The sequence below is a fragment of the Chachezhania antarctica genome (assembly GCF_003646465.1).
GTDB lineage: Bacteria > Pseudomonadota > Alphaproteobacteria > Rhodobacterales > Rhodobacteraceae > Chachezhania > Chachezhania antarctica.
In genome coordinates this window covers 166,997-223,463 of the sequence record NZ_QZEX01000004.1, presented here as the reverse complement: position 1 = coordinate 223,463, position 56,467 = coordinate 166,997, and the positions used below count along the sequence as shown (strand labels likewise).

55 protein-coding genes (1 of these 55 only partly in view) are annotated in these 56,467 nt (G+C 64.8%); 23 read left to right on the top strand and 32 right to left on the bottom strand.

Annotated features, from left to right (window positions below; all coding sequences use genetic code 11):
• Positions 1-82: 82 nt before the first annotated feature.
• Positions 83-451 (top strand): hypothetical protein, encoded by a 369-nt coding sequence (locus D4754_RS10110; RefSeq protein ID WP_121063090.1) that lies wholly within the window; start codon positions 83-85, stop codon positions 449-451.
• A 45-nt stretch (positions 452-496) separates the two neighbouring features.
• On the opposite strand, the gene D4754_RS10105 is transcribed toward D4754_RS10110, so the two are convergent.
• Positions 497-928, bottom strand: coding sequence for an Lrp/AsnC family transcriptional regulator (locus tag D4754_RS10105; RefSeq protein WP_240453829.1), 432 nt, complete (start codon positions 926-928; stop codon positions 497-499).
• A 137-nt stretch (positions 929-1,065) separates the two neighbouring features.
• On the opposite strand from D4754_RS10105, the gene D4754_RS10100 reads away from it, so the two are divergent.
• Entirely contained in the window at positions 1,066-4,461 is a 3,396-nt protein-coding gene (locus tag D4754_RS10100; protein WP_121063086.1) for an indolepyruvate ferredoxin oxidoreductase family protein, read from the top strand.
• A gap of 196 nt (positions 4,462-4,657) precedes the next feature.
• Positions 4,658-5,527, top strand: a complete 870-nt coding sequence (locus D4754_RS10095) for a branched-chain amino acid aminotransferase (protein WP_121063084.1) — start codon at positions 4,658-4,660, stop codon at positions 5,525-5,527.
• Between the two features lie 33 nt (positions 5,528-5,560).
• Here D4754_RS10095 and D4754_RS10090 read toward each other — a convergent pair whose 3' ends face one another.
• Positions 5,561-5,974: a PaaI family thioesterase gene (locus D4754_RS10090; protein ID WP_240453828.1), complete on the bottom strand. Its 414-nt coding sequence runs from the start codon at positions 5,972-5,974 to the stop codon at positions 5,561-5,563.
• Positions 5,975-6,091: 117 nt separating this feature from the next.
• Between D4754_RS10090 and D4754_RS10085 the strand changes: the two genes are divergently transcribed.
• Positions 6,092-6,787 carry an NAD-dependent deacylase gene (locus D4754_RS10085; protein WP_121063082.1) on the top strand — a complete coding sequence of 232 codons (696 nt, stop codon included), beginning with the start codon at positions 6,092-6,094 and terminating at the stop codon, positions 6,785-6,787.
• A 54-nt stretch (positions 6,788-6,841) separates the two neighbouring features.
• On the opposite strand, the gene D4754_RS10080 is transcribed toward D4754_RS10085, so the two are convergent.
• The 3 genes from D4754_RS10080 to meaB all read right to left on the bottom strand — a co-directional run bounded on the left by D4754_RS10080 (position 6,842) and on the right by meaB (position 8,822).
• Positions 6,842-7,282 carry a copper chaperone PCu(A)C gene (locus tag D4754_RS10080; protein ID WP_240453827.1) on the bottom strand — a complete coding sequence of 147 codons (441 nt, stop codon included), beginning with the start codon at positions 7,280-7,282 and terminating at the stop codon, positions 6,842-6,844.
• Positions 7,283-7,413: 131 nt separating this feature from the next.
• Positions 7,414-7,701, bottom strand: coding sequence for a 50S ribosomal protein L28 (gene rpmB, locus D4754_RS10075; protein ID WP_121063080.1), 288 nt, complete (start codon positions 7,699-7,701; stop codon positions 7,414-7,416).
• Positions 7,702-7,835: 134 nt separating this feature from the next.
• A complete protein-coding gene (gene meaB / locus D4754_RS10070) occupies positions 7,836-8,822 on the bottom strand; it encodes a methylmalonyl Co-A mutase-associated GTPase MeaB (RefSeq protein WP_121063078.1) in 987 nt (328 codons plus the stop codon).
• Between the two features lie 101 nt (positions 8,823-8,923).
• Between meaB and hrpB the strand changes: the two genes are divergently transcribed.
• Positions 8,924-11,374 (top strand): ATP-dependent helicase HrpB, encoded by a 2,451-nt coding sequence (hrpB, locus tag D4754_RS10065; RefSeq protein ID WP_121063076.1) that lies wholly within the window; start codon positions 8,924-8,926, stop codon positions 11,372-11,374.
• A 136-nt stretch (positions 11,375-11,510) separates the two neighbouring features.
• Here the strand turns inward: hrpB and D4754_RS10060 are convergent, their stop codons facing one another.
• The 3 genes from D4754_RS10060 to D4754_RS10050 form a co-directional block, all read right to left on the bottom strand.
• Positions 11,511-12,011, bottom strand: a complete 501-nt coding sequence (locus tag D4754_RS10060) for a MarR family winged helix-turn-helix transcriptional regulator (RefSeq protein ID WP_121063074.1) — start codon at positions 12,009-12,011, stop codon at positions 11,511-11,513.
• A 61-nt stretch (positions 12,012-12,072) separates the two neighbouring features.
• Entirely contained in the window at positions 12,073-12,360 is a 288-nt protein-coding gene (locus tag D4754_RS10055) for a succinate dehydrogenase assembly factor 2 (protein WP_121063072.1), read from the bottom strand.
• Position 12,361: 1 nt separating this feature from the next.
• Positions 12,362-12,760 carry a helix-turn-helix domain-containing protein gene (locus D4754_RS10050; protein WP_121063070.1) on the bottom strand — a complete coding sequence of 133 codons (399 nt, stop codon included), beginning with the start codon at positions 12,758-12,760 and terminating at the stop codon, positions 12,362-12,364.
• Positions 12,761-12,837: 77 nt separating this feature from the next.
• Between D4754_RS10050 and D4754_RS10045 the strand changes: the two genes are divergently transcribed.
• A complete protein-coding gene (locus tag D4754_RS10045) occupies positions 12,838-14,040 on the top strand; it encodes a pyridoxal phosphate-dependent aminotransferase (RefSeq protein ID WP_121063068.1) in 1,203 nt (400 codons plus the stop codon).
• Between the two features lie 2 nt (positions 14,041-14,042).
• On the top strand, positions 14,043-14,444 hold the full coding sequence (locus D4754_RS10040) for a hypothetical protein (RefSeq protein WP_121063066.1): 402 nt from the start codon (positions 14,043-14,045) through the stop codon (positions 14,442-14,444).
• Here the strand turns inward: D4754_RS10040 and D4754_RS10035 are convergent.
• Positions 14,441-15,802 carry an MATE family efflux transporter gene (locus D4754_RS10035; RefSeq protein WP_121063064.1) on the bottom strand — a complete coding sequence of 454 codons (1,362 nt, stop codon included), beginning with the start codon at positions 15,800-15,802 and terminating at the stop codon, positions 14,441-14,443. The two genes, D4754_RS10040 and D4754_RS10035, sit on opposite strands and share 4 nt — an antisense overlap.
• A 204-nt stretch (positions 15,803-16,006) precedes the next feature.
• Between D4754_RS10035 and D4754_RS10030 the strand changes: the two genes are divergently transcribed.
• Complete coding sequence (locus D4754_RS10030; protein WP_121063062.1) at positions 16,007-16,876, top strand: alpha/beta fold hydrolase; 870 nt, start codon at positions 16,007-16,009, stop codon at positions 16,874-16,876.
• A 219-nt stretch (positions 16,877-17,095) separates the two neighbouring features.
• Positions 17,096-19,054 (top strand): DNA topoisomerase IV subunit B, encoded by a 1,959-nt coding sequence (gene parE / locus D4754_RS10025; protein WP_121063060.1) that lies wholly within the window; start codon positions 17,096-17,098, stop codon positions 19,052-19,054.
• Positions 19,055-19,109: 55 nt separating this feature from the next.
• Here parE and D4754_RS10020 read toward each other — a convergent pair whose 3' ends face one another.
• Positions 19,110-19,382, bottom strand: a complete 273-nt coding sequence (locus D4754_RS10020) for a hypothetical protein (RefSeq protein ID WP_121063058.1) — start codon at positions 19,380-19,382, stop codon at positions 19,110-19,112.
• A gap of 309 nt (positions 19,383-19,691) precedes the next feature.
• Between D4754_RS10020 and clcA the strand changes: the two genes are divergently transcribed.
• Positions 19,692-21,008, top strand: coding sequence for a H(+)/Cl(-) exchange transporter ClcA (gene clcA, locus D4754_RS10015; RefSeq protein ID WP_121063056.1), 1,317 nt, complete (start codon positions 19,692-19,694; stop codon positions 21,006-21,008).
• Positions 21,009-21,109: 101 nt separating this feature from the next.
• Here the strand turns inward: clcA and ptsP are convergent, their stop codons facing one another.
• The 7 genes from ptsP to D4754_RS09980 all read right to left on the bottom strand — a co-directional run bounded on the left by ptsP (position 21,110) and on the right by D4754_RS09980 (position 27,874).
• The gene (ptsP, locus tag D4754_RS10010; RefSeq protein ID WP_121063397.1) at positions 21,110-23,296 is read right to left on the bottom strand and encodes a phosphoenolpyruvate--protein phosphotransferase; all 2,187 of its coding nucleotides are present in this window, start codon (positions 23,294-23,296) and stop codon (positions 21,110-21,112) included.
• 111 nt (positions 23,297-23,407) lie between these two features.
• Positions 23,408-24,646 carry an aspartate kinase gene (locus D4754_RS10005; RefSeq protein ID WP_121063054.1) on the bottom strand — a complete coding sequence of 413 codons (1,239 nt, stop codon included), beginning with the start codon at positions 24,644-24,646 and terminating at the stop codon, positions 23,408-23,410.
• A gap of 74 nt (positions 24,647-24,720) precedes the next feature.
• On the bottom strand, positions 24,721-25,377 hold the full coding sequence (locus D4754_RS10000; protein ID WP_121063052.1) for an SDR family NAD(P)-dependent oxidoreductase: 657 nt from the start codon (positions 25,375-25,377) through the stop codon (positions 24,721-24,723).
• A gap of 2 nt (positions 25,378-25,379) precedes the next feature.
• Positions 25,380-25,820, bottom strand: coding sequence for a DUF1178 family protein (locus D4754_RS09995; RefSeq protein ID WP_121063050.1), 441 nt, complete (start codon positions 25,818-25,820; stop codon positions 25,380-25,382).
• Positions 25,821-25,920: 100 nt separating this feature from the next.
• The gene (locus tag D4754_RS09990; protein ID WP_121063048.1) at positions 25,921-26,373 is read right to left on the bottom strand and encodes an NUDIX hydrolase; all 453 of its coding nucleotides are present in this window, start codon (positions 26,371-26,373) and stop codon (positions 25,921-25,923) included.
• Between the two features lie 181 nt (positions 26,374-26,554).
• Positions 26,555-27,334 (bottom strand): EcsC family protein, encoded by a 780-nt coding sequence (locus D4754_RS09985; protein ID WP_121063046.1) that lies wholly within the window; start codon positions 27,332-27,334, stop codon positions 26,555-26,557.
• A 57-nt stretch (positions 27,335-27,391) separates the two neighbouring features.
• Complete coding sequence (locus tag D4754_RS09980; protein ID WP_121063044.1) at positions 27,392-27,874, bottom strand: GNAT family N-acetyltransferase; 483 nt, start codon at positions 27,872-27,874, stop codon at positions 27,392-27,394.
• 91 nt (positions 27,875-27,965) lie between these two features.
• Between D4754_RS09980 and D4754_RS09975 the strand changes: the two genes are divergently transcribed.
• A complete protein-coding gene (locus tag D4754_RS09975) occupies positions 27,966-28,571 on the top strand; it encodes a flavin reductase family protein (RefSeq protein WP_121063042.1) in 606 nt (201 codons plus the stop codon).
• A gap of 11 nt (positions 28,572-28,582) precedes the next feature.
• Positions 28,583-29,458 carry an S-methyl-5'-thioadenosine phosphorylase gene (locus D4754_RS09970; RefSeq protein ID WP_121063040.1) on the top strand — a complete coding sequence of 292 codons (876 nt, stop codon included), beginning with the start codon at positions 28,583-28,585 and terminating at the stop codon, positions 29,456-29,458.
• Positions 29,459-29,460: 2 nt separating this feature from the next.
• Here the strand turns inward: D4754_RS09970 and D4754_RS23930 are convergent, their stop codons facing one another.
• Entirely contained in the window at positions 29,461-29,631 is a 171-nt protein-coding gene (locus tag D4754_RS23930; RefSeq protein ID WP_163025866.1) for a hypothetical protein, read from the bottom strand.
• A 210-nt stretch (positions 29,632-29,841) separates the two neighbouring features.
• On the opposite strand from D4754_RS23930, the gene D4754_RS09965 reads away from it, so the two are divergent.
• Positions 29,842-30,381, top strand: a complete 540-nt coding sequence (locus D4754_RS09965; protein ID WP_121063038.1) for an adenine phosphoribosyltransferase — start codon at positions 29,842-29,844, stop codon at positions 30,379-30,381.
• Positions 30,382-30,609: 228 nt separating this feature from the next.
• Here the strand turns inward: D4754_RS09965 and D4754_RS09960 are convergent, their stop codons facing one another.
• From D4754_RS09960 to coxB, 11 genes are all read right to left on the bottom strand, one after another.
• The gene (locus D4754_RS09960; protein ID WP_121063036.1) at positions 30,610-32,040 is read right to left on the bottom strand and encodes an FAD-binding oxidoreductase; all 1,431 of its coding nucleotides are present in this window, start codon (positions 32,038-32,040) and stop codon (positions 30,610-30,612) included.
• Between the two features lie 39 nt (positions 32,041-32,079).
• Positions 32,080-32,904 carry an MBL fold metallo-hydrolase gene (locus D4754_RS09955; protein ID WP_121063034.1) on the bottom strand — a complete coding sequence of 275 codons (825 nt, stop codon included), beginning with the start codon at positions 32,902-32,904 and terminating at the stop codon, positions 32,080-32,082.
• A gap of 116 nt (positions 32,905-33,020) precedes the next feature.
• Entirely contained in the window at positions 33,021-33,605 is a 585-nt protein-coding gene (locus D4754_RS09950; protein ID WP_121063032.1) for a GNAT family N-acetyltransferase, read from the bottom strand.
• Positions 33,605-34,867, bottom strand: coding sequence for a M16 family metallopeptidase (locus tag D4754_RS09945; protein WP_121063030.1), 1,263 nt, complete (start codon positions 34,865-34,867; stop codon positions 33,605-33,607). The genes D4754_RS09950 and D4754_RS09945 overlap by 1 nt, the downstream gene beginning before the upstream one ends.
• Before the next feature lie 7 nt (positions 34,868-34,874).
• Positions 34,875-36,266 carry a threonine synthase gene (gene thrC, locus D4754_RS09940; protein WP_121063028.1) on the bottom strand — a complete coding sequence of 464 codons (1,392 nt, stop codon included), beginning with the start codon at positions 36,264-36,266 and terminating at the stop codon, positions 34,875-34,877.
• A 3-nt stretch (positions 36,267-36,269) separates the two neighbouring features.
• The gene (locus tag D4754_RS09935) at positions 36,270-36,944 is read right to left on the bottom strand and encodes an SURF1 family protein (protein WP_121063026.1); all 675 of its coding nucleotides are present in this window, start codon (positions 36,942-36,944) and stop codon (positions 36,270-36,272) included.
• A 74-nt stretch (positions 36,945-37,018) separates the two neighbouring features.
• A complete protein-coding gene (locus D4754_RS09930; RefSeq protein ID WP_121063024.1) occupies positions 37,019-37,834 on the bottom strand; it encodes a cytochrome c oxidase subunit 3 in 816 nt (271 codons plus the stop codon).
• A gap of 26 nt (positions 37,835-37,860) precedes the next feature.
• Positions 37,861-38,442: a cytochrome c oxidase assembly protein gene (locus tag D4754_RS09925; RefSeq protein ID WP_121063395.1), complete on the bottom strand. Its 582-nt coding sequence runs from the start codon at positions 38,440-38,442 to the stop codon at positions 37,861-37,863.
• A gap of 5 nt (positions 38,443-38,447) precedes the next feature.
• Positions 38,448-38,609 carry a hypothetical protein gene (locus D4754_RS23925; RefSeq protein ID WP_163025865.1) on the bottom strand — a complete coding sequence of 54 codons (162 nt, stop codon included), beginning with the start codon at positions 38,607-38,609 and terminating at the stop codon, positions 38,448-38,450.
• A complete protein-coding gene (gene cyoE, locus D4754_RS09920) occupies positions 38,606-39,571 on the bottom strand; it encodes a heme o synthase (protein WP_121063022.1) in 966 nt (321 codons plus the stop codon). Before cyoE ends, D4754_RS23925 begins: the two co-directional genes overlap by 4 nt.
• A 176-nt stretch (positions 39,572-39,747) precedes the next feature.
• A complete protein-coding gene (gene coxB / locus D4754_RS09915) occupies positions 39,748-40,608 on the bottom strand; it encodes a cytochrome c oxidase subunit II (RefSeq protein WP_121063020.1) in 861 nt (286 codons plus the stop codon).
• A 268-nt stretch (positions 40,609-40,876) separates the two neighbouring features.
• Between coxB and tldD the strand changes: the two genes are divergently transcribed.
• The 10 genes from tldD to pdeM all read left to right on the top strand — a co-directional run bounded on the left by tldD (position 40,877) and on the right by pdeM (position 53,340).
• Positions 40,877-42,298, top strand: a complete 1,422-nt coding sequence (gene tldD / locus D4754_RS09910; RefSeq protein ID WP_121063018.1) for a metalloprotease TldD — start codon at positions 40,877-40,879, stop codon at positions 42,296-42,298.
• A gap of 234 nt (positions 42,299-42,532) precedes the next feature.
• A complete protein-coding gene (gene dprA / locus D4754_RS09905; RefSeq protein WP_121063016.1) occupies positions 42,533-43,711 on the top strand; it encodes a DNA-processing protein DprA in 1,179 nt (392 codons plus the stop codon).
• Between the two features lie 187 nt (positions 43,712-43,898).
• Complete coding sequence (topA, locus tag D4754_RS09900; RefSeq protein WP_121063014.1) at positions 43,899-46,511, top strand: type I DNA topoisomerase; 2,613 nt, start codon at positions 43,899-43,901, stop codon at positions 46,509-46,511.
• 110 nt (positions 46,512-46,621) lie between these two features.
• On the top strand, positions 46,622-47,200 hold the full coding sequence (locus D4754_RS09895; protein WP_163025864.1) for a L,D-transpeptidase: 579 nt from the start codon (positions 46,622-46,624) through the stop codon (positions 47,198-47,200).
• A 101-nt stretch (positions 47,201-47,301) separates the two neighbouring features.
• On the top strand, positions 47,302-48,000 hold the full coding sequence (locus tag D4754_RS09890; RefSeq protein ID WP_121063012.1) for a CoA transferase subunit A: 699 nt from the start codon (positions 47,302-47,304) through the stop codon (positions 47,998-48,000).
• A gap of 11 nt (positions 48,001-48,011) precedes the next feature.
• Positions 48,012-48,641, top strand: coding sequence for a CoA transferase subunit B (locus D4754_RS09885; protein WP_121063010.1), 630 nt, complete (start codon positions 48,012-48,014; stop codon positions 48,639-48,641).
• Positions 48,642-48,871: 230 nt separating this feature from the next.
• Positions 48,872-49,054, top strand: a complete 183-nt coding sequence (locus D4754_RS09880) for a hypothetical protein (protein ID WP_121063008.1) — start codon at positions 48,872-48,874, stop codon at positions 49,052-49,054.
• A 289-nt stretch (positions 49,055-49,343) separates the two neighbouring features.
• Positions 49,344-50,144 carry an NAD(P)-dependent oxidoreductase gene (locus tag D4754_RS09875; protein ID WP_121063006.1) on the top strand — a complete coding sequence of 267 codons (801 nt, stop codon included), beginning with the start codon at positions 49,344-49,346 and terminating at the stop codon, positions 50,142-50,144.
• A gap of 45 nt (positions 50,145-50,189) precedes the next feature.
• The gene (locus D4754_RS09870) at positions 50,190-52,604 is read left to right on the top strand and encodes a ligase-associated DNA damage response DEXH box helicase (RefSeq protein WP_121063004.1); all 2,415 of its coding nucleotides are present in this window, start codon (positions 50,190-50,192) and stop codon (positions 52,602-52,604) included.
• Between the two features lie 40 nt (positions 52,605-52,644).
• Positions 52,645-53,340, top strand: a complete 696-nt coding sequence (gene pdeM, locus D4754_RS09865) for a ligase-associated DNA damage response endonuclease PdeM (RefSeq protein WP_121063002.1) — start codon at positions 52,645-52,647, stop codon at positions 53,338-53,340.
• 105 nt (positions 53,341-53,445) lie between these two features.
• Here the strand turns inward: pdeM and D4754_RS09860 are convergent, their stop codons facing one another.
• The 3 genes from D4754_RS09860 to ftsH form a co-directional block, all read right to left on the bottom strand.
• Complete coding sequence (locus D4754_RS09860; RefSeq protein WP_121063000.1) at positions 53,446-54,042, bottom strand: MOSC domain-containing protein; 597 nt, start codon at positions 54,040-54,042, stop codon at positions 53,446-53,448.
• On the bottom strand, positions 54,020-54,838 hold the full coding sequence (locus tag D4754_RS09855; RefSeq protein ID WP_240453826.1) for a methyltransferase domain-containing protein: 819 nt from the start codon (positions 54,836-54,838) through the stop codon (positions 54,020-54,022). The genes D4754_RS09860 and D4754_RS09855 overlap by 23 nt, the downstream gene beginning before the upstream one ends.
• Positions 54,839-54,928: 90 nt before the next feature.
• Positions 54,929-56,467, bottom strand: partial view of an ATP-dependent zinc metalloprotease FtsH gene (gene ftsH, locus D4754_RS09850; protein ID WP_121062995.1) — the 3' portion only. 381 nt of this gene lie beyond the right edge of the window; only the last 1,539 of its 1,920 coding nucleotides appear in the window; the start codon falls outside the window, past its right edge; the stop codon is at positions 54,929-54,931.

Here is a 56,467-nt window from a genome sequence, read left to right as displayed (position 1 = left end):
CTTCAGTCGCGGCACGATGGCTTCCCCGTTTTCACCCGTCCGCAGACCGGCTAGGATGCACGGCGTTACGGGAAGGACGCAAATGCCCACGGATTTCGCACAGGACTTGCAGTCCCTGTCAGAGCTCGCGCAGGAAAAGCTCGGCACCAGGGGCCCGACGCTCGCCGACAGCCTGTCGCGCACCCGTGGCCGTCTGCCCAGACGCCTGCGGCTGAAAGCCCGGGCCCTGACCGCGGTCGAACCGCTGGTCGATCATCCGCGCCTTCACGTGATGGCCGAAGATCCGGCGCTGGACCGAACCGCCGGGGAACTCCGCACCTACCTCAAGTCGATCGACCCCGGCGATCGGCGCAAATCCTGGTGGCTGGGCTGGGCCGCGTCGCTGGGGTTCAACATCCTGCTGTTCGCAGCGCTGACGATTGTCGTCCTGCGCTGGCGCGGCCTGATCTGAGCTGAGAGCCGCATTCAAAACCGGCCGTAACCCCCGGCAAGTTCGCTATTTCACAACCCGCAGGATCAGGTTCGTTTGTGCGCTGGCCACCGCTGGCATGCGGAACAGGAAGCCTTCCAGAAACTGGTTATAGGCATCGATATCGGCGCAGACCACGTGCAGGTGATAATCGGCCTGTCCGGTCGTGGCGTAGACCGACCGGATCTCTTCCTGCGCCTGCATCGCCCGGACGAAGGGCGTGAACTCGTCGGTGGCGTGGCGCCGCAACTGGACATGGACGATCGCCTGGAACCCCAACCCCATCCCGGCATCGTCCAACGCGACCGTGTAGCCGGCGATGATCCCCCGGTCTTCCAGCGCACGCACACGACGCCAGCACGAGGACACCGAAAGCCCGACCTGCTCGGCCAGTTCCGTGTTGGAGATCCGGCTGTTCGCCTTCAATGCCTGCAGGACCCGTTCGTCCACCTCGTCCATTCTCGGTGATTTCATCCAGACTACCCCCGCCTCATGAAACGATCTTTCACGTAACGGTCAAGATCTCAACAAATCAGATCCAAAATTTCACCGATCCTGCGCTATCCTCTCACCACGCATCACGGAAAGGCGATCAGATGACCAGGCACGACCGCGCGATTGAAGGCTACAAGCTGTCAGACCGCTACGACCTGACCGAAGGCAGGGTCTTCCTGACCGGCACACAGGCCCTTGTCCGCGTGATGCTCGACCAGCGCCGCCGCGACCGGGCCGCCGGGCTGAACACCGCCGCATTTGTTTCCGGCTATCGCGGCTCCCCGCTTGGCGGGCTGGATCAGGAATTCTGGCACCTCGGCACCCGTCTGAAGGACGAACAGATCGAATTCCTGCCCGCCGTCAACGAGGACCTGGCCGCCACGGCCGTCCTGGGCGCGCAGCAGGCCGCGCTGGATCCGGATTGCGAGGTCGAGGGCATAGCCTCCATGTGGTACGGCAAGGGCCCCGGCGTCGACCGGTCGGGCGACGCGCTGAAGCACGCCAACGCCTATGGATCGCATCCAAAGGGCGGCGTGCTGGTTGTAGCCGGCGACGATCACGGCTGCGTCTCGTCCTCGATGCCGCACCAGTCCGACATGGCGCTGATGTCGTGGTTCATGCCCGTCCTGAACCCGGCCTCTGTCGCCGAATACCTTCAGTTCGGCGAATACGGCATTGCCCTGTCACGGTTTTCCGGAATCTGGGTCGGGTTCAAGGCGATCTCGGAAACGGTCGAATCCGGCCGGTCCGTCGACCTGCACCCCGACCGAAAATTCCTGCTGCCTCAGATCGACACCCCGCCGGGCGGTCTGCACATCCGCCCGGTCGAGATGCCGGGGACAGAGATCGAAACCCGGATGGAATACAAGCTCGCCGCGGTCCAGGCCTTCGCCGACGCCAATCCGATCGACCGGCGCATCCATGACCTTCAGAACGCCCGATACGGCATTGTGACAACGGGAAAAGCCCATCTTGACCTGATGGAGGCGCTGCGCCTTCTGGGCCTTGACGAGGCCGCGTGCCGACGCCTTGGCATCGACATCTACAAGGTCGGCCTCGTGTGGCCACTGGCCCGTCGTGGCGCGATGGATTTCGTTCATGGCAAGGACGAAATCCTTGTGATCGAAGAAAAACGCGGCCTCATCGAGACCCAGCTGAAGGAACAGCTCTACAACACCAGCTCTCGGCCCGCCGCCCTGGTCGGCAAGACGGATGAAACCGGCGCACCGCTTCTGCAATCTACCGGTGAACTGTCCCCCCGCGCGCTGCTGACGGTCCTGGCATCCCGCCTCAACCCGTTCTTTCCGGACGAAAACCTGATCGACAAAGCCCGCACCCTGACCCAGGAGCCGGCACCTGTTCTGAATGTCCCGGGCGCGACCCGGACGCCCTATTTCTGCTCCGGCTGCCCGCACAACAGCTCGACCAAGGTTCCCGAGGGCAGCCAGGCCATGAGCGGCATCGGCTGCCACGTGATGGCGGGCTGGATGAACCGGAACACGCTGGGCTACGCGCAAATGGGCGGCGAAGGGGTGACCTGGGCCGCGGGATCGCGGTTTGTCGGCATGGCGCACCGGTTCCAGAACCTGGGCGAAGGAACCTGGTATCATTCCGGTTCGCTCGCGATCCGTCAGGTGGTCGCGGCGGGCGCCAACATCACCTACAAGATCCTCTTCAACGATGCCGTTGCCATGACCGGCGGCCAGCCGGTGGACGGCCCCATCAGCCCCGCGGCGATTGCCCATTCCAGCCGTGCCGACGGCGTCAACCGCATCGCGCTTGTCTCAGATGAAATTGACAAATTCTCCTCGGCCGATTTCCCCCCCGGCACCACATTCCATGACCGGGCGGCGCTTGACACGATACAGCGTGAGCTGCGCGACACGCCGGGCGTCACCATCCTGATCTATGAACAGACCTGCGCGACCGAAAAACGCCGCCGGCGCAAACGGGGCCAGATGGAGGATCCCGACACATTCGCCGTCATCAACGATCTGGTGTGCGAAGGCTGCGGCGATTGTTCGTTAGAAAGCAACTGCCTGAGCGTCGAACCGAAGGAAACGGACTTCGGGCGCAAGCGGAAGATCAACCAGTCGTCGTGCAACAAGGATTTCTCCTGTCTCAACGGGTTCTGCCCCAGTTTCGTGACCGTTTCCGGCGCCAAGCGGCGCAAGCCTGCGCCGGCCAGCATCGATATCGACGCGCTGAAGACCGACTTGCCGCGCCCTGCCGAACCCGGCCTGAGCAAACCGTTCGACCTGATGGTTGCCGGTGTCGGCGGAACGGGCGTTGTCACGCTGGGCGCGCTGGTCACGATGGCCGCGCATCTTGAAGGCAAGGGTGCGAGCGTTCTGGATTTCACCGGTTTTGCGCAGAAGTTCGGTACCGTGATCGGCTATGTCCGCATTGCCGCCACGCCCGACGCCGTGCAGCAAGTGCGCATCGATGCCCGTTCCGCCGATGCCGTCATCGGCTGCGACGCGGTTGTTTGCGCCTCGCCCAAGGCGTCCTTCCACTATCGGAACGGCACGCAAATCGTTCTGAACAAGGCGGAAATGCCGACTGGCGATCTGGTTCTGGAGCGCGATGCCGACCTGAAGATCCCCGAACGGGAAGACCTGATCGGCCGGACCGTCGGGCCTGGGAACCTGCTGTCCTTCGATGCGAACCGCGCGGCCGAGCGCCTGATGGGCGATGCCGTTTTCGCCAACATAATGCTGCTTGGCGCCGCGTTTCAGAAGGGTTTGGTCCCGGTCAGCGAGGTTGCCCTGAAGCAGGCGATCCTGCTGAACGGTGTTGCGGTCGAAAAGAATGCGATGGCCTTCGATTTGGGCCGGATTCTGGCCCTGAAACCGGACCTGCTGGCCGATCAGCTTGCCGAACCTACGCCGGATGCCGAAACGGCAGGCTCTGTCATTGATCGTCGTGCCGCGTTCCTGGCGGAGTATCAGGATCAGACTTATGCCGACCGCTACCGGGCAAGGCTTCAGAAGTTCCGCGAGGCTCTGCCCAATGATGTCGGGGATGCGCCTGTCATCGCCGCTTCAAAATCGCTCTTCAAGCTCATGGCGTACAAGGACGAATACGAGGTCGCGCGGCTGATGACAGGGACCGCTTTCACGAAAGAGCTGACCGAAACCTTCGAAGGCGATTTCACCGTCTCGTACCACCTTGCCCCGCCTGTGCTGCCCCTTGGAACCGACACACGGGGCCGCCCCAACAAGCGGCGTTTCGGCCCGTGGCTGACGCCTGTCCTGCGCGGGTTGGCCCGGCTGAAACGCGTGCGCGGGACGCCGTTCGATCCATTCGGATACACCGCGGACCGCAAGCTGGACCGCACCCTCCTGGACTGGTTCGAACGCGTGCTGATCCACGTGGAATCAGGATATTCGGAGGAGGAAGCGATGCGCCTTCTGACCCTGCCGGGCGAGATACGCGGCTATGGCCCGGTGCGCCACGCGGCCGCCGAAAAGATCATGACTGAAAACGGATTGTGATCATGTCGAAGAACGCACAACCATGCGAATATCTTCAGAGCGTGACCAAACTTTCCCCGATGCGAGCCATCTCGTACGCATTGGTTTACCAATCTCGCCTAGAGTCCACCCAACGGCACCGTGTTCCGGGCATCGTCTTGCGCTTGGCTGCGCCAGGGGTCAGAGTCGGGGTGTTCAGGCAATAGCGGGAGTTCCCATGGCGATCGGAAGCGTCATCGCGACCTATGTCGACGGCAAATGGGTCGACGGAAGCGCACCCATCATTTCGGCGGCGGATCACGTCGCCTGGCTTGGTTCCCAGGTCTTTGATGGCGCGCGTTTGTTCGACGGGGCCACACCGGATCTGGATCTGCATTGCGCGCGCCTCGTGCGGTCAGCGGCGGCGATGGGCATGAACGCCCCCATCGAAGGCTCTGAAATCGAAGCGCTTGTTCGGACCGGCCTGCAACTGTTCCCGGAAGGTTCCGAACTCTATATCCGCCCGATGATGTGGGCCCGCGATGGCAGCCCCGGGGTGATCGACATTGATCCCGACTCCACCGCCTTCGCGATCTGTATCGAGAACATGCCAATGCCACAGGTCGGCGATTTCTCCCTGACGGTGGCGCCGTTCCGCAGGCCCCGGCAGGACATGGCGATCACGGAGGCGAAGACAGGCTCGCTTTATCCCAACAATGGCCGGATCATGGCCTATGCGCGCGCGCGCGGGTTTTCGAACGCGCTTTCGCTCGACATCGATGGGAACGTCGCCGAAACGGCCAGCACGAATGTCTTTGCCGTCAAGGATGGCGTGGTGTCCACGCCGGTGCCGAACGGGTGCTTTCTTAACGGCCTGACCCGCCAGCGCGTCATCAAGCTGCTGGGCGCCGAAGGGATCGAGGTTTCGGAAACCACGATGACAGTTGCCGATTTCGAAATCGCGGACGAGATCTTCGTCACCGGCAATATCGCCAAGGTCATGCCGGTCGTCAGGTTCCAGGACCGCGAACTCGGCGTCGGCCCAATCGCCAGCAAGGCGCGTGCGCTCTACTGGGATTACGCGCATTCGACCGCTGCACTGGTCTAGGGACGTCCTGCAAACTCTCGGGAATAGTCGTTTTCAGGTCTTGCGGGCGACCTTCATCACCGCGCTGGCCTGGGCCATAACCCGATCCGCACACAGCACCTGCGCGTCCAGAAAGATCAGGGAGCGCGACTCTTTCACGATCTTTGCGGTGGTTTCAAGAAACTCTCCGGCATGCGCACTGTCCAGGAAGCGCGTATCCATCTGGACCGTGACCGTGGGCACCTTGCCGGCCGCTTGCCAGGCGAGAAAGGCCAGACTGTGATCCAGCAGTGTCATGAACACGCCGCCATGTACGGTCCCGTTGGGGTTCAGGTGCCGGTCCTCGGCCATCAGCCCGAACCGGCGGCTGTCGCCATCGCGCCGGGTCAGGAGCGGGCCGATCTCGCTCATGAAGCCGTCCAGAATGGCATCTTTCCAGGGCGGGAGATCGGTTTGGGCTTTATCCACGGCCGGACACTCCTGTTGGGCTCGGAACCAGCACTACAGGCTGAATTTACGTAACAGAAGGGTCGCGCGCCGCAGGCGAAGGCAATAGCCTGACCCGGGACAGGCAAAGGGGGTAACATGGACAAGATCGTCATCCTGACCGGGGCCGGCATTTCTGCCGAAAGCGGAATGGGCACCTTTCGCGACAAGGATGGGCTGTGGACCAAGGTGCAGCTTGAGGACGTCGCGACGCCTGAAGGTTTTGCCCGTAACCCGCAGATGGTTCAGGATTTCTACAACCTGCGACGGGTCGGCGCGCGCGCGGCAAAGCCCAACGCCGCCCACACCGCGCTGGCCCGTCTACAGGCGCATCACACGGGCGACGTGATCATCGTGACCCAGAACGTCGACAGCCTGCACGAAGCCGGCGGCGCACGGGATGTCATCCACATGCATGGCCGGCTGGACGGGGCGCTCTGTTCCGGCTGCGGCCACCGCTGGGCCGCTCCGGATGAAATGACCGTGGATGAAGCCTGCCCGGGCTGCGGCGAACCGTTCGGACGGCCGGATGTCGTCTGGTTCGGCGAGATGCCGTATCGCATGGACGAGATCTACGAACACCTGGGCACCACCGACCTGTTCGTGTCGATCGGCACCTCGGGAGAGGTCTACCCGGCCGCGAGTTTCGTGCAAGAAGCACGTGTACAGGGCATCCGGACCTTGGAACTGAACCTCGAACCCTCATCCGGGTCGGCCATGTTTGACGAAAGCCGCCTGGGCCCTGCGACCGAGATCGTACCAGCCTGGGTCGCGGAAGTATTGGGAGAGGCTTGAGCCCCGTCGGCTCAACAGCCCGACGCCCTCACGTCGTGGCTGGGCTCCGCCACGTCAGCGATCATTGTCCACGGGGATATCCACATCGATTTCGCCTGACGTCTCGAAGATCAGCGTCACGGGGATGGAGCTTCCCTGCTCCAGCGGTCCGGTCAGCCCCATCAGCATCACGTGGTCACCGCCGCGCGCCAGCATGTGGGTACCACCGGCGGCCACTGGAATTCCATCCTCGACCTTCAGCATCTGCATGACACCGTCGGCACTTTCCTTGTGCGTATGCAGTTCGGCGCGCGCAGCGGCGCCGGTCCGGACCCCGATCAGGCGATCCGCGCTGTCGCCCTCGTTTTCGATGATCATGAATGCCGCGCCCGCTTTCGCCACCGGAGAGGCCACACGCGTATAGGGATCAACGATCCTGATCATGGGATCCGCCAGGGCTGGCGATCCGAGCGCGGCCATGATGACCGCCGCCGTCATGCAGATTTGCTTGTACATATCGGACTCCGTGCATCTGCGCTTGCCGCAATTCATGCGGACGTGGTGCCACGGGAATCGAAAGCCCACAACGACGAAACGCCCCGCGGTAAGGCGGGGCGTTCAAATTACTCGAAGCCTTGGGGGTGCGGTCAGGCCGCGGCCTGAGCTTTCTGAATTTCTTTTTTGACTTTCAGCGCGGTCGTCGAAAGCTCATCGTCTTTCGCCTTGGCAAGAAACGCGTCCAGCCCACCGCGGTGATCGACGCTGCGCAGTGCGGCGGCCGTGATCCGCAGCTTCACGCCACGACCCAGCGTTTCGGACTGCAGCGTGACATCGTTCAGGTTCGGCAGGAACCGGCGCTTGGTCTTGTTGTTCGCGTGGCTCACGTTTTGCCCGCTCATCGGGCCTTTTCCGGTCAATTCGCAACGGCGCGACATCGGGTTTGTCCTTTTGCATTGGGCGCGCCGCGATCGTTCGGAGATGCCTGGCGCCAAAGATTTAGGGCGCCGCAAATGCCGCGCCCGGAAACAGGTCGGGCGGGCATAGGAGGAATCGCGGCGGAGGTCAAGCGCTATAGGGGCGCGTCCTGCTTCCGCAGGAAAGTTGCCATGTCGCGGGCCGCCGCGGCGGGCAGGACGGACCCGTCGGCCACCGCTTCTGACAGCTCGGCCATCTGCTGCCGCGCGCCCGGTGTGTCCAGCTGTGCCAGCAAGGCCGCCTCGACCTCAGCCCGGAACCAGTGGCGCGCCTGACCGGCGCGGCGGGTGTCCCAATGGCCTTCGCTGCGCCGCCAGTCGGCCAGCGCCTGCATGGTGAACCACGCGTCGTCAAGGTTGGCGCCCGTCATCGCGGACACCGTCATGGCCTTCGGAAAGCCCTCTGGATCCTCGGGCCGTTTCCGCAGCAGGCGCAGGGCGCCGCTGTAATCGGCACAGGTCCGCGTGGCCTGCGCCTTCAGATCGCCGTCTGCCTTGTTCACAAGGATCAGGTCCGCCTGCTCCATGATCCCCCGCTTGACGCCCTGCAGTTCGTCCCCGCCGGCCGGGGCCAGCAGCAGGACGAACAGGTCCGACATCTCGGCGACCACCGTTTCGGATTGCCCGACGCCCACAGTCTCGATCAGGACCACGTCGTAACCGGCCGCTTCGCACAAGAAAACCGCCTCGCGCGAGCGCCGTGCCACGCCGCCCAGTTGGGTCTGGCTGGGCGACGGGCGGATGAAGGCCTGCGGCTCGCGGCTCAGCCGCTCCATCCGGGTCTTGTCCCCCAGGATCGAGCCGCCGGACCGGGCCGAAGACGGATCGACGGCCAGCACGGCGACCTTCAGACCGGCCTCCACCAGCATCATGCCGAACGCCTCGATGAACGATGATTTGCCGACCCCGGGCGTGCCCGAAAGGCCGATCCGGATCGCCTCGCGCCGGTCGGTTGCCAGATCGGCCAGCAGGGCCTCGGCGTCCTTGCGGTGATCTGCGCGGCGGCTTTCGACCAGCGTAATCGCACGGGCCAGCGCGCGGCGCTCCCCTGCCCGAATGGGGTCTGCCAGATCCAGTGTCATCGCCCGCTCCTTCTTGCCCAACGGTTAGATGGACCGACCGGGCGCGCGATGTCCAGACCGCTCCACTGGACGGGCAGGCCGTGGGGCGCGATAAGGCCGCAATGTCCGATCAGTTGCCCATCGAAGATGCCCTGCCCGCGCTGCTGAACGCGATGCGCCAGCAGGGCCGCGCCGTCCTGCAAGCCCCGCCGGGCGCGGGCAAGACCACCCGCGTGCCGCTGGCCCTGCTGGAGGCCGGGATCGGTGCGGGCCGCATCGTCATGCTGGAACCCCGCCGCCTGGCCGCCCGCGCCGCGGCCGAGCGCATGGCCGAAACGCTGGGCGAGAAGGTGGGCGAGACCGTCGGCTACCGGATCCGCGGGGAGCGCAAGGTTTCGCGCGACACGCGGATCGAGGTCGTGACCGAAGGCATCCTGACCCGAATCCTGCAGTCCGAACCGGATCTGCCGGGCATTGGCACGGTGATCTTCGACGAGTTCCATGAACGTTCGCTGAACGCCGATTTCGGCCTGGCATTGTGTCTGGAGGTCGCCGGCGCGCTGCGTGAAGATCTGAACCTTCTGGCCATGTCCGCCACGCTCGACGGCGGACCGGTGGCCGAGTTGATGCAGGCCCCGATCATCACGTCCGAGGGTCGAAGTTTCCCTGTCGATATCCGCTGGCTGGACCGGCCCCTGGGGCCCCGCGTCGATCGCGTGTCGGCGCTTGTCGATCTGGTGGAACGTGCCGAATCCGAAACCCGGGGGACCGGCGGCGGCCTTCTTGTCTTCCTGCCGGGAGAGCGCGAAATCCGGCGGGCGGAAAGCCTTTTACGCGCGCGCCTGCCCGATGGATGCACGTTGTTTCCGCTGTTCGGGGCCATGGCGGGTGACGCGCAACGGGCGGCCTTGAAGCCTCTGCCCTCGGGCCGGAAAGTCGTGCTGGCGACATCCATCGCCGAAACGTCGCTGACCATTCCCGACATCCGGGTCGTGGTCGACGCAGGCCTTGCCCGCCGTGCGCGGTTCGATCCCGGCTCGGGCATGGCGCGTCTCGTCACCGAACGCGTCACCAAGGCCGAAGCAACCCAGCGCACGGGCCGCGCCGGGCGGGTGGCCGAGGGCACGTCCTACAGGCTGTGGACCCGCGGGGAAGAAGGCGCCATGGCCCCCTTCCCGCCTCCGGAGATCGCCACGGCCGACCTGACGGGCCTGGCCCTTGAACTGGCCCTATGGGGTGCGGCCCCCGAGGATCTGGATTTCGTAACCCAGCCACCGCCGGGGCTCTATGCCGAAGCGCGCAGCCTGCTGACCGATCTGGGCGCCCTGGACGCCGCCGGGCGGATAGCCACGCATGGGCGCACGCTGGCGGGCCTGCCCGTGCATCCGCGCTTGGCCCATATGCTTGCCACTGCCGGCCCGCAGGCAGCACCGCTTGCCGCTCTACTGGCGGATCGGGATCCCCTCAGGAATGCACCGGCGGATCTCAAGCTGCGTCTCGAGGCGCTGAAAGACCCCAGAGGTTTCAAGCGCGCGCATCCTTACGATATCCGTCCCGGTGCCGTTGATCGATTGCAGACCGAAGCGCGCCGCCTGGCCCGCCAGACCAAGACCCGGGACACAGATTTGTCACCTGCAGGGATAGCCGCGCTTGCCTATCCCGACCGGATCGGGAAACGGCGGCAGGGCACGGCGCCGCGGTTCCTGTTGTCGGGCGGCAAGGGCGCGATCCTGCCGGCCGAAGACGCGCTGGCCGGCGCGCCCTACATCGTGGCAACCGACCTGGATGGCGACCCGCGTGAAGCCCGCATCCGCCTTGCGATCCAGATATCCGAGGCCGAATTGCGTGCCCTCTTCCCCGACCGGATCGCATGGTTGGATCACTGCGCATGGTCCCGGCGGCACCGGCGTGTCGAGACCCGGAAGCAGGAACGGCTGGGTGCGCTTGTGCTTGACGACCGCCAATGGTCCGATCCGCCGTCCGATCTGGTCGCCGCGGCGATGCTCGAAGGTATCCGCGAACTCGGGCTCAACCCCACAGGGGCCGCCCGGCGGCTACAGGAACGCGTCGAGCTCGCCCGCGCCGAGGGTCTGGATCTGCCCGATTATTCTCTCCCCGGACTGATGGAGCGTCTGGAAGAGTGGCTGGCGCCGATGCTTGACGGGGTCAGGTCGGCAAGTGACTGGGATCGGTTCGATCTGCTGCCCGCGCTGGAGGCGGGGCTGACATGGGCCCAGCGACAGAGCCTCGATAAATGGGCGCCCGCCCGGTTCACGACACCGCTGGGCCGATCCGTGGCAATCGACTATGCGCCCGAAGGCCCGGCCATCGCCGTCCGCTTGCAGGAAATGTTCGGTCTTACCACGCATCCGCAGGTCGCCGGCCAGCCCCTGAAGATCACCCTTCTGTCCCCGGCGCAGCGCCCGGTTCAGGTCACCCGCGATCTGCCCGGTTTCTGGTCCGGATCCTATGCCGATGTCCGCAAGGACATGCGCGCAAGCTACCCCAAGCATCCGTGGCCGGAAGATCCGACGACAGCCCCTCCGACGCTACGGGCGAAGCCACGATCCTGACCGGGGGGTTGGGGGCACTGCCCCCAAGGACGCGGGGGGTGCGGGGGGGGGCGGCAGCCCCCCGGCCGGGCGACGCGGGCACCGCGGCGCAAAATCTCTGGCAGCAGACCCAAGGCCCGGCCACGCTGCCTGAAGATCAGTAAATGTAGCGAATCTGGTCGGTCCAGTAGCGTTCGACACGGCGCAGGGAGTTCGCGATCGAATCCATGCCGTCGACATCGAGCATGCTCTTGTCTTCCAGGCCCTGTGCATGGCGCGTGAAGAGGTCCGACACGATGTCGCGGATTTCCCGCCCGCGCGGGGTGAGCTTCACCCGGACCGAGCGGCGGTCGATCTCGCAGCGCTGGTGGTGCATGTAACCCATTTCTACCAGCTTCTTCAGGTTGTAGCTGACATTGCTGCCCTGGTAGTAGCCGCGCGATTTCAGCTCGCCGGCCGTCACCTCGTTATCGCCGATGTTGAACAGCAGCAGCGCCTGTACCGCGTTGATCTCCAGCACGCCCACGCGTTCGAATTCGTCCTTGATAACGTCGAGCAACAACCTGTGCAGCCGTTCGACGAGCGACAGAGCTTCCAGGTAACTGGTCATGAACCCCCGCCGCGCGGCGGGCTGTCCTATGGGCATTTCGACACTCATGCGCGCCTTCTCCGTCTCGGGCCTCCCGAGAGCAATTTGCGCGCAATTTCCGAATAATCGGTTAAGTGTTTTCCGCTTTGTTTTGGATCGTTTGTGCTATTTCCTGCAGAAGCGCCGCGAAGCGCGGCGGAGGCGCCTCGCGACCGCAGACCCAGACGTAAAGATCCTGGTCGTTCTCCTCCAGCAGGGTGTCGTAGAGCGCCAGGGTCTCGTCATCAAGTTCGGCCAGCCGCATATCGGCCCAGGCGGTCAGAAGGATGTCCATCTCCTTGATCCCGCGCCGCATTGACCGGATCTTCAGCCGCTTGATCGCGATTTCGCGCGGCTCGGCAATCGCATCGGTGGTCATGTCATTCGACCTCGTCCGCGGCTTCCAGCCGACGCAGGCGATCCTCGATCGAGGCCAGCCGTTCGGTGGCGCCGCTCAGCGTCTCGCGCACTTCGAACAATTCGCCGATAAGCGAGGACCGTTCCGCCCCGCCCGGCGCGCCCGGCATGCGGGCGCCTTCGCCCTGGCCGGTCAGCAGCCACGGGATCGAAACGTTCAGAAGCCCGGAAATCATCTGGAGCTTGTTCGCCCGGGGTTCGGACAGATCCTGCTCCCATCCCACCAGCGTGGACTTCTTGATTCCAAGCCGCCGGGCCAGCTGGGCCTGGCTCATGCCTGTCGCTTCGCGCGCGCCGGCGATCCTGTCGCCAAACGTGGCAGCGTCCGGTCCATACCAGTCGGTGTCGCCTTCGCCTTGCATGGCTTCTCCTCTTTCCCTTGAACGGGTCCCCTACGGACCTTATGACAGTCCCGCTTAACATACAAACCGAGGCTGCCATGAGTTTCCTGTCCGCGACACTGTCCCGCGTCAAACCGTCTCCGACGATGGCCGTCTCTGCCAAGGCGCGCGCCATGCGCGCCGCCGGCGAGGACGTCCTGTCCCTGAGCGCGGGTGAACCCGACTTCGACACCCCCCAGAACGTCAAGGACGCGGCCAAGGCCGCGATCGACGCGGGCAAGACCAAGTACACCGATGTCGATGGCATCCCGGAGCTGAAGGAGGCGATCTGCGCCAAGTTCAAGCGCGAGAACCGGCTGGAGTACGAGCCCTCGCAGGTCACCGTCGGCACCGGCGGCAAGCAGGTGCTTTACAATGCGCTGATGGCCACCATCAATCCGGGTGACGAGGTCATCATCCCCGCGCCGTACTGGGTGAGCTATCCCGACATGGTCCTGCTGGCCGGCGGCACGCCCGTGATCGTCGAAGGCACGCTGGAGAACAACTTCAAGATCCTGCCCGAGCAGCTTGAAGCCGCCATCACCGACAAGACGAAATGGCTGATCTTCAACTCTCCGTCGAACCCGACGGGCGCCGGCTATCACCACGCCGACCTGAAGGGGCTGACCGATGTGCTGATGAAGCATCCCCATGTCTGGGTGATGTCCGACGACATGTACGAACACATCTCGTATGACGGGTTCCAGTTCTGCACCCCGGCGGAGGTGGAGCCAGGCCTTTACGACCGCACGCTGACCTGCAACGGCGTGTCCAAGGCCTATGCCATGACCGGCTGGCGCATCGGGTACGCCGCGGGCCCGGTCGAGCTGATCGGCGCCATGCGCAAGGTGCAGTCGCAGTCCACGTCGAACCCGTCCTCGATCAGCCAGTGGGCCTCGGTCGAGGCGCTGAACGGGTCGCAGCAGTTCCTTGCCGAACGGGCCGAGGCGTTCAAGCGGCGACGCGATCTTGTGGTCAAGGCGCTCGATGCCATCGACGGCATGGTCTGCCCCACGCCCGACGGCGCGTTCTATGTCTATCCGTCCATCGCGGGCCTGATCGGCAAGAAGGCCCCCGACGGCACGGTGATCGAGAATGACGAGATCTTCGCAACCAAGATGCTGGAAGCGACCGGCGTCGCGGTGGTGTTCGGCGCGGCGTTCGGGCTGTCGCCGAACTTCCGGGTCAGCTACGCGACCTCGGACGAGGTGCTGCTGGACGCCTGCGCGCGCATCGCCAAGTTCTGCAACAGCCTGAGCTAGGAATGACCTCCCGGCTTCCCGAATACTACTTCCGTGTCCGCGACAATGGCGCCTTCGTCTACCGCGTGGACACGGAAAACCGACAGCGGCGGATAGAGATGGACCAGATCGCCGTGGTCAATATCCGAAACGGCGAGATCAAGCCGCACGGCAACCGCACCCTGACCGACGCCGACAAGGTCCGGATCGACGCGTGGATCGAGGAACGGAAAACCGTTCTGGCGCAGCGGGATATCGACGACATCTTCCGCGCTATCGATCACCTCAACGCCACGGCGCACTGGGTCCAGACACGGGCCACGGACGATCAGCTTGAACAGGTGACCGACAACCTGCTTCTGGCCATGCATGATCTGCGCACGGTCCTGGTGCGCAAGAAGGCGGACCGGCTGACAAAAGGCTAGGCGTGCGCCGGGATCCGCGACATGCCGAAGGTCCAGAAGCGCCACATCAGCAGCACCCCGGCCGCCGCAAGGCCAAGGACGAGCCCGGCCCAGACGCCGACGCCGCCAAAGCCGAACGGGAACCCAAGAATGTAGGACGCGGGAATGCCTATGCCCCAATAGGCCATCGCCGCGATCAGCATCGGCACGCCGGTATCCTGCACCCCGCGCAAAAGACCGGTGGCAATGGCCTGCGCCCCGTCGGCCAGCTGGAACAGCCCGGCCACCGCGAAAAGACCGACGCCGATGGCAAGGATCGCAGCGCGAGTGTCGGCATCGCGGTCCAGGAACAGCGACATCAGCATTTCCGGAGCCAACAGGAACACCGCCGTCGTCGCCAGCGCCATGGCCATGGACATGACCAGAACCACGACCGCGCCACGGGCGAGGTTGCCCCGGTCGCTGCGGCCATAGGACTGGCCCGCGCGAATCGTGCCGGCATTCGACAGGCCCATGTGCACCATGAATGTGGCCCCGCTGACCGTGATCACGACCCCATGGGCCGCCAGCGTTTCCGTTCCCAGCCAACCCATCATCACGGCCGAGCCCGAGAACATCGTCACCTCGCTCAGCACCGTGAGCCCGATAGGCACGCCCAGCCGCAGCACCTTGCCGAACATGTCCCAGTCCGGGCGCCACAGCCGCTGGAACAGCGAATGTTCCGGCAGGACAAGCACGGCATAGCCCACCGCCGCGGCCAGTGACAGGCAGTGGGTGAAGATCGACCCGATGGCCGCCCCGCGAATCCCCAGTTCGGGCATGCCCCAGTGGCCGAAGATCAGCGCGTAATTGGCCACAGCGTTCACGCCCGCGGCAAACACAGTGATCCAGAACACGACCTGGCTCCGCTCCAGCGCGGCGAGGTAGGATTTCAGCACCATCACCAGCAGCGCCGGCAGCAGACCGAAGCCTGCAAGCTGCAGGTAATCGGCGCCAAGCCGGGCCACGGCCGCGGTCTGCCCCAGGGCAACGAGAATCGATTCCGACCAGATCATCGCCGGCAGCGCGAGCATGGCGTAGATCGTCGAAAGCCAGAGTCCCATACGCGTCGTGCGTCGCACCGCGGTTTCGTCATCCGCCGCCGCCGAGGCAGCGACCATCGGCATCACCGCCCAGGCAAAGCCGCAGCCCAGAAGGAAGATCGTGAAAAACAGGCTCGACGCGAGCGAGATCGCCGCCAGTTCCGCCACGCCGTACCAGCCCAGCATGATCGTGTCGCCCAGGCCGATGGCGTACTGCGCCACGTGCCCGCCGATCAACGGCAGGCCAAGCGCGGCCACGGCGCGCGCATGCGCTCGGTAGGACAGGATTGCGGACATGTCTCCCCTTAGAAGCGGGCGCAGGCAGAGGCAATACAGGATGCACCCGGCCAACCTGCGAACACCACGCCAGAGCGACGCAGGGTAATGACCCGACGGGACCCTGCCATTGTTACTGTGTCCCTTGGACAGCCCGCCACCCGGGCGCCCCTGCTCACCTCACGCGCAACCCACAGACCTTACCGACCGATCAGGAGCCAGAACATGCGCACCGAAACCATTCAGCTTGGCGGCAACCCCTTCTTCCTGCGCCGGTGGGGCGATCCCGACCTGCCACCGCTTCTGATGCTGCACGGCTATCCCGAATATTCCGGCGCGTGGGAGGACCTGGCCCCCCTGCTGTCGGATCGCTTCCACTGCATCGCGCCCGACCAGCGCGGATACGGCAACAGCTGGGCGCCCGAGGGCGTCGAGAACTACGCGGTCTCGGCGCTCGTGGGCGACATGTCTGCCCTGATCGACCATCTGGGCGGCCGGGTGACGCTTCTGGGCCACGACTGGGGCGCCGCCATCGCCTATGGTCTCGCGTTTTCTTGTCCCGAGAAGATCGACCGGCTGATCATCCTGAACGGCGTGCATCCCGTCCCCTACCAGCGCGCGCTGGCAAGGGGCGGCGCGCAGACCGATGCGTCGCAATACATCTCCTTCCTGCGCCGCGACGATTCCCACGAGATCCTGGGCAAGAACGGCTTCGAAAAGCTGCACTCCCTGTTCTCGGCCAAGATGGATACCAGCTGGCTCGCGGGCGACCGAAAGGCCGCCTACGAGGACGCATGGAAAGACCGCCTGCAGACCATGATCAACTGGTACCGCGCCTCCCCCATCCGGGTGCCCAAGCCGGGCGAGACGATAGACGACCTGCCCGACTATCCGGTCGACCGGCTAAAGGTCCGCTGCCCGCATCTTCTGATCTGGGGCTTAAACGATACCGCGCTGCTGCCCGAATCCACCGAAGGGCTGGAGGTGTTCGCCCCCAACCTCACCCGGATCGAGGTGCCGGACGCCGACCACTGGATCTGCCACCAGCAACCGGATCGAGTCGCCAAAGAGATCCTGACCTGGATCGACGGCTGAACCCCGGCCCCGGGGGTCCGGGGGATGGGTCATCCCCCGGGCTGGGGGTGCGGGGGGTGGCAGCCCCCCGCCCGGGCGACGCGGAACGCGGCGCAAATCCTACGGCCTGCCTCAACGCTGGCCATTCCCTACGAAACTCTCGCTCCGAACGCCCTGCTCCCCTTTTCTCAACCGCCCATCCCTGTCATATTCGCGGACATCAAGAAAAAGAGCAGCCCCATGCCCGAAGACCTTCTGCCAGAGACGCCCCAGGGCGATTACAACGCGTCCTCCATCGAGGTGCTCGAAGGCCTCGAACCCGTGCGCAAGCGTCCGGGCATGTATATCGGCGGGACGGATGAACGCGCGCTCCACCACCTTGTGGCCGAAGTGCTCGACAACTCCATGGACGAGGCCGTCGCGGGCCACGCCAACCGGATCGAGGTCGAGCTTCACGAAGACCACTCCATCACAATCCGCGACAACGGCCGGGGCATGCCCTTCGATCCGCATCCGAAATTCCCCGGCAAGTCCGCACTGGAAGTCATCCTGTGCACGCTCCACGCGGGGGGCAAGTTCTCGGGCAAGGCTTACGAGACGTCGGGCGGCCTGCACGGCGTCGGCGCGTCGGTCGTCAACGCGCTCTCCGATTCGATGGTGGTCCAGGTCGCCCGTGACCGAAAGCTGGTCGAACAGCGATTCTCCCGCGGCGTGCCGCTGGGTCCGCTCGAAGAAATCGGTGCCGCGCCGAACCGCCGTGGCACCACGACGACCTTCCACGCGGACGAGGAAATCTTCGGCTCCCACCGCTTCAAGCCCGCGCGTCTGTTCAAGTCGATCCGCTCCAAGGCCTACCTTTTCTCGGGTGTCGAGATTCGCTGGAAATCCGCTATCGACGATGGCCAGACGCCCCTGGAAGCCACGTTCCACTTCCCCGGCGGGCTGGCCGATTACCTGAACGAAACACTGGGCACCGCCTCGACCTATGCCGACAAGCCCTTCGCCGGCACCGTGGACTTCCGCGAGAAGTTCAACACCCCCGGCAAGGTTGAATGGGCGATCAACTGGACGCCCGCGCGCGACGGGTTCCTTCAGAGCTACTGCAACACGGTCCCCACCCCCGAAGGCGGCACGCACGAGGCCGGGTTCTGGTCCGCGATCCTGAAGGGCATTCGCGCCTACGGCGAACTGGTCGGCAACAAGAAGGCCACCCAGATCAACCGCGACGACCTGCTGACCGGCGGCTGCGCGCTGGTGTCCTGCTTCATTCGCGAGCCGGAATTCGTGGGCCAGACCAAGGACCGGCTTGCCACGAGCGAGGCCCAGCGCCTTGTCGAAGGCGCCGTGCGCGACCATTTCGACAACTGGCTGGCCGCCGATACAAAGGCCGCGGGCGCGATCCTCGATTTCCTGATCCTGCGGGCCGATGAACGTCTGCGCCGGAAGCAGGAAAAGGAAACCGCCCGGAAGACCGCCACCAAGAAGCTGCGCCTGCCCGGCAAGCTGGTCGACTGCTCCTCCAACGCCCGCGACGGGACCGAGATCTTCCTCGTCGAAGGCGACAGCGCCGGCGGCTCGGCCAAGATGGCGCGGGACCGCAAGACACAGGCGCTTTTGCCCCTTCGCGGCAAGATCCTCAACGTCCTGGGGGCCGCGTCGTCCAAGCTCACTTCGAACGCCGAGATTTCCGACCTTTCTCAGGCGCTTGGCGTCAGCCTGGGCACGCGGTTCAACATCGACGATCTGCGCTACGACAAGGTCATCATCATGACCGACGCCGATGTCGACGGCGCGCATATCGCCTCGCTCCTGATGACGTTCTTCTTCACCCAGATGCGGCCGCTGATCGATCACGGACATCTCTACCTTGCCTGTCCGCCGCTCTTCCGGCTGACACAGGGGGCCAAACGGGTTTACTGCATCGATCAGGCCGAGCGTGACGCGTGGTTCGAAAAGGGGCTGGGCGGCAAGGGCAAGATCGACGTGTCCCGCTTCAAGGGCCTGGGCGAAATGGACGCCAAGGACCTGAAGGAAACCACGATGGACCCGAAATCGCGCAAGCTGATCCGCGTGACCATTGACGAGGACGAACCGGGCGAAACCGGCGATCTGGTCGAACGGCTTATGGGCAAGAAGCCCGAACTGCGGTTCCAGTACATCCAGGAAAACGCCCGCTTCGTGGAAGAGCTCGACGTCTGAAGCGAACGCCGGGCCATTGCCGCGACCGGCGCGGCCTGTCGCGGGTCCGGGATCGTCAGGAGGGTGCTCTCAGGAGTGCGTTGTGCGTCGTCGTCGTCCAGGGTCGGTTGCCGTCCCACATGCCCTTTTCATGCCGCTCGTCGGCCATGGCATGCCCGATATCGGCGCACATCGCATAGTTGCCGGCATCGCATTGAAGCTTCTTCTCGCGAAGCTCGCCCGTCAGCCCCGGTGTCTTGTTCACGCCGGATCCTTCGCAGCCGGACAGGACCATCGCGCCCAGCACCACGGCGCCCAGAACGGCTATGCGAGCACTTGCATTCGGCATTATTCCGGTCTCCGATTGGATTGCTGTCGGTCCTTGGCGCCGACTTTGCGTCAGAATCGAAACGATGCCAAGTGCTTGGGCACGAATGCCAGCGACCGCAGGCCAAATGCGCAACACAGGGCGGCGGTGACCGCCGGCTCTCCGGCCGTCAGCAAAATCACCGATCTGCCGGATGCCGCCCCCGCGCGCCACGTTGTCGCCGCGCACCAGACGCGCCTCTCATTGCCATTGGCGACATCGCCGCGCTTGAGCCCCGCGGCAAAGCCGGGCTAGGGGTCGAAGGCCCGCGACTTCCCGGAGAAACAGCCCATGGACGCCACGCCCCGCGACGAAACAGAAGAGACCCGGTTACAGATTTTCGTTTTCTACATTCTGATCGTCGGTGTTGGCCTCGCCACCGGAGCGGCGTCTTCGGTCCTGCATGCCGGGCTCGATGCGATGCACACGTTTCGCCATTCGTTGCGCACATCCGACAGCCTGGGCACCCTGCCCGCGGTCATCATCGCCGGTCTTGCCGCCGCGGCGCTGACCTGCGGCGGCACATGGCTGGTCCGCAGGTTCGCGCCCGACACGGCCGGCAGTGGCATCCCCGAGATCATCGAAACCCTGCGGGGTGACCGCACGCTCGACTGGCGCCGCGTCATCCCCGTGAAACTCGGGGCTGGCCTGGCGGGCATCGGCTCCGGCCTTGTTCTGGGCCGCGAAGGCCCGACGATCCACCTTGGCGGCGCCATGGCCGCAATGATCGCCGAGATCACGAAGATGAGCCGCCGCAACACGCTGGCCGCCATCACCGCGGGCGCGGGCGCGGGCCTTGCCGCGGCCTTCAACGCCCCCCTGGCCGGCATCATATTCGTGACGGAAGAGATGCGGCGCGTCTTCGATTTCAAGTTCCGCTCGTTCCAGGCCGTGATCCTGGCCTGCGTCGTGGCGACGATGGTCAATGACAGGCTCTTCAGCCAGGGGCCGATCCTCGACATCCCGCATTACCGCGATCCCGCGATCATCGACATGCTGCTGATGCTGCCGCTGGGGATCTTCATCGGCGCCTTCGGGGTGCTGCTGAACGCCGGGATCGTGAACCGCGTCAAGGTCTTTGCCGGCCTTCCGCAACGCGTGCCCTATCTCTGGGCCGCACTGGTCGGCGGGATTGCGGGCGTTCTGGTCATCCTCGCGCCGACGGCCACCGGCGGCGGCGAAGGGCTCGTCGTGGCCGACATCACGGTGCATCCGGGGGCGGTGGGGCTTTTCGTGCTGTTCCTGGCCCGCAGCCTGATGCTGATGGCCAGCTACTCCTCGGGCGTGCCGGGCGGTCTGTTCGCGCCGATGCTGTCCATCGGCACGGCCATCGGCCTGCTGTACGGCGCGATCCTGACGCAGCTGGGCCTGATCAGCGATCTGCCTGTCGGTATCTTTGCCGTCGCCGGGATGGGCGCGCTTTTTGCCGCGATGGTCCGGGCCCCGCTGACGGGTATCGTGATCGTGGTGGAGATGACCGGTGCGACGGACCTGATCCTGTCGATCATGGTCACCTCGATCCTTGCCACCTTCACGGCCGAAACCCTTGGCGGCAAACCGATCTACAGCCAGCTGACCAAACGCAAAGCCGGCGAAGAAGAAGACTGAACCTTACGGGGGTCCGGGGGAATGTCATTCCCCAGGGCGGGGGGTGCGGGGGGCGGCAGCCCCCCGCCTGCCCGGGCGACGCGCGCAAGGCGCGGCGCAAATCATTCGCTGTCCCGCAGGTATTTCATCACGGCCGGACGCACCGACTGTTCGCCCTGCTCCCGCGCCTCGGCGATGATGTCGGCCACCTGCTCCAGGTCTGACCGCAGCAGCAGGCTCTTCACCGGCCCGATGGACGCCGGGCGCATCGACAGGGTCCGCAGACCGATCGCCGCCAGGCACAGCGCCTCGACCGGCCGGCCTGCATCTTCGCCACAGAAGCTGAGCGGCGTGTCGCTTTCTTCGCAACGTTTCACGATCTGTTCGATCAGCCCAAGGAAGCTGACGTTCAGGGTGTCGTAGCGCCTGCGGACGCGCTCATTCTCACGGTCGGCGGCGAAGAAGAACTGCTTCAGATCATTGCCGCCGATGGACAGGAACCCGACCTCGTCAAAGAACTTCTTCGGTGCGAATGCCAGCGACGGCGTCTCGAGCATCGCGCCCACGTCCAGGGTTTCGGGCAGAGGATGGCCCAGCCGTTCCTCGCGCGCGATTGCCTTGTCGACCTCGGCGCAGGCGGCGCGGTATTCCTCGAACTGCGCCACGAAAGGGAACATGATCGTCAGCGGTTTGCCCGCCGCCGCGCGCAGCAACGCCTGCAACTGCATCCGCAGCACGCCAGGCTTGTCCAGCCCCACCCGGATGGCCCGCCAGCCCAGGGCCGGGTTGGGCTCGTCTGTGGCCTTCATGTAGGGCAGCACCTTGTCCGACCCGATATCCAGCGTCCGAAACACCACCTTCCTGCCCCCCGCCGCCTCCAGCACGCGGGCATAGAGCGCCGACAATTCGGACCGTTTCGGCATCTGGTTGCGGACCAAGAATTGCAGTTCCGTCCGAAACAGCCCCACCCCTTCGGCGCCCGAGCCTTCTAGCGACGGCAGATCGGCCATCAGCCCCGCGTTCATCATCAGGTGGACGCGCGCCCCATCGCGTGAAACAGCCGGCTCCTCGCGGATCGAGGCATAGCGTTTCTGTGCCTGCGCCTGCATCGCGATCTTGTCGCGGAAGGCGCTGGCCACCGTATCGTCGGGGCGCAGGTGCACTTGCCCCTGGTCCCCGTCGACAAGGATCAAATCGCCGTTCAGCGCCTCGGTCGTGGCCCGCTTTGCGTGGACGATCAGCGGAATGGCCAGCGCCCGGGCGATCACCGCCGCGTGGCTCCCGACCGAGCCGTCTTCCAGCACGATTCCCCGCAACGTGCGGCCATATTCCAGCAGTTCGCCCGGCCCGATGTTGCGCGCCACGAGGATCGGATCGCCCGGCATTTCCGCGCCCGTCTTCTGCCCCTGGCCCGTCAGCAGCCGCAGCAGCCGGTTCGACAGGTCGTCAAGGTCCGACAGACGCTCGCGCAGGTAGGCATCCGCGACCCGCAGCATCCGCGTGCGGGCTTCGGATTGCTCCTTCTCCACCGCGGCCTCGGCGCTCAGCCCGCGGCTTACGTCCTCCTCCATCCGGCGGATCCAGCCCTTGGAGTTCGCGAACATCCGGTAGGTTTCAAGCACCTGCCTGTGATCCTTGTCGGACGCACCGGCCATCTCCAGCATCCGGTCGACATCGCCCCGAAGCCGTTCCACGGCCGCCCGCAGGCGCTCGACCTCCTTCACCGGATCCTCGGCCACCGGGTTCGTCACGACGACCCGCGGTTCGTGCAGCCAGACATGGCCTTCGGCCGCGCCCTCCTGCGCCGTCGTTCCGCGCATCATCACCGATTGCTGATGCGGCCGCGTCAGCGCCGCGCCTTCGCCGACGAAGGCGCCCAGCTCGGTCATCTCGGCCAGCACCATCGCCACGACTTCCAGCCCGTAGACCTCGTCTGCGGAAAAGACCCGCGCGTCCAGTGATTGCACGACCAGCACGCCCAGCACCTGACCCAGACGCTGAATCGGGATACCCAGGAAGGACGAATACCGTTCCTCCCCCGTTTCGGGCATGTAGCGGAAGTTGGGCTCTGCGGGGGCGTTGGGCGTGTTCACGGCCGAACCCGTGCGCGCCACGCGGCCCACAAGGCCTTCGCCCAGTCGCATGCGCGTCTTGTGCACCGCCTCGGCTTGCAGACCTTCGGTTGCGCAAAGCTCCAGCGTGTCCTCGTCCCGGAACAGGTAGACCGAACAGACCTCGGTCCCCATGCTGTCGGCGATCAGGTGGGTGATCATGTCGAGACGTGTCTGGCCCGCGTCTTCGCTGGCCATCACATCCCGCAGCCGCCGCAAGAGCTTGCGGCTTTCCGTTTCGAAACGATCCTGTGTCACGGCGCTGTTCGGCCCCTCACTGTCGTCCGGTGGGGCGCGGCAAGGCGGTCGCTACTCCGCGCGCTCCAGTTCGAAGGCATCATGCAGGGCCTGCACGGCAAGTTCCATGTATTTCCGATCGATCAGAACGGAAATCTTTATCTCTGAAGTTGTAATGACCTTAATGTTGATACCCTCCTGCGAGAGTACCTGGAACATTTTCGATGCCACACCCGATTGCGAGCGCATGCCGATGCCCACGACGGACACCTTGGCGACCGCATCGTCGACCACCAGGTCGGCATAGCCCAGATCGCCCTTTTCGCAGGCCGCCTGCAGCGCGTGCTGGGCACGCTTCACCTCGACCGTCGGGCACGAGAACGTCATGTCTGTGCGTTCATCTTCGGCGATGTTCTGCACGATCATGTCGACCAGCACGCCCGCATCGGACAGAGCGGTGAAGATCGACGCGGCCACACCGGGCCTGTCATCCACGCCGATCAGCGTCAGCTTCGCTTCGTCGCGCGAAAAGGCCACCCCGGCCACAACCTTGGATTCCATGATTTCCTCCTCGTCGCAGACCAGCGTGCCCGCTTCATCGGACATTTCCTCGAAGCTGGACAGGACGCGCAGCTTCACCTTGTAACGCATTGCCAGCTCAACGGAACGGGTCTGCAGCACTTTCGCACCCAGCGAGGCCAGTTCCAGCATTTCCTCGAACGCGATCCGGTCGAGCTTGCGGGCCTTGTCGCACACACGGGGATCGGTGGTATAGACGCCATCGACGTCCGTGTAGATATCGCAGCGTTCGGCATCGAAGGCCGCGGCAAAGGCCACCGCCGTGGTGTCGCTGCCGCCGCGGCCCAGCGTGGCAATGCGGCCTTCGGCGCTGACACCCTGAAAGCCCGCAACGACGGCCACGCGCATGCCATCGGCGAACTTGCCGTTGATCGCCTCGGTGCCGATCTCCTCGATCCGGGCGACGGAATGGGCCGACGTCGTCTTGACCGGCACCTGCCAGCCCTGCCAGCTGCGCGCCGGCACGTCCATTTCCTGAAGCGTCAGCGCCATCAGCCCGGCGGTCACGTTCTCGCCCGAGGACACGACGGCATCGTATTCCCGCGCGTCGAACAAGGGAGAGGTTTCGTTTACCCAGCCCACAAGCTCGTTCGTCTTGCCCGACATGGCCGACACGATGACGATCACTTCGTAACCATTCGCCACTTCGACGCCGACCCGTTTCGCCGCACGCCGAATCCGGTCGAGATTGGCAACCGAGGTGCCACCGAATTTCATGACGAGTACGGGCATGGGATCGCGCCTTTGGCTTGGGTCTTCAGGTCCGGGGCCGTTTACGCGGTCCCCCGCGTGGGTGCAAGGCTGCGTCAGAGAGGAATGGACGCACCGTCCCATGCCTCGAAACATCCCGTTGTGCCGGGGCCAAGCGCCTCGAACCGGATCATCAGGCCTTGGGCAGACTCCTGTGGCGAAACCGCGGCCTGCGGGCCGCCCATGTCGGTCCGCACCCAGCCGGGATGATAGATGCCCACGGAAATACCGTCGGCCACGAGATCCCGGGCAAGGTTGCGGCCAAGGTTCAGAACCGCGGCCTTGGAGGACCGATAGATATAGCTGCCGCCCGGCGCGTTTTCCTGCGATGCCATGACAGACGATACGATCGCGATCCGCCCTGCGCCTGCGCGGCGCAGGCTGGGCAGCAGCGACTGGATGGTCAGGAAGACGCCGGTGACGTTCACGGCAAAGGTCTGCGCCCACATGTCCGCCGGATAGCCGCCGTCAAGCGGCTGGCCCTTGTCGATGTAGACGCCGGCATTGCAGACCAGCAGGTCCAGACCGCCGGAACCGACATGGCCCTCCACCGTCGCGGCGAAGGGTTCGAAGGCGTCCGGGTCGGTGACGTCCAGCGTCACGTCGGCAGAGCCGTCGCGGGCGGTGCCCAGCACATCGTGCCCGGCCTCGGAATACGCAGCGTAAAGCGCCGCGCCGACGCCGCGGTTCACACCGGTCATCACGATTTTCATGGTCAGTTGGCCTTCCGTGTCGGCAGGAATGGCAGCGGTGCCACTGGCACGCCGTCCTCGATCAGTTTGCGGGCGTCTTCGGGCTTTGCCTCGCCGTGGATCGCGCGGTGCGGGGTGTCGCCGTCATGCATCGCCCGCGCCTCGGCCGCGAAGCTGAGCCCGACATAGTCGGAGTTCGCCTCGACCTTTTGGCGCAGCGCGGCAATGGCCTTTTCCCTGTCGGATTTCGGCGCGGTCAGGTCGCCCCTTTGGCTGTCCTTTTGCGCTTCGACCTCTCCCGGGGCCGAAACGGGCGGCGCCATCAGCGCCTTCTTCACCGATCCGTCCCCGCAGGTACTGCAGGAGATCATGCCCGCGTCCGAAAGCTTTTCGTAAGCGGCGGCCGACTGGAACCAGCTTTCGAAATCATGGCCTTGGCTGCATTTCAGAGCATAACGGATCATCGAAACCTCCGCGCGCGCCGCCCTTCATGTTCGGGTCGACCGGGCAGAGTATTACATATTCACGCCACGCGGCGGGTCAAGGTGCCGTGGCCGCGATGCTTCAGTCGATTGATTTCGGATCGAACGAACGCAGGATTTTCTGCAGCTCGGCCTCCTCCACCTTTGCCGCGGCTTCACGCAGGCTGAACCACTTGCGGCGGCGCTGGCCCTTTTCCGGGAAGCGATCCAGCAGCTTCTTCACTTTCAGAGGGTACACATCGATCCGGCAGGGAATGTCTGCCTCACCAGGATCCTTGATGTAATCGAAGCTGCCAAGGCTGCGGTCGAAGACCTTGCCGGAAACGCCGGCTTCCTCCCACGCTTCCTGACGGGCTGTCTCCGCCGGGGAGCATCCATCCATCGGGTTGCCTTTCGGAAGAATCCACCGGCCCGACCCGCGCGAGGTGACAAGCAGCACCTGGGCCTTGCCCGCCACAGTGCGAAAACACAGGGCAGAGAACTGCCTTACTGATCGTGCGATCTGGTCGCGTGCGATGGAGTCGTCCTTGGGCATATGTCTATGGAAACTCGCGAAAACGTCAAAAGTTAACACGAGTAGAATGTACAGCAGAACGAGTCACGAAACAAGCGGGCCAGCCACCGGACCTCGCGGAGCCTTTGCCGGGGCCCGCGCATTGCTCCGCACGTTCTGAACAGAAAGATCCACCGGAAAAAACAGTGGTTTGCAGCTTGTTTTAAAGGGGTTGGCGCGGGTTACCCCTAAGCTTCTCCACGAAGTTATCCACAACGAGATCGTACGACATGTCTGTCTCCAGTGCCAGTTTCCGCAATCCGAAGCCGACATGTGCAAGGTCCTGGTAATATTGTGCATAGACATAGTTCGTGGCCGCCCCTGTCACGGCGCCCAGAACCGGGACCGTCCGCGTCGCCAGCTTGCGGCCCAGCGATTCCGACAGTCCGGGCAGAACGCGCGACACCAGTGTGCGCATCGCCGGGCCGGTCACCGACAGGCGCGTGGTGAAAAAGCCGGTATCCGCCCCATCATCGCTGGTCAAAGGTCCGCCATCGGCCAGCACGCGAACGCAATCGAACTGGACCGATTCCGACGCCGGATCGAAACCGTGCTTCACCGCGACCCCCTGGATCGATCGCAGAAGCATCGTCGTGGTTGCCGGAAGCTCGATCATCGACGTGGCCAGCCCGCCGAAGCCGCCCGCCGCCCCCATCGCTCCGGCGACCAGCGCGTTGACCTGCCGGGATTGGTCCGGCACCGCGCGGCGGCTGAAATGGGCGGCGCGCATGGCCTGTGTCAGCGCGCTTTCGGTCACGACGGACAGGCGGTCGCGTATCGGAACCGGCAGGCGATCGATCATCGTTTCCGCCTGCAGGCCCAGCGTGTTCAGCAGCGCAATCCCCGGCCCCGACGCCTTCCGGTAGCGCACCGCAAGCGCGTCAAGCTGGCTGTCCAGATCGATTTCGGGCGGGCGGGTCAAAACGTGCGGGTCCTGTGTCATCGTGTTCTCCATCTTCAGAAGATCGGAACAGACCGGACTGAATTCAATAGCCGGCGCTCAGGACCAGCGCTCCACGATCCCTTCGATCCCGTCCCACGCGCCGTCCACCAGCGCATGGCCCAGCACCCGTTCGGGGTTGGTGGGCGGAGGCATCTCGACCCCAGCCAGCTTCTCGAACCCGAAGCGGCTGTAATAAGGCGCGTCGCCCACCAGCATGACCCGTTCCCATCCGTCTTCGCGCGCGGTGGCAAGGCTGTTGTGGATCAGCGCGCCGCCAAGGCCTTCGGACTGGTGGGTCGGGTGAACGGCCACAGGGCCAAGCAGCAGGCAGGGCGCTGTACCCACACGGACCGGCCAGAACCGGATCGCGCCGGCGACCTGCCAGGTTTCGTCCCGCGACAGGCGGCACAGCCGCGCGACCGGATCGACCCCGTCACGCAAACGGTACGACGACAGCGCCTCGCGCCCCGGGGCGAAACACGTGTCGAAAAGGGCCTCGACTTCCCACCAGTCGGCCTGCGTTTCGATCTGGAAGTCCACGTCAGGCCCACCCGCCCCCGTTCTGTGCGCTAAGAGGTGGCGTCCGCCCTAGCATGACGGTACCCCTTGGGCAAACCACTGGAGTCTGCACATGTTCTATCGGCCCGAAGACGGTCATGGCCTGCCGCACAACCCCTTCAACGCCATCGTCACGCCGCGCCCCATTGCCTGGGTCTCCACCCGGGACAGCGACGGCATCGCGAATCTTGCGCCCTATTCCTTCTTCAACGCAACGGCCTACGTGCCACCGCAGGTCATGTTCGCATCGACCAGCGCGAAGGACGATCAGGACGGCACCAAGGATTCGGTTGCCAACATCCGCGACACGGGCGTCTTCTGTATCAACATCGTGGAATATGCCGCGCGCGACGCGATGAACCGCAGTTCCCAGACGCTCCCCAAGGGCGTGGACGAGTTCACGAAGGCCCGCGTGACAGCCATCGATTGCGAAACTATCGACTGCCCGCGGGTCGACGGCGCGCCGGCGGCACTGGAATGCCGCCTGACCCAGATCGTGAAGCAACTGGGCGAGGCGAATTACCTTGTCATGGGTGAAGTCGTGGGCATCCATATCCGCGACAACTGCCTGCGCGACGGGATCTTCGACATCACCACCTACGAGCCTTTGTCGCGGCTAGGCTATCGTGATTACACCAAGGTAAGCGAACTCTTCTCGCTGGCCCGTCCCGACGACTGAAAGGAAGACCCATGGCGGAAACCGTAATCGGCGTGATCGGCGGATCGGGCGTCTACGAGATCGACGGGCTTGAGGACGCAACCTGGACCGAGGTCGACACGCCATGGGGCGCGCCGTCTGACGCGTTGCTGACGGGCCGGCTGGACGGCACGGAGATGGTGTTCCTGCCCCGCCACGGCCGCGGTCACGTGCACAGCCCGACGACCGTCCCCTACCGCGCCAATATCGACGCGCTTAAACGGATGGGCGTGACCGACGTGATCAGCGTTTCCGCCTGCGGATCCTTCCGCGAAGACATGGCACCGGGGGATTTCGTCGTCGTCGACCAGTTCATCGACCGGACCTTCGCGCGCGAGAAAAGCTTCTTCGGCACCGGCTGCGTGGCCCATGTCAGCGTCGCCCATCCCACCTGCGGCCGGCTGGGGCAGGCCTGCATCGCGGCCGCAGAAGGCGCCGGCGTGACGGTTCACCACGCGGGCACCTATCTGGCGATGGAGGGGCCGCAGTTCTCGACCCTGGCCGAGTCTAAGATGTACCGCGAAAGCTGGGGTGCCGACGTGATCGGGATGACCAACATGCCCGAAGCAAAGCTCGCCCGCGAGGCCGAGCTTTGCTACGCCTCGGTCGCCATGATCACCGATTACGACAGCTGGCACCCGGATCACGGATCGGTCGATATCAGCTTCATCATCGCCACTCTGACGGGCAACGCCGACAAGGCCCGCGCGACCGTAGCGGCAATGCCATCGCTGCTGGGACCGGACCGCGCGCCCTGCCCCCATGGCTGCGACCGCGCGCTGGACTTCGCCATCCTCACGGCGCCCGACAAGCGGGACCCGGAAATGCTGGCGAAGCTGGATGCCGTCGCGGGCCGCGTGCTAGGCTGACGCTATTTCTTGGCGTTTTTCTTCAGGAAGGAACGGATGAACGCCCGGATTTCCCGGGCGGCGCTTGTGTCCATCTCCTTGCAGAGATCGACGAACGCGTCGCGTTCCGCCTTGTCGAGCCGCAAGACAAGCTGGCTGTTCTTCTTGCCCGACTTGGTGTCTTTCTTGTTCACGTCACATCAGTCCTGATCGTAAGGGCACGTGCTTCGGTCACGGAACGACAGGCGAAATCGATATCGTCCTGATCGCCCCTCTACACCGTTTGTATATACATTAAGTAACAGGAACAAAAAGCAGTTTTGTCCGGACCCCGGCCGCGTGCTTGCCAGGTCATGTCGCTTGTGGCACACCCGCGCGGGCGCTTTCGCAAAGGGGTTTCAGGCATGAACAAACCGTCCTCGGTCAAGGATTACGTGCGGACCATCGTTGATTTCCCGCACGAGGGGATCATGTTCCGCGACGTGACGACCCTGTTTGCCGACCCGCGCGGCTTCCGGATGGCCATCGACCAGATGCTGCACCCCTATGCGGGCGAACGCATCGACAAGGTCGCCGGGCTCGAGGCGCGCGGCTTCATCATGGGCGGCGCCATCGCGCACCAGCTGAGCGTCGGCTTCGTGCCGATCCGCAAGAAGGGCAAGCTGCCCGCGCGCACGATCAGCCAAGATTACAAGCTGGAATACGGCGAAGCGATCATGGAACTGCATGACGACGCCATCGAACCGGACGAACGCGTCCTGCTGGTCGACGATCTTCTGGCCACCGGCGGCACCGCCGAGGCCGGCGTGAAGCTGATCGAGCGACTGGGTGGAGAGATCGTGAGCTGCGCTTTCGTGATCGAACTGCCGGAACTTGGCGGACGCAAGGTGCTGGAGGCGATGAACCTCGACGTCCACGCGCTCTGCGCTTTCGAGGGCGCCTGAGCGGGCCGCCGTTCACAGCTCGACATAGACTTTCCGCTTCGCCCGGGGCACGCTGGGCAGCGCCCGATCCTCCCGTCACGCCGCAGGCGTGCCTTCGGCACGACGAGGGCGCTTTGGCAACATCCCGCTCTGAACTCATGAAATGCGGGATGCCGGCGTCCGACACCTAATGCGCCGTGTCAGCGCCCACCCAGGGTCGGGCGCTGCCCTTCCAACACTTGTCGGACGTCAGGCCTGCCCGTCCACAAACAACACCGCGCCCGGGTTCATGATCCCACACGGATCAAGCGCATCCTTGATCGCCCGCATCGCCGCCAGCTTTACCGGGTCGCCGTAGCGTTCAAGTTCACCCGCCTTCAGCCGCCCGATCCCGTGCTCGGCACTGATCGAGCCGCCCATCTCGGCCACCAGATCGTACACCGCGTGGGTCAGGTCCGGCTTCTGGTCCTTGTACTCGGCCCGGGTCCGGCCCGGCACTGGGAACAGGTTGTAGTGCAGGTTGCCGTCGCCCAGATGGCCGAAGCAGTTGATCCGCACCTCCGCAATCGCCGCGATCTTCTGAGGCGCGCGCTGGATGAAGTCCGGCACGCAGGACAGGGGCAGCGAGATATCGTGGGAGGCGATCGCCCCGATCCGACGGTTCGCATCCGGGATATGCTCCCGCACGTTCCACAGGTCGGCGCGCTGGCCTTCGGATTGTGCAACGATCCCGTCGCTGACCAGATCCCGCTCCATCGCCGCTTCGAACAGGTCGCCAAGCGCCGTGACCGGGTCCATGCCGCGCGCCAGGCCGATTTCGATCAGCACCTGCCATTCGGGCTTGTCCGCAAAGGGCTGGCGAATGTCAGGGAGCGTCTCGCTCAGGAAATCCAGCCCCTGCCGGTGGATCAGTTCGAACGCGCTGACCATCTCACCCAGCCGGTCTTGGGCCAGCGCCAGCAGACCCAGCGCGGCGCGCGGATCGGGGACGATCAAGGCCGCGGTGCCGATCTCGGCCGGGATGGGCGACAGCTTCAGCGCGGCAGCGGTGATCACGCCCAGCGTGCCTTCCGCGCCGCACAGCAGATCGCGCAGATCGTAGCCCGTGTTGTCCTTCCGCAGCCGCTTCAGCCCGTGCCAGATCCGGCCATCGGGCAGCACGGCCTCCAGCCCCAGGCACAACTCCCGCGCCGTGCCATAACGCAGGACGTTCACGCCGCCCGCATTGGTCGACAGATTGCCCCCGATCCGGGCCGAGCCTTCGGCGGCCAGCGACAGCGGGAACAGGCGGTCCGCCCCGCGCGCCGCGGCCTGTACATCGGCAAGGATCGCGCCGGCCTCGGCAATCATCACGTTTTCTTCCGGATAGACGGCGCGGATCGCGGTCATGCGCTCCAGCGACAGGATCAGGGGAGCGCTGCCGCCATCCTCTGCCACCTGACCACCGACAAGGCCGGTGCCGCCGCCATAGGGCACGACACCCACCCGCGCCTCGGCGGCAGCGGTGATGATGGCCGACACCTCCTCGACCGTCCGTGGCAGGGCCAGGAGCCCGCCGTGGCCTGCATACTGGCCGCGGGGTTCTTCAAGATAGCGCGGTTCGACGGGGCGCAGCACGTCCGCGCCGACCTGTCGTTCAAGCCGGGCCGCAAAGGCCGCATCTGCAGGGTTCAAGGGCATACCTATCCATGCCCAAGCGTGCGGGCGGGGGCAAGGGGCTCAGTCTGCCTCGGTCAGGTAGGACGGCATCAGCACCACGACGGTGGGTCGCGACGGGAGTGTCCTGAGCGAAACCTCGTAGTCCGACCGGTCCAGCAGCTCGATCTCGAAGTCGTTCTCCATCCCGGTCAGGAAATTCCCCAGCGCATAGGCCGAAAACCAGTGGCTGGGGATCACGACCGACGATTTCAGCCGCTGCAACACGCTGATCATCTCGGGCAAGGGCATTGTCATCCCCCCGTCGACCGGTGCGATCACGACGTCGAGCCGGCCAAGCGCCGCGAATTGCTGATCGTTCGGCACGTGGTGCAGATGGCCCAGATGCCCGATGCACAGCCCGCCGACCTCGAACACGAAGATCGAATTGCCGTTCTCTTCCACCCCGCCATAGGCGGAGCGGATATCGGTCGAGACATTGCGCACCAGCATCTCGCCCAGGTCCAGGTGGTGTTCGATGCCTTCCCCGAACGGGCCCCATCCGGGCAGGACATGGGGGATGTTCGGATCTGGGTTCTGGGTCCAGTGGCTGCCATGCGCGTGGTTCATGGTCACCACGTCGGGCACCAGTGTCGTGGCGCCGAGGAAACCCGTGTAATCCGTCACCGCGTTCAACCCGCCCGCCGTCTGGATCAGGAACGAGGCATGGGTGATGTAGTGCAGCCGGACGGTGTATTCGTCGGGCAGCGGATCGGTCCACGCGGCCTTTTGCAGGTATTCAAGCCCCGGCGCCGCATCCGCGATGGCGATGCAATGGCTGGGCCGGCGTGACTGGGCCGCGGCGGGCACGGCCAGGATCAGAAGCAGGACGACAAGGACGCGCAACATGGATGACCCTCCGGGGACTGTTCCCGGAAAAGGGTAACGCCAAAGCGCCGTCGCTCAAGCATCAGAGATGTTGTCGGGCGTTCACGGTACCGTGTGCGCACTGGAAATCGGCAGACCTACCCGGCATCCGTGCGGCCACGCCGGTCACCCCGGAGCGACGCATAAAGCACATGCGTCCGCCAGCGCCCGTTGATCTGAAGATAGCTTTGCGCGACGCCTTCGTACTTGAAGCCCGCGCTTTCCAGCAAGCCGCGCGATGCGGCGTTTTCCGGCAGGCAGGCGGCCTCGATCCGGGACAGGTCCAGCCGAGTGAAGGCGAAATGCACCAGCGTGCCGATCGCCTCGCGCATATAGCCGTTGCGCGCATAGGTCTGGCCGGTCCAGTAGCCCAGCGTCCCCGCCTGCGCCGGACCACGCCGGATGTTGTCGAGCGTGATGGCCCCCAGCAACACGTCATCCGCGCGGCGGAACAGGAACAGCGGGACGGCCGAGCCGTTCACGATGGAGCGCTGGGACCAGTAGACCCTGTTGGTGAAGGCCTTGCGGCTTAAATGATCGTGGGCCCATGCGGGCTCCCACGGGGTCAGGAAATTACGACTGTCCCGGCGCAGGGATGTCCAGGCGCGGTAGTCGGAATGCATGGGCGGTCGCAAAGTGAGACGTTCTGTCTCCAGTCTCAGCTTCCGTTTCGCCAGCAACATCAGGCAGCACGCCTCTCCTGCAATTCGGAGAGGGTTGGCGCGCCCTTTATCGGTCCGTACAGCGCCAGCGCAGCCGGGGCTTCCTGCGCCACGAATTCCGCGAACTGCCGCACGTCACCCGTGGTCACCGCGTCGATCCGGGCGATGGTGTCTTCGACCGGGGGCACGTCGTTCCAGATCTGCACCAGCCGCGCCAGCCGTTCGGCACGCGACGACGGGCTTTCCAGCCCCATCAGCAGACCGGCTTTCATCTGCACGCGGGCACGGGCGACCTCTTCGGGGCTCATGTCGTCGGCGGCACGCTTCATCTCGTCGAAGGTGATCGTGGACAGCTCGCCGATCTGCGCGGCCGAGGTGCCGGCATAGATCGTCGTCGTCCCGGTATCGGCATAGGCCCCGGCTTGCGCGAAGATCGTGTAGCAGAGCCCGCGGTTCTCACGGATCTCCTGGAACAGGCGGCTCGACATGCCGCCGCCAAGGGCGCTGGCATAGATCTGCGCGGTATAGATCGCCTCGTCCCGGTAGCCGGGGCTTTCGAAGGCCAGCGCGAAATGGGCCTGCTCCAGCTCCTTGTCGCGGCGGAATTCGCCCCCCGTGAACAGGGCGGGCACCACGTTGCTTTCGGTGCCGCGTTCCAGGTGGCCGAACATCGCCTCGGCCAGCTTCACCAGCGCGTCGTGATCCACGGCGCCGGCAGCGGCGAGAATCATGCGCTCGGGCCGGTAATGTTCCGACACGAAGGTCGCCAGATCGTCCTTGCCGAAGGCGCTGACGCGCTCCGACGGGCCCAGGATCGGGCGGCCGATGGGCTGGTCGCGATAGCTTTCTTCCTGAAGCCAGTCGAAGATCACGTCATCGGGCGTGTCGTTCGATTGGCCGATCTCCTGCAGGATCACCCCGCGCTCGACCTCGATCTCGCGCTTGTCGAAGACCGGGTTCAGAATGATGTCGCCGATCACGTCCAGCGCCAGCGGCACATCCTGTTCCAGAACGCGCGCGTAATAGGCCGTCACCTCGCGGCTGGTGTAAGCATTGATGTAGCCGCCCACGTCCTCGATCGCCTCGGCGATCTGAAGGGCGGACCGGCGTTCGGTGCCCTTGAACGCCATGTGCTCAAGAAAATGGGCGATGCCGTTCTGTTCGACTCGCTCGTGCCGGCCGCCGGCTGTCACCCAGATGCCGATGGCAGCGGATTGAAGGCCGGGCATATGCTCGCTGACGATTCGGAAACCGTTGGCGAGTTCGTATTGCTGTACTGTCACGTAGGCGTCACCCGGAGATCCGGTCCCTTATAAGCGTCTCGATGGCGTCCAGATCGTTGTCGATCCGGGTCAACCGTTCCGATCTCTCATACAGGTCCGCCATCCGGGGGGGAAGAGGCGGATGAAGGCCCGATGCCGCTTCCACGGCGGCCGGGAATTTCGCGGGATGCGCCGTGGCCAGCGTGATCATCGGCGTGGCCGGATCGCGCTGTTCGGCGGCGACCTTCACGGCGACGGCGGAATGGGGGCACAGGAGTTCGCCTGTTGCCTTCCGCAGCGCCGAGATGGTGGCCGAAGTCTCATCCTCGCTCGCGCGGCCCGAGATGTAGCTGTCGTGCAGGGTATCCAGCACGCCCTGGGACAGGTCGAACCCGCCCTTCTGGCTCAGATCGTCCATCAGCTGGGACACGGCCCCACCGTCGCCCCCGTAGGCAAGGAACAGCGCCCGTTCGAAGTTCGAACTGACCTGGATGTCCATCGACGGGCTGATCGACGGCAGCACGGTGCCCTTGTGATAGCCCGCGCCCGTCAGGCAGCGGTGCAGGATGTCGTTCTGGTTCGTGGCGACCACCAGCTTGTCGATGGGCAGGCCCATCCGCCGCGCGATGTCGCCCGCGAAGATATCGCCGAAATTGCCGGTGGGCACTGTGAAGCTGACCTTGCGGTCCGGCGCACCAAGGCTGACGGCCGAGGTGAAGTAATAGACCACCTGCGCCATCACCCGCGCCCAGTTGATCGAGTTCACGCCCGCCAGCCGCACTTCGTCGCGGAAGGTAAAATCGTTGAACATGTCCTTCACGCGGGCCTGGCAATCGTCGAAATCACCGGTGACGGACAGCGCGTGGACATTCTTGGCCGTAGGGGTCGTCATCTGGCGGCGCTGCACTTCGGAAACGCGGCCATCGGGGAACAGGATGAAGACCTCGACCGCCTCGAGCCCGGCGAAGGCCTCGATCGCGGCGGACCCGGTATCGCCCGATGTCGCGCCGACGATGGTCACCTTCTCGCCCCGGCGCTTCAGGGCCACGTCGAACATTTGCCCGATCAGCTGCATGGCGAAGTCCTTGAAGGCCAGTGTCGGCCCGTGGAACAGCTCCAGCAGGAAATGGTTGGGGGCCAGCTGGACCAGCGGCGCGCGGGCCTCGTGTTCGAAGCCGTGATAGGCGCGGGCGATGATCTGGGCGAATTCCTCGTCCGTGAACGTGTCGCCCACGAAAGGGCGCATGATGCGGAAGGCGGTTTCCTCGTAGGACAGGCCCGAAAGTGCTGCGATGTCTTCGTTCGACATCACCGGGATTTCGGCAGGGACATAAAGGCCCCCGTCACGGGCGAGGCCGGTCAGCATCGCCTCTTCGAAGGTCAGTTCGGGCGCCTGCCCGCGGGTGGAGACGTATTTCATCGCTTATCCCTTAAAGGCCTTTCTGGCGCGCGTCTGCCAGAGGAAGAACCCGGTCATCGCCACCCAGATGAAGGCAAGCGAGAACCACGTGATCGCATATTCAAGGTGATCGTTCGGAATGCCCCCGGTGTCCACAGGGTCGGGCGTGATTCCCGGCGCGGTGGGCGAAGAGGCCACGATCAGAACAGGCTCCGTTCCCAGCGCCTGCGCCATCGCGGGCACATCGCGGGCATACCAGATGTTGCCTGCAAGGTCCGGATCGGGGGTATAGCCGTCGGCCTCGTTCGGCCAGTTCAGGTTGCCGGTCACGGTCATCGGACCCACGGGGCGCTCCGCGGTCTTGGCACTGACCGGCACCGATCCCCGGTCCAGCAGCACCGTGCGGCCGTCTTCCATCTGGAAGGGCGCGATCACGCGGTAGGCTGCGCCGCCCTCGACCGGGATGAAGACGTGGATCTCGCCCCCCAGGATCTCGCCCTGTGCGGTGACGGGCAAGTAGCGGTCGTCCTCCGGGTCCGGGGTTTCGGGCACCGGGACGGGTGCAGCGCCGATCCGCGACTCGATCGCGGCGATCATGCCGTCTTTCCAGTGCAGGCGTTGCACCTGCCAGATGCCAAGCCCCAGCAGGATCGAGGTGCCGAGAACGCCGAAAAGAAGGATGAAGATCAGACGTTGCATGGGAATCCGGAGCGGGATGAGAAAAGGCGCGCGGATCCCCGCGCGCCTTCAAGCATATCGGTGAGGGATGCCGATTACGACAGGGCGTAGCTGCCCCAGAGGTATACGGCGAAGAACAGGAACAGCCACACGACGTCGACGAAGTGCCAGTACCATGCCGCGGCCTCGAAACCGCCGTGCTTGTCCTGGCTGAAGCCGCCATTGATGGCGCGGATCAGGCAGATGGTCAGGAATACCGTCCCGATCAACACATGCAGCCCGTGGAAACCGGTGGCCATGAAGAAGTTCGAATAGAACTGGTCTTCCCCGAAGGTCCAGCCGTCATGGGTCAGAAGAACCATATATTCGTAGGCCTGCAGCGCGGTGAAGAGAATGCCCAGCGTGATGCCAAGTGCCAGCCCCTGGATCAGCGACTTGCGGTCGTTGTTGTGCACCAGCGCGTGGTGCGCCCAGGTTACGGCGCAGCCCGACAGAAGAAGCAGCAGCGTGTTCATCAGCGGGATGTTGAGCGGGTTGGCGAAGTGGTAGTGGACCTGCTCGTAGACCGAACCCGGATAGTCGTACATCGGGTAGATGGCGTGCTTGAAGAACGACCAGAACCACGCGAAGAAGAACATCACCTCGGACATGATGAACAGGATGAAGCCATATTGCAGGCCCAGCCGCACAACCGGCGTGTTGTCCGCGCTTTCGCCTTCGGCGGCCATTTCCGACCACCAGTTGAACATGGTGTAGAGCACGGCGATGAAGCCGATGGCCCAGATGTACCAGTCGATCCCGTGCATCCAGAGCACCGCGCCCACCAGCATGGTGAAGCCCGAAATGCCGCCTAGCAGCGGCCAGATCGACGGCGCGATAATATGATAGTCATGGTTCTTGGCGTGTGCCATGGAAGTCCCTCACCTCTTGGCGCAGTTCAGTTCAGGGAAGTGGCCCCGGTTGCATCGGTTTCGTCCGCCAGGGCGGCGTAGCCCTCTGGCAGATCATTCTCATAAAACGTATAGGACAGCGTTATCGTGTGGACATACTTGCCGTCCATATCGGTTGCGATGTCAGGGTCGACGTAAAATGTCACGGGCATATCGACCCGTTCGCCCGGCATCAGCACCTGTTCGGTGAAGCAGAAGCATTCGATCTTCGTGAAGAAGCCGCCCGCCGAATAGGGCGTGACGTTGTAGCTGGCCTGCCCTGCGACCGGTCTGTCGGTCGGGTTGTAGGCCTCGTAGAACGCAAGGCCGGTTTCGCCAAGGCGGATCTTCATCTCGCGCTCGACCGGCTTGAATTCCCACGGCATGCCGCTGTTCAGGGACGCATCGAAACGGATGGTGACTTCCTTGTCCAGGACCGTATCGGACCCGGCGTCAGCCGTATTGGTGACGCCGCCGAAACCTGTCACCTTGCAGAAGAAGTTGTAGGCTGGCACCGCCGCCCACGCCATCGCGCCCATGAACACGACGACGCCGACCAGCTTGAACATGGTTTTGCGTTTCGGATCCATCGTCTTCATTCGGACACCTGCACCGGGGCTTTCGAGAAATCGGTTTCGGTCACTTTCACGATGGTCAGCCCGAAAATCAACGCGACAAAGGCAGCCAGGACCACGCCCAGCCCGACGTTGCGGCCAAGGCGCCGTTTGTGCAGTTCGTGCGGTTCGTGAAAACTCATCCCCAGCCTCCCAGCCCGTAGGGCTTCAGCAATGCTTCGACCAGAATCGCCGCGAAGTGGGCGGCGAGGTAGATCAGCGACAGTCGGAAGAACCGGCGTTCGACGCGGAAATCGTCGGCCTCCGACATGGTTTCATCCCGGCGCCAGATGCGGATCGCGCCTGCAAGAAACAGACCGTTCAGAACCAGCGCCACGGCCAGGTAAACCGGCCCGCCCACGGCGGTGAAGCCCGTGCCGATGGCCAGAACCGCCAGCAGGACGGTGTAGACAAGGATATGCACCCGCGTCGCACGGCGGCCATGGGTCACCGTCAGCATCGGCACCTTGGCGTCGTCGTAATCGTTCCGCATGAACAGCGCGAGCGCCCAGAAATGCGGGGGTGTCCACATGAAGGTCAGCAGGAACATCAGCCACGGTTCGATCGCGAAGGATCCCGTGGCCGCCAGCCAGCCGATCACCGGCGGGAAGGCCCCCGCCGCGCCGCCGATGACAATGTTCTGCGGGGTCGAGCGTTTCAGCCACATCGTGTAGACGATGATGTAGAAAAAGATCGTGAAGGCCAGCATGCCCCCGGCCAGCCAGTTCGTGGCCAGCGACAGCATGATGACCGACAGCCCCGACAGGGCCACACCGATGCCCAGCGCCTCGTCCGGGGTGACCTTGCCCTTGGGAATCGGCCGGCCCTTGGTCCGCCGCATCACCGCGTCGATATCGGCATCCCACCACATGTTCAGCGCGCCCGAGGCACCGCCGCCCAGGGCGATGAACAGGATCGCGCAGAAACCCACGAAGGGGTGGATCGGAACGGGTGCGGCCAGCATGCCCACCAGCGCGGTGAAGACGACAAGCGTCATAACCCGCGGCTTCAGCAGGGCGAAGAAATCTCCGAACGATGCCTCGGGTTCGACCGCGTGGCTCGCTGCTTGGGCAGTTGGCTGGGAGGTATAGCCGATATCGCTCATCACTGTCCTTCTGTCGGGCCGCACGTGACACCGCGTTCGTGTCATGCCGGTCCATTGATCGCGTCAGGCGCCCGCGCGCCCTGGCATTTGCGCCAAACGCCGGAGTCATGCCCCGGCGCTCGAACCCCTGTTACCGGATACCTTGTCGGTCTGGCCTGAAACACAGGCCGGACCCTTCAGTCGGCCAGCGCGGCCACGTCGTAGCTGCTGGTGGTGCCCAGACCGGCATATTCTTCCTTGGCCGACTTCAGCCAGGCTTCATAGGCCTCTTCGCTCACCACCTTGACGGTGATCGGCATGTAGGCGTGGTCCTTGCCGCACAGTTCCGAACACTGGCCGAAGTAGATGCCTTCCTTCTCGGCGGCAAACCACAGTTCGGCCAGGCGGCCCGGCACCGCGTCCTGCTTCACGCCGAAGGCAGGGATCGTCCACGAATGGATCACGTCGGACCCGGTCACCTGCATCACCACGGTCTTGCCCACCGGAACAACAACGGCAGTGTCGGTCGCCAGCAGGTAATGTTCGGGCTTGTAGCCGTTCTTTTCAAGGTCGTCCCGGGCCAGCAGGTAGCTGTCGAAGCCGAAGTCGTCATCGACGTACTCGTAGGACCAGTACCACTGGTTGCCCGTCACCTTGATGGTCACGTCGCCTTTCGGAATTTCCTGTTCGTAGAACAGGACCGGCAGCGAGAACGCCCCGATGAAAACCAGAATCACGATCGGCACCAGCGTCCACACCATTTCAAGCGGCGTGTTGTGCGTGAAGCTCGACGGGGTCGGATTCGACTTGCGGTTATAGCGGAGGATGATCCAGCCAATCAGCACCACGACGAAGAGGGTAATGGCGATCATGATCGCCATCAGCATACCTTCCAGCCACTGCTGTCGGATCGCGATCTCGGTCGCCGGGGTCTGGAAAGCGGTACCGCCGGAGACCGGTACACCAAGCACTTCCAGATTGTTCAGATTGTCCTGCGCCATGGCGGGCAAAGCAGTAAGGGCAGTCAGCAGCCCGGAAAGCGACAGTGCATTCTTCATAAGTCGGTTCCTGATCGGTTGATCACATGGGTAGACTTCTGGCGCGCCCCGCGTCGTCATGCTGTGTCAGCCGCTTCGTCCCGATGGAAACAGGCGCATATCTGCACCGAAAATCGGCACGAAGCACGTTTAGCGCGCGCCCCGTTGTCTTTGGAGACGGTAGAAATCATATTCCGGGAAGCAGATAAAGCCATATGCTTGCGTCAAACAGACGCTTGCCGTGCCGACGGGCGCGCTACCGCGCCAAAAACAAGGATCATTTTTCCATATGTCCGATGCCCCCTTTCGCCCCTTCGACGACCAGTTGCCCCTCGACGACGCGCTTTTCGTGCTGCGCGAGGCGACGAAGGGCGCCGATGACGGCGAAATCTTCGCCGAGCGCAGCCAGTCCGAGGCGCTGATGTTCGATGACGGACGGCTGAAGACGGCCAGCCATGACATTAGCGAAGGCTTCGGCCTGCGCGCCGTGAGGGGAGAGGTCGCAGGCTATGCCCATTCCACGGAGATGAGCCTGTCGTCCCTTCGCCGGGCGTCGGAAACCGCGCGGCTGGCCGTGGGCGATGGCGGCGGCACGCTGGCCGATGCGCCCCGGGCCACCAACCGGCACCTTTATTCCGGCGAGGCGCCCGACAGTGGCATCCCCTTCCCCGTGAAGGTCGAGACCCTGTCCGAGATCGATGCCTATGCCCGCGCGCTCGACAAGCGCGTGGTGCAGGTGACGGCATCGCTGGCGGCGGGCCTGCAGGAAGTTTCGATCCTGCGCGCCGACGGGACGCTGACGATGGACAGCCGCCCGATGAGCCGGGTGAACGTGTCCGTGATCGTGGAAGAGAACGGCCGCCGCGAAGGCGGTTCGGCCGGCGGCGGCGGCCGCGTGCGGCTGGACGGGCTGATCGACCCGGCGGACTGGCAGACCAAGGCGCAGGAGGCGCTGCGCATCGCGCTGGTGAACCTCGGGGCCGAACCCGCGCCCGCGGGCGTTTTCGAAATCGCGCTTGGCCCCGGCTGGCCGGGCATCTTGCTGCACGAGGCCGTGGGCCACGGGCTGGAGGGCGATTTCAACCGCAAGGGCACCTCGGCCTTTGCCGGACTGATGGGCCAGCAGGTGGCGGCCAAGGGCGTGACCGTTGTCGATGATGGCACGATCCCGGACCGCCGCGGGTCCATCACCATCGATGACGAAGGCACGCCTTCCGGCCGGACGGTGCTGATCGAGGACGGCATGCTGACCGGCTTCATGCAGGACCGCCAGAACGCGCGGCTGATGGGGGTCGAACCCACCGGCAACGGACGCCGGCAAAGCTATGCCCATGCGCCGATGCCGCGGATGACCAACACGGTCATGCTGGGCGGGGATGCCGACCCGGCCAATCTGGTGGCGGACATCAAGGATGGCATCTGGGCCGTGGGCTTCGGCGGCGGGCAGGTCGATATCACCAACGGCAAGTTCGTGTTCTCCTGCACCGAGGCCTACCGCGTAACGAACGGCAAGATCGGCGCACCGGTCAAGGGCGCGACGCTGATCGGTGACGGGCCGACATCGCTCCGGAAGATCCGCGGACTGGGCAACGACATGGCGCTGGATCCCGGCATGGGCAATTGCGGCAAGCAGGGCCAGTGGGTGCCCGTGGGCGTGGGCCAGCCCACCGTGCTGATCGATGGGCTGACGGTGGGCGGCTCGGCAGCCTGATACGATAATTGGTCCGGCCGCTGTTTCAAGCGGCCGGATCTGCCCGCGCGACGGCTGGCCATCAGGCAGGGAATCGAAAAAAATGACTTTCTACGCAGATGGCTTTGACCCGGATCAAATCTCCCATCTGGGTGTTGGAAAAATTTTTTGTCCCATTTGACGAAAACTGAGAGCTGTTCACGCCTCATTAACCTGTCCCGGGGTAAAAGGATCGTGCAACAGGCGGAGTAGCGGATGACCGGAGACCACAGTTCTTCCACTCACCCCCCACTCCCACCCACCACGGAAGAAGACCGGTTTTCTTGGCTTCGCCTGTTGCGCTCCCGAAAAGTCGGAGTGCGTACGTTCTACCGTCTGCTCGACGAGCATGGATCAGCGCAGAATGCGCTGAAAGCGTTGCCCGAAATGGCGCGCGACGCCGGTATCGAGGGATATGAAATATGTCCTATGGGCGTCATCAGGGCCGAATTCCAGGCCGCAAAAGCCGCCAAAGCGCGGCTTTTGTGCTTTGGTGAACCCGACTATCCGACATTGCTGGCCGATATCCCGGATGCGCCGCCGACGCTCTGGATGATCGGCGATGCCGACCGTCTCGCCAAACCGATGATTGCCCTCGTGGGCGCCCGCAACGCCTCCTCTCTTGGCCTGCGCATGGCGCGCGACCTGGCACGAGAACTGGGGGAAGCCGGCTATACGATCGTTTCGGGCCTGGCCCGCGGGATCGACACCGCGGCGCATACCGCCGCCCTGCCCACGGGCACGGTTGCCGTTCAGGCTGGCGGAGTCGACACCATATACCCCGCCGAAAACGCGGACCTTGCCCGTGACATCGCCCGACGCGGTATCCGCCTGTCGGAAATGCCCATGGGGCTGAAACCGCTCGCCCGCCATTTCCCGCGCCGCAACCGGATCGTGTCCGGGCTGGCCCGCGCGGTCGTGGTGGTCGAAGCATCGGGCCGCTCCGGCAGCCTGATCACCGCCCGCGACGCGCTGGATCAGGGGCGGGAGGTCATGGCGGTGCCCGGACACCCGATGGACGCCCGCGCTTCGGGCTGCAACATGCTGATCCGCGACGGCGCTCTGCTGATCCGCAACGCCGAAGACATCCTGTCGGCGATAGGCGAACGGCCCGATACGCAGATCGACCTGCCGCTTGCCCCGCAGGAACCTACAGAGCCCCGGCAGGAAACCGCTCAGCCGCCGCAGGCACTTTCCTTCGACGACACGATCACGCTGCACCGGGCCATCCTTGCCCGGCTCGGCCCCTCTCCCGTGACCGAGGATCAGTTGATCCGCGATCTCGCCGTTCCGGCCCAGAAAGCCGCGCCCGCCCTTGTCGAACTGGAACTCGACGGGCGTATCCAGCGGCAGGCGGGCGGGCTGCTGTCCCTTGCGACCACATCGAACCGATAGGACCGGGCCGCCATACACCGCCAGCCCCGAAACCGGCATCGTGCCACCGGATTGATGACGGTCCGGCCCCGTCCGCCGACCGCCACACCTGTGCTCAAACGGCGCGCATTGACATTCCCTGCTTGCACCCCACATCTTCGCCCGCCATAGACCGCGCCTAGCGACATTCAGGAGGTTCCGACGTTAAATGCCCGTCGTCGTTGTCGAATCCCCGGCCAAAGCCAAGACAATCAACAAGTATCTTGGTCCCGGCTACACCGTACTTGCCTCGTATGGGCACGTGCGCGACCTGCCTCCGAAGGACGGGTCCGTCGACACCGACCATGACTTCGACATGAAATGGGAGGTCGCGTCGGACAGCAAGAAGCACATCAAGGCCATCGCGGATGCGCTGGCCGAGGATGGCGAACTGATCCTCGCGACGGACCCTGATCGTGAAGGCGAAGCGATCAGCTGGCACCTGCAGGAAGCGCTGACCAAGCGCAAATCGATCAAGAAGGACACGCCGGTCAGCCGCGTCGTGTTCAACGCGATCACCGAATCCGCCGTGACCGAAGCGATGGCCCATCCCCGCGATGTGGACATGCCGCTGGTGGAGGCATACCTCGCCCGCCGCGCGCTGGACTACCTTGTGGGCTTCAACCTCTCCCCCGTTCTGTGGCGCAAGCTGCCCGGCGCGAAATCGGCCGGCCGGGTGCAATCCGTCTGCCTGCGCCTGATCGTCGAGCGCGAGATGGAGATCGAAGCCTTCAAGCCCCGCGAATACTGGAGCGTGAAGGCCATTCTTTCCACGCCCTCGGGCGACGAATATGAAGCGCGGCTTGTCTCGCTGGATGGCAAGAAGCTGGATCGCTACGATCTGGGCGATCACGACACCGCCCATGCCGCGGTGAAGGCCATCGAGGACCGCGCGCTGAAAGTCGTGTCCGTCGAAGCCAAACCGGCCAGTCGGAACCCCTCGGCCCCGTTCATGACATCGACCCTGCAGCAGGAAGCCAGCCGCAAGTTCGGCATGGGCGCCCGGCAGGCGATGAGCACGGCGCAACGGCTGTATGAAGCCGGACACATTACTTACATGCGGACAGACGGCATCGACATGGCGCCCGAAGCCGTCGAGGCCGCCCGGGCCGAGATCGGTTCGCGCTACGGCGCCGAATACGTGCCGAAGTCGCCCCGCATCTACAAGAACAAGGCCAAGAACGCGCAGGAAGCGCATGAATGCATCCGCCCCACGGACATGAGCCGGGACGCGGAAAACCTGAAGGTCACCGACCCGGACCAGAAGAAGCTATATGACCTGATCTGGAAGCGCACGCTTGCCTGCCAGATGGAAGGCGCGCGGATGGAGCGTACCACCGTCGAAGTCGCCAGCGACGACGGCAAGGTAGGCCTGCGCGCGACCGGTCAGGTCGTGCTGTTCGACGGGTTCCTGCGGGTCTACGAAGAAGGCCGCGATGATGTCGTCGACGATGACGACAAGCGCCTGCCCAAGATCGCCAAGGGCGAAGGCGCCGAGAAGCGCAAGCTGCTGCCCGAACAGCATTTCACCCAGCCCCCGCCGCGGTACACCGAGGCGACGCTGGTCAAGCGGATGGAAGAACTGGGCATCGGCCGGCCGTCGACCTATGCGTCGATCGTGACCACGATCCAGGATCGCGGCTATGTCCGGAAGGACAAGAACCGCCTGTTCCCGGAAGACAAGGGGCGGCTGGTGACGGCGTTCCTGTCGAATTACTTCAAGAAATACGTGGGCTACGATTTCACCGCCGATCTTGAAGACCAGCTTGACCGCGTCAGCGCGGGCGATGCCGATTACAAGGAACTGCTGAACCAGTTCTGGAAGGACTTCTCGGCCGCCGTGGCGGATACCGCGGAGCTGCGGATCACCGAGGTTCTGGAAAAGATCAACGAGGTGCTTGAACCGCACCTTTTCCCGCCCAACGAGGACGGGACCGATCCGCGGCTTTGCCCGAACTGCAACAAGGGGCGCCTGTCGATGCGCACGGCGCGGTCGGGCGGGGCGTTCATTGGCTGCTCGAACTATCCCGAGTGCCGCTATACGCGTCCCTTCGGCCCCCCGGGCATGGAAGACGATTCAGGGTCCGGCATCCCGCCCGAAGGCAAGGTGCTGGGCGAGGATTCGGGCGACAAGATCTATGCCTTCAAGGGCCGATTCGGTCCTTACGTCCAGCGGGGCGAGGCGACGGATGAACAGCCCAAACCCCCGCGCCAGTCGATCCCCAAGGGCTGGCCGCCCGAGGACGTGGACCTGGAACAGGCGGTCAAGCTTCTGTCCCTGCCGCGCGCCATCGGGGCCCATCCCGAAGACGGTGTCATGGTCTGGTCGAATATCGGCCGCTACGGGCCGTACCTGAAGCACGCCGAAAGCATTTCCGACCGGGGGGGCACCAATGCCAACCTGGAAGAGGTCGAAGATGTCTTCACCATCGGCATGAACCGCGCGGTGGAGGTCCTGGCCTCGAAACCCCGGCGCGGACGTGGCGGGACGCCTGCGGCGCCGCTGAAGGAACTGGGCGAACATCCCGAAGGCGGCGGCCCGGTGTCGGTGATGAAGGGGCGCTACGGGCCTTACGTGAAGTGGGGCAAGATCAACGCGACGCTCCCGGACACGATCGAGGTCGATGCCGTGACCATGAGCCAGGCTGTCGAACTGATCGACGCGAAGGCCGCCAAGTCAGGGAAGAAGAAGCCTGCCGCCAAGAAAAAGGCGCCGGCCAAGAAACCTGCCGCGAAGAAGACCAAGGCCGCGCCCAAGACGGCGGCGAAAAAGGCGGGCTGAGCGAGTCCGCTCTGCCACACTTTCAGACGTGCAAGAAAACGTGATTGGTAGCGCCACTGGGGTTCTGATCAACGTCCGGCGTTAACGTTTCGATGCAGGACAGGTTCTTCATGACCACGCCCCTCACCCGCCGGTTTTTCCTGAACACCGCCGGCGCCTCTCTGGCGCTGGCGCCTTTGGCCGCCCGCGCGCAGAACATGCTGCCCGAGCCTGAACCCGAGCCGCCTGCGGCACGGAATATCTCGAGCTTCTCGGGCCAGAACTGGCAGGATCATTTCCAGACGCTGGGTGTGGCCACCGTCGTTGTCGACACCCGCTCGCGCGCGCTGCACTACTGGTCGGAAGACGGCAGCGATTACCGCATCTATCCCACGTCGGTGCCCCGCACGGACGAGCTGACCAAACGCGGCTATACCGAGATCGTGCGCAAGAAGGTCGGCCCCAGCTGGACGCCCACCGCGTCGCAGATGGAACGGTTCCCCGACTGGAAACCGATTGGTCCGGGGCCGGACAATCCGCTGGGCACCCATGCCATGTATCTCGACTGGCCCGCCTACCTGATTCACGGCACCCACGACACGCGCAAGATCGGGCGTCAGTCGTCAGATGGCTGCATCGGCCTTTACAACAACATGATCGCCGAACTGTTCGAACTTTGCCCGGTCGGCACGCAAGTCCGCGTCATCTGACGCGGCGGGCCGCCTGACGGCCGGCAGGCGGTGTCGTCGTGTTGACACCGCCCCGGTCGGGCGGCACAAGCTTCCTCGTATTGTGCGCGAGGGAGAGCTTCATGAAGAAAGTCTATGGTTCCGCCGCCGAGGCGCTGGACGGCCTGTTGTTCGACGGCATGCTTGTCGCCGCGGGCGGCTTCGGCCTGTGCGGCATCCCGGAGCTGCTGCTTCAGGCGATCAAGGACGCCGGCACCAAGGACATGACCTTCGCGTCGAACAACGCGGGCGTCGACGATTTCGGGATCGGCATCCTGCTGCAGACGCGGCAGGTCAAGAAGATGATCAGCTCCTACGTGGGCGAAAACGCCGAGTTCATGCGCCAGTACCTGTCCGGCGAGCTTGAGCTTGAATTCAACCCCCAAGGCACGCTGGCCGAACGCATGCGCGCCGGCGGCGCCGGCATCCCGGGCTTCTACACCAAGACGGGCGTGGGCACGGTGATTGCCGAAGGCAAGGACCACAAGGATTTCGACGGCGAGACCTACATCATGGAACGCGGCATCTTCGCCGACCTGTCCATCGTGAAGGCGTGGAAAGCCGACGAAACCGGCAACGCGATCTTCCGCAAGACCGCCCGCAACTTCAATCCGCCTGCAGCGATGTGCGGCAAGACCTGCGTGATGGAAGTGGAAGAGATCGTGCCGACCGGCTCGCTCGACCCGGACAACATCCACCTGCCCGGAATCTACGTGCACCGCCTGATTCAGGGCGACCATGAAAAGCGTATCGAACAGCGCACCGTGCGCCCTGCCGCGTAAAGGAGATTACAATGCCCTGGGATCGTAATCAGATGGCCGCGCGGGCGGCACAGGAACTGGAAGACGGCATGTACGTGAACCTCGGCATCGGAATCCCGACGCTGGTGTCGAACTACATTCCCGAAGGCATCGAGGTGATGCTGCAATCGGAGAACGGCATGCTGGGCATGGGCCCGTTCCCGGTGGAAGGGACGGAAGACCCCGACCTGATCAATGCCGGCAAGCAGACGATCACCGAACTGCCGCATACCGCCTATTTCGACAGTGCCACGTCCTTCGGCATGATCCGCGGGGGCAAGATCGCCATGGCGATCCTCGGCGCGATGGAAGTGGCCGAAAACGGCGACCTGGCGAACTGGATGATCCCCGGCAAGCTGGTGAAGGGCATGGGCGGCGCGATGGATCTAGTCGCCGGCGTGGGCCGCGTGATCGTGGTGATGGACCATGCCAACAAGGCCGGTGAATCGAAGGTGCTGAAGGAATGCACCCTGCCCCTGACGGGCACCGGTGTCGTCGACATGATCATCACCAATCTCGGCGTCTTCGACGTGGTCGAAGGCGGGCTGAAGGTCGTCGAACTGGCCCCCGACGTCACCATGGACGAGGTCGAGAAGCTGACCGACGCCACGCTGGTTCACTGACACCGCTCCAAAATCTGGACAAATTGCCGCCCGGACGCCTTCCGGGCGGTTTTTTTTCGTGTCTGCAGCATGCGATGCCCCGACGGTTCGACCCAAAGATATGCCTTTCGCGCCCAACTCCTGCCCGATTCCCGGCGCCATATGCCTTGGAACCGCAGAGACCGGCCGACGCAGGCCACAGACCCCGGGCGGGCCTGCGCACGTCGACCGAACCAACTGGAGAGCGTATCATGCAGAACCTGACCAAACTTCCTCGACAAGGCCGAAGCCTGAGCGTGACCGTGGACTGGGTCATCATGACGGCGGCGGTCGTGGCGCTGGTAGGTGCTGCCTATACCTCGATCGAAGGGAACGTGACCTCGCTTTCGGACTCGGTCCGGACGGATGTCGCGACCGCCGGCGGCGGACGTTGACGCCCGCGTCACGGTCGCCAGCAGGCCCCGGCCCATGGATCCGGTCCAGCGACTTGATGCGGAATCTTGTTCAACATCTTCATCGAAGAGCCCGTACGGGAAGACTTTTCGGATTTCTTCGCTAAAGTGTCGTGAACGGAGGGGGCCGCTCGACCATGTCGGCGATGATGTATCTTATGTGGGAAGAACACCCGGAATCTGGAACGGCTGACACCCGCAGGTTCCTGACATTTGGCAAGGCGAAACCGGCAACGGGCCGTTTTGGCCAGATGAACGGAGCAACAGGCCCATGATCGGCATTGCGGGCTGCGGCCGCATGGGTGCGCCCATGCTGCGCGGGCTGCGCAGCATGGGGCTGGCGGCCACCGGTTTCGACGTGCGGCCGCCGGCCGAATTCGGCGACATGCGCATGATCGTGACGGACGACGCCGAGGGTTTCGCCAGGACCATCGACACCCTGATCACGGTCGTGCGCGACGTTCCGCAGACGGAAGAGGTGCTGTTCGGTGCCCAGAATTTCGCCTTTGCGCCGCAGCTTGAACGGATCATCGTGTCCTCCACCCTCTCGCCCGCCTACGTTGCCGGCCTGCGCGCGCGGGTGCCGGATCACGTGGCCCTGCTGGACGCGCCCATGTCCGGCGCCCGGATCGCGGCCGAGGAACAGCGCCTGACATTCATGGTCGGCGGCAGGGACGACGATATCGAAGAGGCCATGCCGCTTTTCCTGGCCATGGGCCGCCGCGTTCACCGCATGGGGCCGTACGGGGCGGGCATGCAGGCCAAGGTCCTGAACAACCTTCTGGCGGCATCGAACACGGCGATGACACGTCTGGTGCTGGACTGGGCCGGGCAGCGCGGGATCGAGCGGGAGCGCCTGTTGTCCCTGATCGACAGCGCGTCGGGCCAGAACTGGTTCGCCTCGGGCTTCGACAAGATCGAATTCGCCCGCGACGGGTTTGCCGATGACAACACCATCGGCATCCTCGTCAAGGACATAGACAGCGCGCTGGATGCCGCCCCCGAAGGCGCGGATCTGACCCTGCCGGAAACGGTGCGCCGGATGCTCGCCAAGCTGCCGCCGATGGACTGACCAAGGCACTGGAACACCGCGCCCCGCCGGGCTAGCTCTTGCGCCATGGCCGATCTCCCTCGCCCCATCGAAGACTGGTTCCGGACCCGCGGCTGGAGCATCCATCCCCACCAGCGGGAGATGTTCGACCGCGCGGGCGATCCCGCCACGCTGCTGATCGCGCCCACCGGCGGCGGCAAGACGATGGCCGGCTTCTTGCCCACGCTGGCGGAACTGGCAGACAATCCGCGCCCCGGGCTGCATACCCTGTACGTGTCACCGCTCAAGGCACTTGCCGCCGACATCAAGCGCAACCTGAGCACCCCAGTGGACGAGATCGGCCTGCCCATCCGCATCGACGATCGTACTGGCGACACCACCGCCACGCGCAAGAAGGCTCAGCGCGCCGACCCGCCGCATATCCTGCTGACGACGCCGGAAAGCCTTGCGCTGCTCACATCCTACGAGGACGCGGCCCGCACCTTTGCCGGGCTGCAACGCGTGGTGATCGACGAAATCCACGCGCTCGCGGAATCGAAACGCGGCGATCAGCTGATGCTGGCGCTGGCCCGGCTGCAAACGCTCTGCCCCGGCCTTCGGCGCGTGGGGCTGTCGGCCACGGTCGAGGACCCGTCGGCCATCGCCCGCCTTCTGGCCCGCCATCCCGATCCCTGCGCGATCCTGACGGCGGATCCCGGGCCCGCGCCGGACATCACGATGCTGGAAACGCCCGAGCGGCCGCCGTGGTCCGGCGGCGGCGCGGCCTATTCCATCGCCGCCGTACTGGATCTTGTCCGCCAGCATCGTATCACGCTGATCTTCCACAACACCCGCGCGCAGGCCGAGATCTTCTTTCACAACCTCTGGCTGGCCAATGACGACGCGCTGCCCATCGGCATCCATCACGGCTCGCTCGACCGACAACAGCGCGAAAAGGTCGAAGCGGCGATGGTCCGTGGCGATCTGCGCGCCGTGGTGTGCACCGGCAGTCTCGATCTGGGGATCGACTGGGGCGATGTGGACCTCGTGATCCAGATCGGTGCTCCCAAGAACGTGAAGCGGCTGGTGCAGCGGATCGGCCGCGCCAACCACCGCTACAACGCCCCGTCCAAGGCCGTGCTTGTCCCCGCCAACCGGTTCGAGGTGGTCGAATGCGTGGCGGCCCTGGACGCCGCCCGCGCCCATGCGCTGGACGGCGACCCGCGCGGGCCCGGCCCGCTCGACGTGCTCTGCCAGCATATCCTGATCGCCGCCTGCTCCGGCCCCTTCGACGCGAACGAGCTGTTCCACGAAATGGCGTCCGCCGGTCCCTATGCCGGCCTCTCCCGCGCGCAGTTCGACGATTGTCTCGATTTCTGCGCAACGGGGGGCTACGCGCTCAGGGCTTATGACCGCTACCAGCGGCTGATGCAGAACGCAGACAGGCGATGGCACCTGCGCGATCCGCGCAGCGCGCAGCGGATCCGCATGAACATCGGCACGATCCAGGACACCGACACGCTGAAGGTCCGCCTGAGACGCAGCCGGGGCGCCAAGCCGCTGGGAGAGGTGGAGGAAGCCTTCGCCGCCTCCCTTACCCCCGGCGACACCTTCCTGATCGGCGGAGAGATCGTCCGCTACGAGGGCCTGCGCGAGATGACGGTCGAGGTCACCCGAAACGCCGCCCGCAAGCCCAAGATCGCGACGTTCATGGGCTCAAAATTCTCGACCTCCACGCAGCTCAGCACCCGCATTCTCGACATGTTCGCCGCCCGCGACTGGTCCGGCCTGCCCGGGCACACGGCCGAATGGCTGGACCTGCAGGCCGACGTCTCGCAACTGCCCAAGGCTGGGCGCCTGCTGGTCGAAAGCTTCCCCCATGACGGGCGCGAGCATCTTTGCATCTACGGTTTCGCTGGGCGTAACGCGATGCAAACGCTGGGGTTGTTGATCACCAAGCGGCTGGAGGAAACCGGCCACAGCCCTCTGGGCTTCGTCGCCACCGATTACGCGGTGCTGATCTGGGGGCTGGATCCCGTGACCGACGTGGCGCCATTGTTCGATGCGAACGCCCTGAGGCAAGGGCGCGATGCCTGGCTGGCCGAGAACATGATGATGAAGAAGACTTTCCGCGCATCGGCCACAATCGCGGGCCTGATCGAACGGAACACGCCGTCGGCCCGGAAGTCCGGGCGGCAGGCGACGTTTTCGTCCGATATCCTCTACGACACGCTCCGCAAATACGATCCCGACCACCTGATCCTGCGTATCACCCGGCAGGAGGCGCTGCGTGGCATGGTCGATTTCGGCCGGATCGAGGAGATGCTGACGCGCATCGGCACCCGGATCGACCTTGTCCGCCTTGACCGCGTGACACCGCTGGCCGCGCCTTTGTTCCTGGAAGTCGGCCGCGTCCCGGTCCGGGGCAGCGCCGAGGAACGCCTGCTGGCCGAGGAAACCAGCCGCTTGATGGAAGAATCCGGACTGGCGAACCTGACTTGACCCCCTTGCCTCTGCCCCGCGTCTGCGCGAAGAACGGAGCATGAACACGCCTATTGCCGCCCCGCCCGTCCACCACATCGCCCTTGCCGGCGCAGAGCTTTCCGCGCTCGGCAGCGGCGCGCTCTGGTGGCCGGCAGAACGGCTGCTCTGCATCTCCGACCTGCACTTGGGCAAATCCGAACGCATGGCCCGCCGGGGCGGCAGCACCCTGCCGCCCTACGAGACGCAGGACACCCTCACCCGCCTCGCCGCCGATCTGGACCGAACGGGTGCCTCCCGCGTCATCTGCCTGGGCGACAGTTTCGACGATGCCGAGGCGGCCGGCGCCCTGCCTGAAGCCGACCGTCTGTGGATCACGCAATTACAGGCCGGGCGGGACTGGACCTGGATCGAAGGCAATCACGATCCCGGCCCCATCGCGCTTGGCGGAGCGCACCGGGCCGAGATGCAGATCGGGCCCCTGACGTTCCGCCACATCGCAACCGAAGGGGCACAGGGCGAAGTCTCGGGCCATTACCACCCCAAGGCCCGCATCCGCACCCGCGCGGGCCGCATTGCGCGACCGGCCTTCCTGGTCGATGACACCCGGCTGATCCTGCCGGCCTACGGCACCTATACCGGCGGACTGGATTGCGGGTCTGCCCCCCTGTCCGGGATCATGAACCCCAACGCCATCGCCATCCTGACAGGCCGGACGCCCCTGCCCGTTCCCATGCCGCGACAGGGTGTGAAATAGCGCACCCGCGGGCCCTCCCGCCGGAGCCGCCCCAGGGGCGGTGACCGGGACGGGCGGGGTTCGATGCCCCGCGCGGCCCGGCCCCGTCACGCGCGCCCTTAACGTTTACTCGGCCGCGGCCGCCATCTCGCCCGTCCACGCGCGCTGGACCGGGACGAACAGGGATACCGAATCCCCCATCGCCACCGGGCCTGGGTGTTCCACCCAGGCGGTGACACCGCGGCGGCCTTCGGCGGCAGTCTTGAACTTCGCGCCGAACCCGGCGTGGTCCCGCTCCACCTCGCGCCCCGGCAGGACGCAGGGCTGGTTTTCCATGTCGACGGTCAGGGTCAGCCCCGACGGGAACTGAAGCCGCGACGACGGCGGGATATGCGTGAAATCCGGAATGCCCTTCACCACCATGCTGGCCCCCAGATAAGCCGGGTCCAGCCGCTCCATCCCCATTGCCGCGGCAATGGCGGACAGTTCCTCGATCGACAGGATCGACAGTTGCCGCACGTTGCGGATTTTCGTCCCCTTCGGGTACAAAGCCGTCACCCGCACGCAGCTGGGCCGCAGTGTGCCCGCATGGCGTTCGCCCTCCAGCCCGTCGAAGGTCAGGTCCAGCCCGTCCTGCGCATCGGCCGCGATCCCGCCAGCATCCGGCACCTTGCCCAGCCAGACCACTTCGCCCTGGAATTCAGACTTTCGAATTGTCGCCATGACATGCTCCCGATCCGGTTGCCGGGACCTGTCCCGGCACGCGCAGGGTAAAGAAGAGCCGGCGGAAGGGAAACAGGACAGAGCCGTCGTCGCAGGGATAGTGTGCGGCAACTGCGCGGTCATACTCCGCGATCAGCCCCGCCGCCTCCCCCTCGCTCAGAACCGACAGCACGGGGCGCGCGAAGGTCGACGATGTGAACTGCCGGACGGGATGTCCGCCGTCCGATGGCGGCAGGGTCTGGAAATACTCCGTCTCCCACAGATCGACTTCGCCCAAAGGACGCAGGATCTCGTGATACGCGCGCGCCTCCGGGATGCCGGGGGCCGCGGCAGGATCGAACCGGCCGGGGAACAGCTGCTCCACCAGTTCCAGCCACAGCCGGTGGGACGGCGCCGGGTTCTGATGCGGGACCTGCACGGCCAGGGTGCCACCCGGTGCCAGCATCCCCGCCAGACGCGGCAGCAGCTGCGCGTGACCCGGCAGCCAGTGCAGCAGCGCGTTGGAAAAGATCAGGGCCAGCGGAGCGTCTGCCTCCCACTGCCCGGCGTCGGCTTCGGTCAGAAGACCATAGGCCCCCGCGGCCCGCGCCTTCCCCAGCATCGCCGGAGAGCTGTCGACCCCGATCAACCGCCGATACGGAAACCGTGCGGCCAGCACAGGCCCGACAGTCCCGTTGCCGCAGCCCAGATCGCATATGTCGCCTTGGGCAAGATCGCCCACGCGCGACAACAGATCCACCGCCGGTCGCAGGCGCAGGTCGCCGAACCGTTCATACAGCGCCGGGTTCCAGTCCATCGTGGACCCCTCCAATCTTCGCATGCAACGGCATACAGATCCGCGGGACAAAGAAAAACGGCCGGGCAATTGCACCGGCCGTTTTCAAACTCAGACGCTGGGCTCGGGCTCCATCCCGCCGCCGCCCGACGTGTTCTTGGGCTTGGTCTTGGGGATCGAGGTGATCGACGGCTTTTCCCCGTCCGACGGCGCGCTGCCGCTGTCGTCGTCGTCCATTTCGGGCGGTTGCCCGTCGATGACGCGCTGGATCTCTTCGCCGGTCAACGTCTCGTACTCCAGAAGGCCTTCCGCCAGCCGTTCCCATTCCGCCTTGCGGTCGGTCAGGATCTTGTAGGCGCGTTCATAGCCGTGCTGGATGAAGAGCTTCACCTCTTCCTCGATCAGCTCCTTCGTGTGGGCCGAGACCGAGAACCCGCCGGTGTTGCCCTGGTAGCCTTCATGCGCCTCGGCATAGTCGATATTGCCGACCTTGTCGGACATGCCCCAGCGCATCACCATCGCGCGGGCCAGGCCGCTGGCCTGCTGGATATCGCCTGCCGGACCGTTCGAGACAGCGTCTTCGCCGTACTTGATGATCTCGGCCGCCTTGCCGGCCATGGTCATGGCCAGTTTCTGTTCGCATTCCTGCTTGTGCCAGTTCAACCGGTCGATTTCGGGCAGCGAAACGACCATGCCAAGCGCACCACCACGCGGGATGATCGTGGCCTTGTAGACCGGATCGCACTCGGGCAGCGACATGCCGACGATGGCGTGACCGGCTTCGTGATAGGCGGTCTTTTCCTTCTGCTCGGGCGTCAGCACCATGGAGCGGCGTTCCGCCCCCATGATCACCTTGTCCTTCGCGTTCTCGAAATCTTCCATCGTCACGAAGCGCCGGCCGACACGGGCGGCCATCAGCGCCGCTTCGTTCACCAGGTTCGCCAGATCGGCGCCCGAAAAGCCGGGCGAGCCGCGGGCGATGATGCGCAGATCGACATCGGGGCCAAGCGGCGTCTTGCGCGCGTGAACACCCAGGATCTTCTCGCGGCCCTTGATGTCAGGGTTGCCGACGGTGACCTGACGGTCGAAACGGCCGGGACGCAGCAGAGCCGGGTCCAGAACGTCTTTCCGGTTGGTCGCGGCCAGGATGATGACGCCTTCGTTGGCCTCGAACCCGTCCATTTCCACCAGAAGCTGGTTCAGCGTCTGTTCGCGTTCGTCGTTCCCGCCGCCATAGCCTGCGCCACGATGACGTCCCACGGCGTCGATTTCGTCGATGAACACGATGCACGGCGCGTTCTTCTTGGCCTGTTCGAACATGTCACGGACACGGGACGCACCCACACCCACGAACATTTCCACGAAGTCGGAGCCCGAGATGGTGAAGAACGGCACGCCAGCCTCACCCGCAATCGCACGGGCCAGAAGCGTCTTACCGGTGCCCGGAGGACCAACCAGCAGCGCGCCTTTCGGGATCTTGCCGCCAAGGCGGCTGAATTTCTGCGGGTTGCGCAGGAATTCGACGATCTCTTCCAGCTCTTCCTTGGCCTCGTCGATGCCGGCGACATCGTCGAAGGTCACGCGGCCCTGCTTTTCGGTGAGCAGCTTGGCGCGCGATTTGCCAAAGCCCATGGCCCCGCCTTTGCCGCC

Coding starts and splice junctions, on each gene's coding strand:
- D4754_RS10110 (WP_121063090.1), top strand. CDS start 83: ATGCCCACGGATTTCGCACAGGACTTGCAGTCCCTGTCAGAGCTCGCG.
- D4754_RS10105 (WP_240453829.1), bottom strand. CDS start 928: ATGGACGAGGTGGACGAACGGGTCCTGCAGGCATTGAAGGCGAACAGC.
- D4754_RS10100 (WP_121063086.1), top strand. CDS start 1,066: ATGACCAGGCACGACCGCGCGATTGAAGGCTACAAGCTGTCAGACCGC.
- D4754_RS10095 (WP_121063084.1), top strand. CDS start 4,658: ATGGCGATCGGAAGCGTCATCGCGACCTATGTCGACGGCAAATGGGTC.
- D4754_RS10085 (WP_121063082.1), top strand. CDS start 6,092: ATGGACAAGATCGTCATCCTGACCGGGGCCGGCATTTCTGCCGAAAGC.
- D4754_RS10080 (WP_240453827.1), bottom strand. CDS start 7,282: ATGTACAAGCAAATCTGCATGACGGCGGCGGTCATCATGGCCGCGCTC.
- rpmB (WP_121063080.1), bottom strand. CDS start 7,701: ATGTCGCGCCGTTGCGAATTGACCGGAAAAGGCCCGATGAGCGGGCAA.
- meaB (WP_121063078.1), bottom strand. CDS start 8,822: ATGACACTGGATCTGGCAGACCCCATTCGGGCAGGGGAGCGCCGCGCG.
- hrpB (WP_121063076.1), top strand. CDS start 8,924: ATGTCCGATCAGTTGCCCATCGAAGATGCCCTGCCCGCGCTGCTGAAC.
- D4754_RS10060 (WP_121063074.1), bottom strand. CDS start 12,011: ATGAGTGTCGAAATGCCCATAGGACAGCCCGCCGCGCGGCGGGGGTTC.
- D4754_RS10055 (WP_121063072.1), bottom strand. CDS start 12,360: ATGACCACCGATGCGATTGCCGAGCCGCGCGAAATCGCGATCAAGCGG.
- D4754_RS10050 (WP_121063070.1), bottom strand. CDS start 12,760: ATGCAAGGCGAAGGCGACACCGACTGGTATGGACCGGACGCTGCCACG.
- D4754_RS10045 (WP_121063068.1), top strand. CDS start 12,838: ATGAGTTTCCTGTCCGCGACACTGTCCCGCGTCAAACCGTCTCCGACG.
- D4754_RS10040 (WP_121063066.1), top strand. CDS start 14,043: ATGACCTCCCGGCTTCCCGAATACTACTTCCGTGTCCGCGACAATGGC.
- D4754_RS10035 (WP_121063064.1), bottom strand. CDS start 15,802: ATGTCCGCAATCCTGTCCTACCGAGCGCATGCGCGCGCCGTGGCCGCG.
- D4754_RS10030 (WP_121063062.1), top strand. CDS start 16,007: ATGCGCACCGAAACCATTCAGCTTGGCGGCAACCCCTTCTTCCTGCGC.
- parE (WP_121063060.1), top strand. CDS start 17,096: ATGCCCGAAGACCTTCTGCCAGAGACGCCCCAGGGCGATTACAACGCG.
- D4754_RS10020 (WP_121063058.1), bottom strand. CDS start 19,382: ATGCCGAATGCAAGTGCTCGCATAGCCGTTCTGGGCGCCGTGGTGCTG.
- clcA (WP_121063056.1), top strand. CDS start 19,692: ATGGACGCCACGCCCCGCGACGAAACAGAAGAGACCCGGTTACAGATT.
- ptsP (WP_121063397.1), bottom strand. CDS start 23,296: ATGGCCAGCGAAGACGCGGGCCAGACACGTCTCGACATGATCACCCAC.
- D4754_RS10005 (WP_121063054.1), bottom strand. CDS start 24,646: ATGCCCGTACTCGTCATGAAATTCGGTGGCACCTCGGTTGCCAATCTC.
- D4754_RS10000 (WP_121063052.1), bottom strand. CDS start 25,377: ATGAAAATCGTGATGACCGGTGTGAACCGCGGCGTCGGCGCGGCGCTT.
- D4754_RS09995 (WP_121063050.1), bottom strand. CDS start 25,820: ATGATCCGTTATGCTCTGAAATGCAGCCAAGGCCATGATTTCGAAAGC.
- D4754_RS09990 (WP_121063048.1), bottom strand. CDS start 26,373: ATGCCCAAGGACGACTCCATCGCACGCGACCAGATCGCACGATCAGTA.
- D4754_RS09985 (WP_121063046.1), bottom strand. CDS start 27,334: ATGACACAGGACCCGCACGTTTTGACCCGCCCGCCCGAAATCGATCTG.
- D4754_RS09975 (WP_121063042.1), top strand. CDS start 27,966: ATGTTCTATCGGCCCGAAGACGGTCATGGCCTGCCGCACAACCCCTTC.
- D4754_RS09970 (WP_121063040.1), top strand. CDS start 28,583: ATGGCGGAAACCGTAATCGGCGTGATCGGCGGATCGGGCGTCTACGAG.
- D4754_RS09965 (WP_121063038.1), top strand. CDS start 29,842: ATGAACAAACCGTCCTCGGTCAAGGATTACGTGCGGACCATCGTTGAT.
- D4754_RS09960 (WP_121063036.1), bottom strand. CDS start 32,040: ATGCCCTTGAACCCTGCAGATGCGGCCTTTGCGGCCCGGCTTGAACGA.
- D4754_RS09955 (WP_121063034.1), bottom strand. CDS start 32,904: ATGTTGCGCGTCCTTGTCGTCCTGCTTCTGATCCTGGCCGTGCCCGCC.
- D4754_RS09950 (WP_121063032.1), bottom strand. CDS start 33,605: ATGTTGCTGGCGAAACGGAAGCTGAGACTGGAGACAGAACGTCTCACT.
- thrC (WP_121063028.1), bottom strand. CDS start 36,266: ATGAAATACGTCTCCACCCGCGGGCAGGCGCCCGAACTGACCTTCGAA.
- D4754_RS09935 (WP_121063026.1), bottom strand. CDS start 36,944: ATGCAACGTCTGATCTTCATCCTTCTTTTCGGCGTTCTCGGCACCTCG.
- D4754_RS09930 (WP_121063024.1), bottom strand. CDS start 37,834: ATGGCACACGCCAAGAACCATGACTATCATATTATCGCGCCGTCGATC.
- D4754_RS09925 (WP_121063395.1), bottom strand. CDS start 38,442: ATGGATCCGAAACGCAAAACCATGTTCAAGCTGGTCGGCGTCGTCGTG.
- D4754_RS23925 (WP_163025865.1), bottom strand. CDS start 38,609: ATGAGTTTTCACGAACCGCACGAACTGCACAAACGGCGCCTTGGCCGC.
- cyoE (WP_121063022.1), bottom strand. CDS start 39,571: ATGAGCGATATCGGCTATACCTCCCAGCCAACTGCCCAAGCAGCGAGC.
- coxB (WP_121063020.1), bottom strand. CDS start 40,608: ATGAAGAATGCACTGTCGCTTTCCGGGCTGCTGACTGCCCTTACTGCT.
- tldD (WP_121063018.1), top strand. CDS start 40,877: ATGTCCGATGCCCCCTTTCGCCCCTTCGACGACCAGTTGCCCCTCGAC.
- dprA (WP_121063016.1), top strand. CDS start 42,533: ATGACCGGAGACCACAGTTCTTCCACTCACCCCCCACTCCCACCCACC.
- topA (WP_121063014.1), top strand. CDS start 43,899: ATGCCCGTCGTCGTTGTCGAATCCCCGGCCAAAGCCAAGACAATCAAC.
- D4754_RS09895 (WP_163025864.1), top strand. CDS start 46,622: ATGACCACGCCCCTCACCCGCCGGTTTTTCCTGAACACCGCCGGCGCC.
- D4754_RS09890 (WP_121063012.1), top strand. CDS start 47,302: ATGAAGAAAGTCTATGGTTCCGCCGCCGAGGCGCTGGACGGCCTGTTG.
- D4754_RS09885 (WP_121063010.1), top strand. CDS start 48,012: ATGCCCTGGGATCGTAATCAGATGGCCGCGCGGGCGGCACAGGAACTG.
- D4754_RS09880 (WP_121063008.1), top strand. CDS start 48,872: ATGCAGAACCTGACCAAACTTCCTCGACAAGGCCGAAGCCTGAGCGTG.
- D4754_RS09875 (WP_121063006.1), top strand. CDS start 49,344: ATGATCGGCATTGCGGGCTGCGGCCGCATGGGTGCGCCCATGCTGCGC.
- D4754_RS09870 (WP_121063004.1), top strand. CDS start 50,190: ATGGCCGATCTCCCTCGCCCCATCGAAGACTGGTTCCGGACCCGCGGC.
- pdeM (WP_121063002.1), top strand. CDS start 52,645: ATGAACACGCCTATTGCCGCCCCGCCCGTCCACCACATCGCCCTTGCC.
- D4754_RS09860 (WP_121063000.1), bottom strand. CDS start 54,042: ATGGCGACAATTCGAAAGTCTGAATTCCAGGGCGAAGTGGTCTGGCTG.
- D4754_RS09855 (WP_240453826.1), bottom strand. CDS start 54,838: ATGGACTGGAACCCGGCGCTGTATGAACGGTTCGGCGACCTGCGCCTG.